Genomic DNA, 57,671 nt, shown 5'->3' with positions numbered 1-57,671 from the left:
GTCGGGTACACACTCAAGATCGCCCGGCAGCAGATGGGCGTGCGGCGGACCGCGCAGACCCTCCTCAAGGTCAACCAGAAGGACGGCTTCGACTGCCCCGGGTGCGCCTGGCCGGAGGGTGATCACCGGCACACGGCGGAGTTCTGCGAGAACGGCGCGAAGGCCGTCGCCGAGGAGGCGACGCTGCGGCGGGTCACCCCCGACTTCTTCGCCCGGCACTCACTCGCGGACCTGGCCTCGCGCAGTGGGTACTGGCTCGGTCAGCAGGGCCGGATCACCCAGCCCATGTATCTGCCCGAGGGCGCAGACCGGTACGAAGCGGTCGGCTGGGACCGGGCCTTCGAGATCATCGCCGAGGAGCTGACCGCGCTCTCCTCCCCCGACGAGGCTCTCTTCTACACGTCGGGCCGCACGAGCAACGAAGCGGCGTTCCTGCTCCAGCTCTTCGCCCGCGAGTTCGGCACCAACAACCTGCCCGACTGCTCGAACATGTGCCACGAGTCCTCGGGCTCGGCGCTGACCGAGACGATCGGCATCGGCAAGGGCAGTGTCTCGCTGGAGGATCTCCACCAGGCGGACCTGATCATCGTGGCCGGCCAGAACCCCGGCACCAACCACCCCCGGATGCTCTCCGCGCTGGAGAAGGCGAAGGCGGCGGGCGCGCGGATCATGTCGGTGAACCCGCTGCCCGAGGCGGGCATGGAGCGGTTCAAGAATCCGCAGACCCCGCTCGGCATGATCAAGGGCGTCGCGCTCAACGATCTGTTCCTCCAGATCCGCATCGGCGGCGACCAGGCCCTGTTCCGGCTGCTGAACAAGCTGGTCCTTCAGACGCAGGGGGCCGTCGACGAGGAGTTCGTCCGCGAACACACCCACGGGTACGAGGAGTTCGCCGCCGCGGCCCGGGCCGCCGACTGGGACGAGACGCTGGCCGCCACGGGCCTGGACCGAGCCGCCATCGAGCGGGCGCTGGCGATGGTGCTGGAGTCGAAGCGGACCGTCGTGTGCTGGGCGATGGGCCTGACCCAGCACAAGCACTCCGTGGCGACGATCCGAGAGGTCGTCAACTTCCTGCTGCTGCGCGGCAACATCGGCCGCCCGGGCGCCGGTGTCTGTCCGGTGCGCGGGCACTCCAACGTCCAGGGCGACCGCACCATGGGCATCTTCGAGCGGCCCGCCCCGGCGTTCCTGGACGCCCTGGAGCGGGAGTTCGGCTTCGCGCCGCCGCGCCACCACGGATTCGACGTCGTACGGTCGATCCGGGCGCTCCGGGACGGCGAGGCGAAGGTCTTCTTCGCCATGGGCGGCAACTTCGTGGGCGCCACACCCGACACCGAGGTCACCGAGGCGGCCGTGCGCCGGGCCCGGCTCACGGTCCATGTCTCGACCAAGCTGAACCGCTCGCACGCCGTCACGGGTGCGCGGGCCCTGATCCTCCCCACACTGGGGCGCACCGACAAGGACGTCCAGGCCGGCGGACGCCAGGTGGTGACCGTCGAGGACTCCATGGGCATGGTGCACGCCTCGCGCGGCAACCTCGCCCCGGCGAGCCCTCATCTGCTCTCCGAGCCGGCGATCGTCGCCCGGCTGGCGCGGGCGGTCCTCGGGCCGGAGTCGCTGACGCCGTGGGAGGAGTTCGAGAAGGACTACGGAACGATCCGGGACCGCATCGCGCGCGTGGTGCCGGGCTTCGAGGACTTCAACACGAAGATTGCCCGGCCCGGCGGCTTCACGCTGCCGCACGCCCCGCGCGACGAACGGCGCTTCCCGACGGCCACCGGCAAGGCCAACTTCACGGCCGCGCCGATCGAATACCCGAAGGTGCCCGCGGGCCGGCTGCTGCTCCAGACCCTGCGTTCGCACGATCAGTACAACACCACGATCTACGGTCTCGACGACCGCTACCGCGGGATCAAGGGCGGCCGCCGGGTGGTCCTGGTGAACCCGGACGACGCGGCCGAGCTGGGCCTCGGCGACGGTTCGTACACCGATCTGGTCAGCGAGTGGAAGGACGGCGTGGAGCGGCGGGCCGCCGGTTTCCGGGTGGTCCACTACCCGACCGCCCGGGGCTGCGCCGCGGCGTACTACCCGGAGACCAATGTGCTGGTGCCGCTGGACTCGACCGCGGACACCAGCAACACACCGGCGAGCAAGTCCGTGGTGGTGCGGTTCGAGCAGGCCGGATGACGGCGGGGCGGGAATGATCCCGCCCGGGCTAAGCGTTCGCTCAGGCATCTGGTAAGACGGTGCACACAGCACGCAAGGCAGCAGAACGGAGCCGGGCCCCATGGGCGAGCAGAAGACCGTCAACTTCCCGCAAGAGGTCATCGACGAGTACGCGGAGCTCGGGGTCGACCTGCCCGCGCTCTTCTCGGCGGGGACCCTGGGCGACCGTATGGGCGTGGAGATCACCGACGCCTCGGCGGAGCGGGTGGTCGGCACGATGCCCGTCGAGGGCAACACCCAGCCGTACGGACTGCTGCACGGCGGCGCCTCGGCCGTCCTCGCGGAGACGCTCGGCTCCGTGGGCTCGATGCTGCACGGCGGCACCGGCAAGATCGCGGTCGGGGTGGACCTCAACTGCACGCACCACCGGGGCGTGCGCTCGGGCACGGTGACCGGCGTGGCGACGCCGGTGCACCGGGGCCGCTCGACGGCGACGTACGAGATCGTGATCACGGACGAGCAGGGCAAGAGGGTGTGCACGGCGCGGCTGACGTGTCTGCTGCGGGACGCGGGCGGAGCGCCGAGCTCCGCTTCTTGACCGCAGCCCCGCCCCGGGGAGCGACAGCACGGGAACTCCGCGGCTGCCGCCCCCCGGGCAGATCGATGCCCGCCGCCCTGCTACACGCAGCTCTGTTGAGTTACCCATCGTGACGTTCTAGCGTCGGCGTATGAGGACTGCCCGGCACCCCGCCGCCTCCCTGGCCGCGTGCGCGCTGGCGCTCGCCTGCGCGACGGCGGGCTGCTCCGCGGACGGCACCTCCGGCGGGTCCGGCGCCCCAACCACCGCTCCCCGCGCGTCCTCGGCGGCGGACATCTGCACAAGTCTCGTGTCCTACTGGGCCAAAGAGACCCTCAAGGGCAGCAAGGCGGCCGGAATCGACTGGGAGCAGAAGGGGCTGTCCAACGAGCAGTACGCGATCCACGAGGAGATCGTCGCCGCGGGCCGCTCCGAGGAACGGCGCCAAGGCCGCGAAAAGGCACTCGCGTTGATCGACAGACAGGCTCGCGAACGCTGCGCCGCCCGGAACGGCGCGACCGGCAGCTCGGAGAACTGGCGCCCACCGCGATGACACGCCGGCACGGCGTCGCAGCACCTCCCGCCGCGACGGTTACACAGAGCTGCCGCGGCGAGGCCAGGCACCAAGAGCCGCCGCATCCCGGCGCGTTGGCGACGCGCTGTACTCGTGGGGGCCGCGACACACCTCGCGCCCTCCCCGCGGTTCAATGGTTCCGGGGCGTCCACCGGCGATGCGCCGGAGCCCCGGAGACACCGGAGACGTACAGGGACCGAACGGGCGGCCCCGGCGTCAACCAGGCAGCGGAGTACGGCCATTCAGGCGGCCCCTGACCACGACAGTCGTACACGGAACACCGATTATCGTGCGCTCGCCGGACGATCCGCCATCGCGTCCGGGAGCCTCCGGTCCGCCACCGGCGACGGTCGCCGACGGAGCCCGCTTCGGGCATGGATCTTGACCACCGCGCCGTCGCGGGAGAAGAACGACGGCGCGCCGCGGCGCCGCCGCGGCCGCTGCGGTCATCACGCTCCGTAATGGATGCGCGAGCGGGAAATCCAACCGGGCGGTTCACCAGCTCGTCACGAATGGGCTTCCGTGCGGCCTTTTCTCGATCTTGCCGATGTCAGTACCAAGATCGCCCCAAGCCCCTTAGCGGAACTGCGCGTTCTCACCATGTGGGCTGAAACGCCGGTGAAATGTGCGCCCGATCTGTCCACACTCCCCCACCAAGTCTTGGCCTTGGCATAACAAGAGCGTCACATCCTGACTTCCCGGCTCCCCGACCCCGTCGGCTCCGCTTAGAGTCACGGCCAGTCACCGCGCCGCCGGGCGCATCACAAGCACGGCCGTGTACCCCCCAGTACGGCCCGGCGACCAAACGGCACCTCAGGGGAGGGGCCGCGCCAGGGAAAGGACTTATCGTGCGCAACCGTTCCTTGCTCATTCTCACCACCGTGGTCACCACGGGAGCACTCACTCTCACCGCCTGCGGCTCGCGCGACGACGACAAGGGCAACGACAGCGGGGGCAAGACCACCGTGGTCATCGGTGTGGACGCCCCGCTGACGGGCTCGCTGTCCGCCCTGGGCCAGGGAATCAAGAACTCCGTGGACCTCGCGGCCAAGACCGCGAACAAGAACAACGAGGTCCCCGGCGTTGAATTCAAGGTCGAATCCTATGACGACCAGGCAATTCCTGCCTCGGGTCAGGCAAACGCCACCAAACTCGTAGGCAATAAGGATGTTCTCGGTGTCGTCGGCCCGCTGAACTCCGGCGTTTCCCAGTCGATGCAGGGTGTGTTCAACACGGCGAACCTCACGCAGGTCTCGCCCGCGAACACCAACCCGTCCCTCTCCCAGGGCGACAACTGGGGCAAGGGCGAGAAGAAGCGTCCGTTCAAGACGTACTTCCGTACCGCCACCACGGACGTCATCCAGGGCAAGTTCGCCGCCCAGTACCTGTACAACGACGCCAAGAAGAAGAAGGTCTACGTCGTCGACGACAAGCAGACCTACGGCGCCGGCCTCGCCGCGATCTTCTCCGCGGAGTTCAAGCGCCTCGGCGGCACCATCGCCGGCACCGACCACGTCACGGTGAAGGAGACCGACTTCTCCTCCACCGCCGACAAGGTCAAGGCGTCCGGCGCGGACTCGGTCTACTTCGGTGGCCAGTACCCCGAGGGCGGTCTGCTCTCGGACCAGGTCAAGAAGGCCGGAGCCAAGATCCCCACCATGGGTGGCGACGGCATCTACGACCCCGCCTTCATCAAGGCCTCCGGTGTCGCGAACGACGGTGACCTGGCGACCTCGGTCGGCTACCCGGTCGAGAAGCTCCCGACCGCCAAGAAGTTCATCGCCGACTACCAGGCCGGCGGCTACAAGGACCCGTACGCGGCGTACGGCGGCTACTCCTACGACGCCGGCTGGGCCATCATCCAGGCGGTCAAGGCGGTCGTCGCCGCCAACGACGGCAAGGTGCCGGACGACGCCCGCGCCAAGGTCGTCGAGGCCATGTCCAAGGTGTCGTTCGACGGCGTCTCCGGCAAGGTCGCCTTCGACGAGTTCGGTGACACCACGAACAAGCAGCTGACCGTCTACAAGGTCACGGGCGCTGACTGGAAGGACGTCAAGAGCGCCACGTTCGAGGACTGATCCACCGCATTACCCCCCTGCATCACATGAACCAGGCCGCGCGAGGGCGCAAACAGCGCCCTCGCGCGGTGTCATATCCGACACGCTCATCGGAGGCCCTGCGGTGAACGAACTGCCGCAACAGCTGGCCAACGGCCTTGCCCTCGGTGCCCTTTATGGCCTCATCGCCATCGGGTACACCATGGTCTACGGCATCGTCCAGCTCATCAACTTCGCCCACGGCGAGATCTTCATGATCGGGGGCTTCGGCGCCCTCACCACCTACTTGATGCTCCCCAGCGGAACATCACTTCTGGTGTCGATACCCCTCATGATCATCGGCGGCGCCATAGCCTCCGTCGCCGTTGCCACCGCCGCGGAACGCTTTGCCTACCGGCCGCTGCGAGGCGCCCCCAGGCTGGCGCCCCTGATCACCGCGATCGGCCTGTCCATCGCACTCCAGCAACTCATCTGGGGCTTCTACCCCGACGCCAAGGCGGCCCGGAGCTTCCCGGAGTTCACCGGCGAGTCCTTCAAGATCCTGGACAACCTCAGCATCCAGCGCGCCGACGCCTTCGTCCTGGTCCTCGCACCGCTGTGCATGCTCGGCCTCGGCATCTTCGTCTCGAAGAGCCGCAGCGGCCGGGCCATGCAGGCCACCGCCCAGGACCCGGACACCGCGAAGCTGATGGGTATCAACACCGACCGCATCATCGTGATGGCGTTCGCCATCGGTGCCGCGTTCGCCGCGGTCGCCGCGGTCGCGTACGGACTCGACAAGGGCCAGATCAACTTCGAGATGGGCTTCATCCTCGGACTCAAGGCGTTCACCGCCGCGGTCCTCGGAGGCATCGGCAACATCTACGGAGCCATGGTCGGCGGCGTCGTCCTGGGTCTCGCGGAATCCCTGTCGATCGCGTACATCGAAGAGATCCCCGGAATGCAGCAGCTCGGCGGTGGCGCCTGGTCCAACGTCTGGGCATTCGTACTTCTCATCGTCGTGCTTCTCGTCAGGCCGCAGGGCTTGTTGGGTGAGCGCGTCGCGGATCGGGCGTGAGAACGATGACCACCGACATCACCAAGACGACCGACGTCCCCGCGTCGGACAACGCCTCGCGCGTCACCGCGCTGCGCTGGCTCGCCGCGGTCGGCGGAATCGCCACCATCGCCAGCACCTTCATGTCCTGGACGTACACCTCCGAGTTCCCCGGTGACCTCACGGTCTACGGATACCCGGGCGGGCTTCAGGTCCTCACCCTCGTGGCGGGCCTGGTCATCGTCCTGTTCGCACTCGCCTCGCTGGGCATCAAGGGCCTCGGCTGGCTCGCCCCCACAGGCACCACCAAGGCCTTGCAGCTGCTGGCACTGGGCGCCTTCGGCACCACCTGGTTCACGGTCATCGCCATCGCCGTCGAACTCGGCGGCGTGATCAACCTCGAGCCGGGCGGCTATGTCGCGGCCGTGACCTCGGCCATCCCCGTCGCCGCCGCCTTCATGCTCCCCGACGACACCCGCAAGGCGCAGCGCCCCAAGGAACTCCCCTCCTGGGCCGAGATCCTCATCGTGGTCGCCGCGTTCGCCGTCGGCATGTACGTGATCACCTACGGCATCGACACCGAGTACGCCGAGCTGTTCACCGGCTACCTCATCACCGTCGGCTTCGCCGTGGCGGCGCTCTTCAAGGCCGGGCTCGTCGCGCGGCTCTCGGGGCTCACCGCGAAGTACCGCCAGGTGACCCTCATCGCCGCGTTCGTCGCGGCGGCCGCGTTCCCCTTCACGCAGAACACCGACACGTACACGCTCATCGCGGTCAACATCCTGATCTTCGCGACCGTCGCCCTGGGCCTGAACATCGTCGTCGGCCTCGCGGGCCTGCTCGACCTCGGTTACGTCGCCTTCCTCGGCGTCGGCGCGTACACCGCCGCCCTCGTCTCCGGTTCGACGGCATCCGCGTTCGACGTGCACTTCCCGTTCTGGGCCGCCGTCCTCACCGGTGCGGCCGTCTCACTGATCTTCGGTGTCGTCATCGGCGCACCGACCCTGCGGCTGCGCGGCGACTACCTCGCCATCGTGACCCTCGGCTTCGGTGAGATCTTCCGCATCGCGATGGGCAACCTCGACGGTGTCTCGGGCCCCCAGATCACCAACGGCCCGAACGGCATCCCGAACATCCCGGACCTCAACTTCTTCGGGTACAACTTCGGGGAGTCGCACACCATCGCGGGCATCGAGCTCGGCAGCTACGCCAACTACTATCTGCTGATGCTGCTCGCGATGGTCCTGGTCGTCCTGGTCTTCAGCCGGGCGGGCAGCTCCCGCATCGGCCGCGCCTGGGTGGCCATCCGCGAGGACGAGACCGCCGCGACGGCCATGGGCATCAACGGCTTCCGGGTCAAGCTCATCGCGTTCGCACTCGGCGCGACCCTCGCCGGCCTCGCCGGCACCGTGCAGGCACACGTCCAGCACACCGTCGTCCCGGAGATGTACCAGTTCGCCGGCCCGGTCCCGCCCAACTCCGCCTTCCTGCTGGCGGCCGTCATCCTCGGCGGTATGGGCACCATCAGCGGACCGCTCCTCGGCGCCACACTGCTCTACATGATCCCGGCGAAGCTGCAGTTCCTCCAGGACTACCAGCTCCTCGGCTTCGGTATCGCGCTGATCCTGCTGATGCGGTTCCGCCCGGAGGGCCTCATCGCCAACCGCCGCGCCCAGCTCGAGTACCACGAGAACGATCAACTCGACGTACCGGAAAAGGGTCTGCCCGACTCCGGCGTCGGCATCGCCAAGGCTGGGGCGTGAACGACATGACGACCACCACCACGACCACCACGGCCGAGGCCGTGCTGGAAGCGACCGGAGTCACCATGCGCTTCGGCGGTCTGACCGCCGTGCGCTCGGTCGACCTCACGGTGCGGGCCGGCGAGATCGTCGGCCTCATCGGCCCGAACGGTGCGGGAAAGACCACCTTCTTCAACTGCCTCACCGGTCTGTACATCCCCACCGAGGGCAAGGTCAGCTACAAGGGCTCGGTCCTGCCGCCCAAGCCGCACCTCGTCACCAAGGCCGGTGTGGCCCGGACGTTCCAGAACATCAGGCTCTTCGCCAACATGACGGTCCTGGAGAACGTCCTCGTCGGACGGCACACCCGGACCAAGGAAGGCCTCTGGTCGGCGCTGCTGCGCGGCCCCGGCTTCAAGAAGGCCGAAGCCGCGTCGCACGCACGGGCCATGGAACTCCTGGAGTTCATCGGGCTCGACCACAAGGCCGACCACCTCGCCCGCAACCTGCCCTACGGCGAACAGCGCAAGCTGGAGATCGCCCGGGCACTCGCGAGCGACCCCGGCCTGCTGCTCCTCGACGAGCCGACGGCCGGCATGAACCCGCAGGAGACCCGGGCGGCCGAAGAGCTCATCTTCGCCATCCGGGACCAGGGCATCGCCGTACTCGTCATCGAGCACGACATGCGCTTCATCTTCAACCTGTGCGACCGCGTCGCCTGTCTCGTCCAGGGCGAGAAGCTCGTCGAGGGCACGCCCCAGGTCGTCCAGGGTGACGAGCGCGTCGTGGCCGCCTACCTGGGAACGCCCTTCGAGGGTGAGCCCGGTGCGGCGGAGGCGGCCGAGGTCGAGGCCGCCGAGACGCAGAGCACCACCAGCACCACCAGCACCACCAGCCCGGAAGGGGACGCCAAGTGACCGCACTTCTGGAGGTCGAGGACCTCAGGGTCGCCTACGGCAAGATCGAGGCCGTCAAGGGCATCTCCTTCAGCGTCGAGGCCGGTCAGGTCGTGACCCTCATCGGCACCAACGGCGCCGGCAAGACCACGACGCTGCGGACGCTGTCCGGACTGCTGAAGCCCGCCGGAGGACGGATCGTCTTCGACGGCAAGCCGCTCACGGGAGTTCCGGCACACAAGATCGTGTCGCTGGGCCTGGCCCACTCCCCCGAGGGCCGGCACATCTTCCCGCGTCTGTCGATCACCGAGAACCTCCAGCTCGGCGCGTTCCTGCGCACCGACAAGGCGGGCATCGAGAAGGACATCCAGCGCGCCTACGACCTGTTCCCGATCCTGGGAGAGCGCAGGAAGCAGGCCGCCGGAACCCTCTCGGGCGGTGAGCAGCAGATGCTGGCGATGGGCCGCGCGCTGATGTCGCAGCCGAAGCTGCTGATGCTGGACGAGCCCTCCATGGGTCTCTCCCCGATCATGATGCAGAAGATCATGGAGACGATCTCCGAGCTGAAGTCCCGGGGCACCACCATCCTTCTGGTGGAGCAGAACGCCCAGGCGGCTCTCTCGCTGGCCGACTACGGCCATGTGATGGAGGTCGGCGAGATCAAGCTCACCGGCACGGGCGAGAGCCTGCTGCACGACGAGAACGTCCGCAAGACGTACCTCGGCGAGGACTGACCGACCCGCACCCGCACAGAGAAGGGCCCGCACCCCGGGATCAGGGGGTGCGGGCCCTTCTCGTACGTGCTGCGCGGGGCGTACGAGGCGTACGACAGGCAAGAGGCCGGAACCTACTGCTCCTTCGCCGCCTTCTTCTCCTCCGCGTCCTCGATGACCGCCTCCGCCACCTGCTGCATCGACAGCCTGCGGTCCATCGAGGTCTTCTGGATCCAGCGGAACGCGGCCGGCTCCGTCAGGCCGTACTGCGTCTGCAGAATGCTCTTCGCACGGTCCACCAGCTTGCGCGTCTCCAGCCGCTGCGAGAGGTCCGCGACCTCCTTCTCCAGCGCCTTCAGCTCCGTGAAGCGGGACACCGCCATCTCGATCGCGGGGACCACGTCGCTCTTGCTGAACGGCTTCACCAGGTACGCCATCGCGCCCGCGTCCCTGGCCCGCTCCACGAGGTCGCGCTGCGAGAACGCGGTCAGCATCAGCACCGGCGCGATGGACTCCTCGGCGATCTTCTCCGCCGCCGAGATGCCGTCCAGGACCGGCATCTTCACATCGAGGATGACCAGGTCGGGCCGGTGCTCCCGGGCGAGCTCGACCGCGCGCTGTCCGTCGCCGGCCTCGCCGACGACCGCGTAGCCCTCTTCCTCCAGCATCTCTTTGAGGTCGAGACGGATGAGGGCCTCGTCCTCCGCGATGACGACGCGGGTGGTGAGCGGGGGAACGTGCGACGCGTCGTCGTCGGTGGGGGGCTGGGGCGAGTCGGGGGCGGTCACGTGGGCTCCTTGGTGCGGCACAGATACAGCTCCCCAAGAGCCTACCGAGCTGCGGTAGGGTGGGGGCTCAGTGGTCGAGGGTAACCTTTGATTGCGCCAGCCCCGGTAGCCCAATTGGCAGCAGGCAATGGATTCAAAACCCATACAGTGTCGGTTCGAGTCCGACCCGGGGCACTTTTCCTTCACTTCCAAGGTCACGCGGGAATCGCGATTCTCCGCACGAATGTGTGACCGTTCCCGGATCGGTCACCAGGACGCCACACTCCGGCCAGGCTCGGCCGTATGTACGACATCGAATACCGCAGGCGAGCGCTGACGCTCGTTGCGCAGGGCCGAAGTCTGAACTCCGTGAGCAAGGAAACCGGCGTTTCCCGCTCGACCGTACGATCGTGGCTTCTGTGCCCCGACCCTTCCAGCGGGAGTACGCCCTGCCCGCGCTGTACCGACATGCCCGGACCGCCCGCGGACGTTGCCGCCTACTCCTATCTCCTGGGGCTCTACCTCGGTGACGGCTGCATCAGTTCTCTGCGCGCCGGCGTGCACTCCCTCCGCATCGCCTGTGCCGATGCCTGGCCCGGCCTCATCGATCTCTGCGCCGAGAGCATGAGGGCAATCCGCCCCGGCAACAAGGTGATGCGTGTGCGGAGCGAGGGCTGTCAGTACGTGACGGCCTACAGCAAACACTGGCCCTGTCTGTTCCCCCAGCACGGCCCCGGCAAAAAGCACGAGCGCGCCATTGTCCTCGAACCCTGGCAGCAGGAGATCGTGGACGCCCGCGCCTGGGACTTCCTCCGCGGACTCATCCACTCAGACGGATGCCGGATCATCAACTGGACGACCCGGCTCGTCGACGGCGAGCGCAAACGCTACGAATACCCTCGCTACTTCTTCACCAACGCATCGACCGACATCGTCGGACTCTTCACCGACGCCCTGAACAGGGTCGGCGTCGAGTGGAAGTCCGCGAACCAGTCGCGCGACGCGCAGAACATCTCCGTCGCCCGCCGGGCTTCCGTCGCCCTCATGGACCAGCACATCGGGCCGAAGTACTGAGCACGCGTCCGCACTCCGGCCCGTGCCACCTACTTCGGGCTGTCGTCCTCGCCGATGTGGTGCACCCGCACCAGATTCGTCGAGCCCGCGACACCCGGCGGCGAGCCCGCCGTGATCACCACGATGTCGCCCTTCCGGCAGCGGCCGATCTTCAGCAGCTCCTCGTCGACCTGGGCCACCATCGCGTCGGTGGAGCCGACCTGCGGGCCGAGGAAGGTCTCCACTCCCCAGGTGAGGTTGAGCTGGGAGCGGGTGGCCGGGTCGGGGGTGAAGGCCAGCAGGGGAATCGGGGAGCGGTAGCGGGAGAGCCGCCTGACCGTGTCGCCGGACTGGGTGAACGCGACCAGGAACTTGGCGCCCAGGAAGTCGCCCATCTCGGCGGCCGCGCGGGCCACCGCGCCGCCCTGGGTGCGGGGCTTGTTGCGGTCGTTCAGCGGCGGAAGGCCCTTGGCGAGTACGTCCTCCTCGGCCGCCTCGACGATGCGGCTCATGGTGCGGACCGTCTCGACCGCGTACTTGCCGACGCTCGTCTCGCCCGAGAGCATCACGGCGTCGGTGCCGTCGATGACGGCGTTGGCCACGTCGGAGGCCTCGGCGCGGGTGGGGCGGGAGTTCTCGATCATCGAGTCCAGCATCTGCGTGGCCACGATGACCGGCTTCGCGTTGCGCTTGGCGAGTTTGATCGCGCGCTTCTGGACGATCGGGACCTGCTCCAGCGGCATCTCGACGCCCAGGTCGCCGCGGGCGACCATGATGCCGTCGAACGCGGCCACGATGTCGTCGATGTTGTCGACGGCCTGCGGCTTCTCGACCTTCGCGATGACGGGGAGCCGGCGCCCCTCCTCCTTCATGATGCGGTGGACGTCCTCGATGTCCTTGCCGCTGCGGACGAAGGAGAGGGCGATGATGTCCGCGCCGATCCGCAGGGCCCAGCGGAGGTCGTCGATGTCCTTCTCGGACAGGGCGGGGACGGAGACGGCGACACCGGGGAGGTTGAGGCCCTTGTGGTCGGAGACCATGCCGCCCTCGATCACGGTGGTCGTGACCCGGGGGCCGTCGACCGCCGTCACTTCGAGGGCGACCTTGCCGTCGTCGACGAGGATGCGCTCACCCGTGGTGACATCGGCGGCGAGTCCGTCGTAGGTGGTGCCGCAGATGTGGCGGTCGCCCTCCATCGGCTCGACGGTGATGACGAATTCGTCGCCGCGTTCAAGCAGTACGGGACCTTCACGAAAGCGTCCGAGGCGAATCTTCGGACCTTGAAGGTCGGCGAGGACACCGACGCTGCGGCCCGTTTCGTCGGACGCTTTGCGTACGCGCTGATAGCGCTCCTCGTGCTCGGCGTAGGTGCCGTGGCTGAGGTTGAATCGGGCAACGTCCATTCCGGCCTCGACCAGTGCCTTGATCTGGTCGTACGAGTCGGTGGCGGGCCCCAGAGTACAAACGATTTTTGCTCGGCGCATGGTTCGAGCCTAGAGCTTACCGACGGGTAGAGAATTGGCCGGGCATGACTACTCAACAACCTTTACGTGAAGGCTTATTGACAAGTGTTGAATTGTGCGCGGGGGCGCTCCGATGAGCAATTGCGCCGATCGGGGCACCCGGCCGTCACAGTGCCGGGGGCGTCATGGTGAAGCGGGCGTTGACCTGCGCATAGACCGTCTGCCGCTGTGGTTCGAGGTCGAGTGCGGGGGCCATCTCGGCGCTGTCGGCCGCTCCGTAGGCGGCCATGCGCATTCCGCCGGGGGCCGGTGGCACTCCGTAACCGACGGCGTTCTCGGCTCCGAGATCGGCGAGTTCCACCAGCGCGGCGAGGCGTGCGCCGAGGGCCTCCGCGTACTCCCGGGCGCGCTGGACGGCTTCGAGCACCGCCTGCCGGCGGGCTTCGCCGTGGGCGGGTGAGTCGGGGCGCAGCGCCCACCAGGGGCCGTCGACCCGGGTGAGGTCGAGGTCGGCGAGGCGGGTGGTGAGTTCGCCGAGGGCGGTGAAGTCGGAGAGTTCGGCGGTGATGTGCACCCGGCCGTGGTAGGCGCGGATGCGTTCGGCACGGCCGTGCCGGGTGAGTTCGGGGGTGATGGAGAAGGCGCCGGTCTCCAGTTTCTCCACGGCGTCGCCGTAGGACTTGATGAGGTCGAGGACCGCCGTGTTGCGGTGGGTGAGGTCTTCGAGTGCGGTGCGCCGGTCGGTGCCGCGTGCGCTGACGGCGACGCCGATCCGTGCGATCTCGGGGTCGAACTCCAGGCGGGCTTCGCCGCGGACGGCGACCCGCGGGGTCTCGGGGGTGCCGTACGGCGCGGCGGTGGGCGGTGCGTCGGTGGTCACGGTGACTCCCTCGTACGGCGTGGTCGTGCCGGCGGTCGTGTCCGCCACTCTCGCATCCCGGGTGTGCGACCGGCAGACACCAGATCGAAACCCGCGGGGGGTGTCGCACGGCACCGCCCCTGGGCCAGAATCTACGCGCGTTGTGCCTGTGAACCGAGAGAACGAGGGATACGAAATGCCGCTGAACCGTAGGACGTTCCTGGAGCGATCCGCCGCCGCCGGGGCCGGGGTGGCCATCGCCGGCAGCGCCGCCGTGCCCGCCGCGGCCGACGAGCGTGCCTCCGGTCGTCCGCCGAAGCGGTACTCGTTCACCGTCATGGGCACCACCGATCTGCACGGCAATGTCTTCAACTGGGACTACTTCACCGACAAGGAGTTCGACGACAAGGCGCACAACGATGTGGGCCTGGCGAAGATCTCCACGCTGGTGAACCGGATCCGCGAGGAGAAGGGCCGGCGCAACACGCTGCTCATCGACGCCGGCGACACCATCCAGGGCACCCAGCTGTCGTACTACTACGCGAAGGTCGACCCGATCACGGCCAAGCGCGGTCCGGTGCACCCCATGGCCCAGGCCATGAACGCGATCGACTACGACGCCGCGGCGCTCGGCAACCACGAGTTCAACTACGGCATCCCGGTGCTGCGCAAGTTCGAGGAGCAGTGCCGCTTCCCGCTGCTCGGCGCCAACGCGCTGGATGCCAAGACGCTGCGCCCGGCGTTCGCGCCGTACAGCATGCATCGCATGTCCACGCCGTGCGGCCGGGATGTGAAGGTCGCGGTCCTCGGGCTCACCAACCCGGGTATCGCCATCTGGGACAAGGCCAATGTGCAGGGCAAGATGGTCTTCCCGGGTCTCGAGGAGCAGGCCGCCAAGTGGGTGCCGAAGCTGCGTTCCATGGGCGCCGACGTCGTCATCGTCTCCGCCCACTCTGGTTCCAGCGGTACCTCGTCCTACGGTGACCAGCTGCCGCACATCGAGAACGCGGCCGGTCTGGTCGCCGAGCAGGTGCCCGGTATCGACGCGATCCTCGTCGGTCACGCGCACACCGAGATCGCCGAGTACTTCGTGACCAACAAGGAGACCGGCGCGAAGGTCGTGCTCTCCGAACCGCTGAAGTGGGGCCAGCGGCTCACCCTGTTCGACTTCGACCTGGTGTGGAGCAAGGGCCGCTGGACGGTGGAGAAGGTCGGCGCCCAGGTGCTGAACTCGAACACCGTCGAGGAGGACCCGAAGATCACCCGGCTGCTCGGCGACGAGCACAAGAAGGTCGTCGCGTACGTCAACCAGGTCATCGGCACCTCCGTCACCGCGATGACCACGGCCGATGCGCCGTGGAAGGACGAGCCGATCATCGATCTGATCAACCACGTCCAGCAGGAGACGGTGAAGGCGGCGCTGGCCGGCGGCCAGTGGGCGGCGCTGCCGGTGCTCTCGCAGGCGTCCTGCTTCTCGCGGACCGCGGCGATCCCGGCCGGCAACGTGACCATCAAGGACGCCGCGGGGCTGTATCCGTTCGAGAACACGCTGGAGGCGCGGCTGCTCACGGGCGCGCAGCTGAAGGACTATCTGGAGTTCTCGGCGCGGTACTACGTGCAGACGCCGGCGGGTGGCCCGGTGGACACGGCCAAGCTGACGAACGCCGACAACACGCCGGACTACAACTACGACGCGATCTCGGGTCTGACGTACGAGATCGACATCGCGAAGCCGGCGGGCTCGCGGATCGCCGCGCTGTCCTTCGACGGCGAGCCGATCGACCCGGCGGCGCAGTTCGTGCTCGCCGTGAACAACTACCGGGCGAGCGGCGGCGGCAACTTCCCGCATGTGGCGGGCTCCCAGCAGCTGTGGGCGAACTCGGAGGAGATCCGCAACACGATCATCTCCTGGGTGACGGCGAAGGGCACGGTGGACCCGGCGCAGTTCGCGTCGGTGGGCTGGAAGCTGACGCGTGAGGGCACGCCGGTCTTCTGACCGTCCGCGTGTCGGGAGGCGTTCAGTTTCCCTGGGCGAGGGGCGTGAGTTCCATCGCCTGCCCGGGGACCCTGGGCGCCTCCCGGCGTTCCAGGCCGAAGCTGGTGAAGGCCGTACGCCGGGGCATGGGGTAGGGCTCCTTGCCGGTCAGGGAGTTGAGGATGGCGGCGCTGCGCCAGGCGGCGAGGCCGAGATCGGGCGCGCCGACGCCGTGGCTGTGCTTCTCCGCGTTCTGCACATACACCGAGCCGGTCACCGATTCGTCGAGGACGAGCTTGAACTCTCCGTCGACGCGTGGCCGGCCGGAGGCGTCATGGCGGATGTACGGGTCCAGTCCGGCGAGCATCCGGTCGACGGGGCGCTCGCGGTAGCCCGTGGCCAGGATGACGGCGTCGGTGGTGAGGCGGGAGCGGGTGCCCTGCTGCAGGTGTTCCAGATGGAGTTCGATCTTGGTGGTGGCGACCCGGCCCGCGGTGCGGACGCCGACTCCGGGTGTGAGAACAGCGTCGGGCCAGCCGCCGTGCAGGGTCCGGCGGTAGAGCTCCTCGTGGATGGCCGCGACGGTGTCGCCGGCGATGCCCTTGTGGAGCTGCCACTGCTGCGGGACGAGCCGGTCGCGGGTCTGCTCGGGCAGGGCGTGGAAGTAGCGGGTGTAGTCGGGGGTGAAGTGCTCCAGGCCGAGTTTGGAGTACTCCATGGGGGCGAACGCCTCGGTCCTGGCGAGCCAGTGCAGCTTCTCCGCGCCGGCGGGGCGGGCCCGCAGCAGGTCGAGGAAGACCTCGGCGCCCGACTGTCCGGAGCCGATGACCGTGATGTGCTCGGCCTCCAGCAGCCGTTCCCGGTGGTCGAGGTAGTCGGCGGAGTGGATCACGGGGACGGCGGGGGCCTCGGCGAGCGGGCGCAGCGGTTCGGGGACGTACGGTTCGGTGCCGACGCCGAGGACGATGCTGCGGGCGTAGCTGCGGCCGAGTGCCTCCGCCTCGCCGTCGGCGTCGAGCTGGGTGAAGTCGACCTCGAACAGGGCGCGTTCGGGGTTCCAGCGGACGGCGTCGATCTGGTGGCCGAAGTGCAGACCGGGGAGATTGTCGCTGACCCAGCGGCAGTAGGCGTCGTATTCGGCACGCTGGATGTGGAACTTCTCGGCGAAGTAGAAGGGGAACAGCCGCTCGCGGGCGCGCAGATGGTTCAGGAAGCTCCAGGGGCTCGCCGGGTCGGCGAGGGTCACCAGGTCGGCGAGGAAGGGGACCTGGAGGGTGGCGCCCTCGATCAGCAGTCCGGGGTGCCAGCTGAAGGCCGGCCGCTGTTCGTAGAAGGCGGTGGTGAGCCCGCCGTGGACGCCGTCGGCGAGGGCCGCGAGGGACAGGTTGAACGGGCCGATGCCGATGCCGACGAGGTCGAGGGGCTGGGTGTCCCCCCAGGTTCCCTCGGGGGCGTGGGACGGTTCGGGTGCGGGCGTACCGGTCATCGGTGGGTGCTGCCTTCCACGAGTTCGAGCAGTTTTTCCAGGTCGCCGGTTGTGGCGTGCGGGTTCAGGAGCGTGGCTTTGAGCCAGAGGCGGCCGTCGGCGTGGGCGCGGCCGAGCACGGCACGGCCTTCGGTGAGCAGGACACGGCGGATCCGCGCGGTCTGCTCGTCGTCGGCCGCGACGGGCCGGAACAGCACCGTCGAGAGGGCGGGGCGGTCGTGGAGCTCCAGCCCGGGGTGCCGGTCGACGAGGTCCGCGAGCTGACCGGCGGCGGCGCAGACGCGGTCGACGAGCTCGCCGAGTCCGGCGCGGCCGAGGGCTCGGAGCGTGACGGCGACCTTGAGGACGTCGGGCCGCCGTGTCGTGCTGAGCGAACGGCCGAGCAGGTCGGGCAGTCCGGCTTCGGTGTCGTCGTCGGCGTTGAGGTACTCGGTCCGGACGCCGAGCGGGTCGAGACGGGACCGGTCGGGCACCGCGAACACTCCGGCGGCGACGGGCTGCCAGCCGAGTTTGTGCAGGTCGAGGGTGACGGAGTGGGCGCGCTCCAGCCCGGTCAGCAGGCCGCGGTGCCGGTCGCTGAAGAGCAGCGGGCCGCCGTAGGCGGCATCGACGTGGAGTTCGGCGCCGTGGCGCGCGCAGAGGTCGGCGATCTCGGGCAGAGGATCGATTCGCCCGGTGTCGGTGGTGCCCGCGGTGGCGACAACGAGGCAGGGTCCCGGGAGGTCCGTGAGCGCCTCGTCGAGACCGGCGGGGTCGAGCACACCGGATCCGGCGGGGACGGCCACCGGCTCGGGCAGTCCGAGCAGCCAGGCGGCCCGGTGCACGGAGTGGTGGGTGGCGGCGCCGCAGATCACCTGGACCGCGCCGTGCCGCTCGCGGGCGAGGAGCAGCCCGAGCCTGTTGGACTCCGTACCGCCGGTGGTGAACAGGGCGTCGGGCGCGGGCGCCGCGGGATAGACCTCGTGGGCGAGGGCTCGGGCGACGGCGGTCTCCAGCTCCGAGGCGGCGGGTGCCTGGTCCCAGGAGTCCATGGAGGGGTTGAGCGCGGAGGCGGCGAGATCGGCGGCGACGGCGAGGGCGAGGGGCGGTGTGTGCAGATGCGCCGCGCACAGGGGGTCCGCGGGGTCGGCGGCGCCGTGCGTGAGGGCGCGTACGAGGCTGCGCAGCGCCTCCTCGGCACCGGTCCCCTGCTCGGGGAGAACGACCCCGGCCGCCTCGAGCAGCCGCACGGCGACGGGCCCGGGCCCCCCGGGAGGCAGGGGCCCACCGCGGCCGGCCGCGCCGTCGCGCAGGGCGTCGAGCACGACGTCGAGCAGGGGCCGCAGGGCGTCGGGGCCTGTGGTTCCTCCCGCGAGAGGCGGCGTACTCATGGAGGTTCCTTCGGGTGTCGCCGGGCTGGTCACCCCGGGGTGATGAGGGTGCGCACGATGCTCAACGACAGGGACGGGCAAGGGGTATTGGCGCGCGGGGAAGGTGGGCGGGGGGGGCGAGGTGTGTGCGGGGTCCGCGGCGGGGCGCCGGTGGTGTTCGGCGGGCTGACTCGCGCGCCGGGGTGCGGGAGCGGGGGGCGAGGGGTGTGCGGAGTCCGCGCCGGGCCGCCGGTGGTGTTCGACGGGCTGACTCGCGCGCCGGGGTGCGGGAGCGGGGGGGGTCAACCGGCGGTCGGGGCACGGGGGTTCGTGGCGTGCGCCCCCGTGCGAGACAGGCGACCCGGGGCCCGGGACTTCCGGGGCAACGGGGCGTGCTCCCGTGCGTCAGCGCTCATCGGCCGCCCGGACGCGGAGGGTTGCAGGGTGCGGTGGCGCGTGACAGCCGGCATCCGAGGGACGGGATCGTGGTGTGCGCCTGCGCGAGACAGGCCCCCCGGGGGCCGGGGACTCCCGGGGCAGCAGGGCGTGCCCCCGTGCGTCAGCGCTCATCGGCCGCCCGGACGCGGAAGGCTGCAGGGTGCGGTGGCGCGTGACAACCGGCATCCGAGGGACGGGAATCGTGGCGTTCGCCTGCGGGCGCTGGAGGCTTACGGGGCAGCGTGGGCGGCACGCGTGCGTCCACTTGCGGGCAGCGCGCGGGGGCGGCGCCCGGCAGCGGCTCCGCGCATCAACTCGCCACACGCACGGCGACTTCACGGAAGGCCCCACGCGTCAACCGGCGCCCCCGGCGGAGGTGGCGCTCGCGGGTGGCGACGCCACGCGGGAGACGGCGGTCGATCCGCCGGGGTCGCCCCGGCAGCAACGCCGCCGCCAACTCGCCACGAGCACAGCGACTTCACGGAAGGCCCCACTCGACAAATGGCGCCCCAGGTGCGCGCTCGCCGGCGGCGACGCCACGCAGGAGACGGCGTCCAACCGCCGGGTTCGCCGCGGTAGCGGCTTGGCGCATCAACTCGCGCACGAGCACGACGACTTCACCGCAGGCGCCCCACGCAACAACCGCCGCCCCCGGCGGAGGTACGCGCTCGCAGGTGGCGACGCCACGCGGGAGACGGCGGTCGAACCGCCGGCTTCGCCGCGGCAGCAACACCACAGCAACGCGTTCAGCAGCCGGACGTATCGACCGGCGACCAGGTCGCGGGGGCATTCACCGACCAGCGATGCCCGTGTCAACCCGCCCTCGGAGCACGGGGGTTCACCGGCAGCGGGTCCGGCCCGTCACCCCGCGGCCGACACCCGCAGGTCCACCGGGCAGCCCCCTCACGCGACAACCCACGCAGCCCCGGGCATCGAACGTCACCCACAGCACCTACCGCGCACCCGGGCGGCCAACGCGCGACAGTTCACCCGCAGCGGTCCGGCCCGTCACCCCGCGGCCGACACCCGCAGGTCCACCAGGCAGCCCCCTCACGCGACAACCCACGCGGCCCCGGGCATCGAACGTCACCCACAGCACGTACCGCGCACCCGGGCGGCCAACGCGCGAGAGTTCACCGGGCAGCGCCCCCGCGTATCGACCCGCGGCCGGGTCGCGGGGGCGCCCGCAGTGCGCCCCCGCCTGCGTCCCTATCCCTCCTGCACCGACAACGCCCGGCGCAGGTCGTCCAGTTGGTCCGCCAGTTTGCGGCGCAGGGCCGGGATCATGTCCGCGTCGCGCAGACACCGTTCGCCCAGTTCCAGCGTCTGCGTGTCGACGGCGTGCAGCGGGAACGCGTACCGGCCCGCCGCCTCCGCTATGGCCGGGCCGCGGCGGCCTGCGAGCGCCACGGCGTCGTCGAAGTAGCGGGACACGTACTCCCGGACCAGTTCGGCCTGTTCGGGCTGCCAGAAGCCCTGTGCGGTGGCGGTGAACAGGTAGTTGGAGAGCGTGTCGGAGGTGAACAGCCGCTCCCACGCGGCCTCCTTCGCCTCCGGTGTGGGCAGCGCGGCGCGGCAGCGGGCCGCGCCCTCCTGGCCCGTCGCGCTCGGGTCGCGGTCCAGTTCGGCCGCGATCGCGTTCTCGTCGGTCTCGCCGAGGACGGCGAGGCGGTAGAGGATGCGCCAGCGCAGCTCGGGGTCGAGCTCCGGTCCGCCGGGCACGCTGCCGTCGGCGAGCCATTCCTGGATCGTCTCGGGCTGGGCGGCGGCGTCGATGGCGTGGCGTACCGCTGTCAGGCGCAGTCCGGCGTCGCTGCCGTCCTCGGTGCGGCGCAGCAGGTCGCGGCAGATGTTCCTGATGGCGCTGAGCGCCGCCGGGCGCTGGTCCGCGGGAGAGAAGCGGTCGGCGATCTGGCCGGCGGCGAAGGCGAGCACGCCCTGCACCACGGCGAGGTCGGACTCGCGCGGCAGATGGGCGCGGGCGGCCTCCAGATAGGCGGCCGGGGCGAGGTCGCCGTCGCGGACCATGTCGCGGGCCGCGTTCCACACGACGGTGCGGGTCAGCGGGTCCGGGACGGCGGACAGCGAGCGGACGGCGGTGTCCCAGGAGGCCGGGTCGAGGCGCACCTTGGCGTAGCTGGAGTCGCCGTCGTTGAGGACGACGAGGGCCGGGCGCCGGCCGGGCCGGGGGCCGTTCTCGCCGTGGGGGACGTCCAGTTCGAAGCGGTCGCGCAGGACGAGGGCGGAGGCGTCCACGGGGTCGGCGTCGTAGGCGCCGACGGCGATGCGGTGCGGGCGGCTGCCGTCCTGGGCGACGGTGAGCGACCAGGTGCCGTTCGACTCGGTCACGGTCGAGGTGAGGGTGTCGACGCCGGTCGTCCGCAGCCAGGACTCCGCCCAGCCGTGCACGTCGCGGTCGGTGGCCTGGGCGAGGGAGTCGATGAAGTCGGCGAGGGTGGCGTTGCCGAATTTGTGGCGGGTGAAGTGGGTGTTGATGCCGGCGAGAAAGTCCTTCTCGCCCATCCAGGTCACCAGTTGCCGCAGCGCGGACGCGCCCTTGGCGTAGGAGATGCCGTCGAAGTTGAGCATCGCGGACGCGGTGTCGGGGACGGCGTCCGGGTCGGGTGCGACGGGGTGGGTGGAGGGCCGCTGGTCGGCGTCGTAGCCCCAGGACTTGCGGCCGATGCCGAAGTCGACCCAGGTGTCGGTGAAGCGGGTGGCCTCGGTGAGGGTCTGGTAGCCCATGTACTCGGCGAAGGACTCGTTCAGCCAGATGTCGTCCCACCAGCGCAGGGTGACCAGGTCGCCGAACCACATGTGCGCCATCTCGTGGGCGATGACCATGGCGCGGGTCTGCCGCTCGGTGTCGGTGACGGCGGAGCGGTAGACGAACTCGTCGCGGAAGGTGACGAGTCCCGGGTTCTCCATCGCCCCGGCGTTGAACTCGGGCACGAAGGCCTGGTCGTAGGAGTCGAAGGGGTACGGCTCCTCGAACTTCTCGTGGTACCGGTCGTAGCACTGGCGGGTGATCTCGAAGATCTCGTCGGCGTCCGCGTCCAGGTGGGGGGCGAGCGAACGCCGGCAGTGTATGCCGAAGGGCAGTCCCGCGTGCTCGGTCAGGACCGAGTGCCAGGGGCCCGCGGCGACGGCCACGAAGTAGGTGGCGAGCGGCGGGGTGGGGGCGCAGGTCCAGCGTCCGTCGCCGAGGTCGGTGGCGATGGAGTTGCCGAGGACCTTCCAGCCGGCGGGCGCGGTGACAGTGACCTCGAAGACGGCCTTGAGGTCGGGCTGGTCGAAGGCGGGGAAGACGCGCTGGACGTCCTCCATGAACAGCTGGGTGTAGACGTAGGTCTCGCCGTCGGTGGGGTCGGTGAAGCGGTGCATGCCCTCACCGGTGCGGGAGTACCGCATGCTCGCGTCGAGGTGCAGCTCGTGCTCGCCGGCGCTCAGGCCGCGCAGCGCCAGCCGGTTCCCGGTGAGCGTCTCGGGATCGATCGGCTGTCCGTCCAGGGTGACGGAGCGCAGGACGTCCGGCTTGACCTCGACGAAGGTGTCCCCGTCCGCCCGCGCGGTGAAGTGGATGACGGTACGGGAGTCGAAGGTCTCCTCCCCGGTGGTCAGATCGAGGTCGATCGTGTACCGGTGGACGTCGAGGAACTGGGCACGGGTCTGCGCTTCGTCGCGCGTCAGGACGGACATGAGGGCCATGCTGCCTGATGGTCCCGCTCCCGCACACGGGGTATCGGTTGCGCTGAGAGCGCACGCCCCGCGCGGTGCGCCCGCCGCGGGTCGTCTCCGCGGCACGGCGTCGGGGGCAGCGGCGCCCGCCTCGGGTCGTACTCGCCGGCGCGACGCCGGGGGCGGCGCCGCCCGCCTCAGATCATCTGCGCGGCGCGACGTCCGGATCGGCGGCGATCGTCTCGTGGTGGCGGATCACCTCGGCGATGATGAAGTTCAGCAGCTTCTCGGCGAACGCGGGGTCCAGTCTGGCGCTCTCCGCGAGCTGGCGCAGCCGCTCGATCTGGCGGGCCTCGCGGTCCGGGTCGGCGGGCGGCAGATGGTGCTGGGCCTTGAGCCGGCCCACCTGCTGGGTGCACTTGAAGCGTTCGGCGAGCATGTGGACGACGGCCGCGTCGATGTTGTCGATGCTCTCGCGCAGGCGGTTCAGCTCGGCCCGCACGTTCTCGTCGATGTCCCTGGTGGTCATGGTCAGCGAGCTTACGACGATCACGTGGAGATCGTCGGGGGGTGTTCGGGGTCCGGGATGCGGTTGCTCCAGCCGCCGGGAACGGCGCGTCCCTGCTGGGCGCGGAAGCGGACGGGCGCGGTTCCGACACGGCGGGTGAAGAGCCGGGAGAAGTAGGCCGGGTCCTCGTAGCCGACGCGGCGGGCGACGGCGGCGACGGGGAGTTCGGTCGCCACGAGCAGTTCCTTGGCCCGGCCGAGCCGGATGCCGAGGAGGTAGTCCTTGGGGCTGCATCCGGCGCCCCGGCGCACGGCGGCGCGCAGTTCCGCGGGGGTCATGCCGTGGCGGGCCGCGTGCTCGGCGACCGACAGCGGCTGGAAGGCGTCGCGGGCGAGCGCGCCGAGTACGGGGTCGCCCTCGGCGTTGGTGTCGGCGCGGGCGCGGCGCAGGGCGACGAGGAGTTCGTGCACGGCGGCGCCGGTCTCGACCTCCAGGAGCGGATTGCCGCGGCGGGCGGCCCGGGCGATGCGCCCCACGGCGGCGCGCGGGGCCGCGGTGTCGGAGAGTGGGACGACCGGCCGGTGGGGCTCGATGTAGCCGAGTTCGGTGTAGGTGTCGGTGGCGGGTCCGGAGAAGTCGACGAAGCTCTCGTCCCAGCCGCCCGCCGGGTCGGGGCCGTAGTGGTGGGGCACTCCGGGTGTGAGCCAGAGCAGGGCGGGCGCGGTGACGGCGGTGCGCTGTCCGTCCGGTTCGCGGAACCAGCCGCTGCCCGCGCTGATCACGACGGCGACATGGTGGTCCAGGGTGCGGGGCCCGACGGTGGGCAGCAGGCCGTGCTGGAGTCCGACGCCGAGGCAGACCAGGCCGAGCCGCTGGTGCACGGGACCGGGGGTGAAATAGCGCATCCAGGTGTGGTACATCCGCTTTCGTCCCTCTCCCCGGCCGCGATCAGCCTGCGCGTGCGTCCAAACAGCGCCGATCTTTGTCCATGGATTCCTCCGCCGCCAGGGGGCGATGGTGAGCGAGGCGGGGGACACGGGCGAGGGGTGGGACGTGACGGAGTTCACGGTCGGTGACGAGGATTTTCTGCTGGACGGGCGGCCGGTGCGGCTGCTGTCGGGTGCGCTGCACTACTTCCGGGTGCACGAGGGGCACTGGGACCACCGGCTGGCGATGCTGCGGGCGATGGGCCTCAACTGTGTGGAGACGTACGTCCCGTGGAATCTCCACGAGCCGGCGCCGGGCCACTACGCCGACCCGGAGGCGCTGGGGCGGTTCCTGGACGCGGCGCGCCGGGCGGGGCTGTGGGCGATCGTGCGGCCGGGGCCGTACATCTGCGCCGAGTGGGAGAACGGCGGGCTGCCGCACTGGCTGACGGGCCGCCTCGGCCGGCGGGTGCGCACCGACGACGCCGAGTATCTGGGGCATGTGGAGCGCTGGTTCACCCGGCTGCTCCCGCAGGTCGTGGCGCGGCAGGCGGACCGCGGCGGACCGGTGATCATGGTGCAGGCCGAGAACGAGTACGGCAGTTACGGCACCGACGGCAGCTATCTGCGCCATCTCGTGGATCTGCTCGGGGGCTGCGGGGTGACCGTGCCGCTGTTCACGTCGGACGGGCCCGAGGATCACATGCTCACCGGCGGCTCGGTGCCGGGCGTGCTCGCGACGGTGAACTTCGGGTCGGGGGCCCGTGAGGCCTTCGCGACACTGCGCCGTCACCGTCCCGGCGGCCCGCTGATGTGCATGGAGTTCTGGTGCGGCTGGTTCGACCACTGGGGCAAGGACCACTCGGTACGCGATCCGGCGGATGCGGCCGGGGCGCTGCGGGAGATCCTGGACGCGGGTGCTTCGGTCAATGTGTACATGGCGCACGGCGGTACGAGCTTCGCCGGCTGGGCGGGGGCGAACCGCTCGGGCGAGCTCCAGGACCAGGAGCTCGAACCGACCGTGACCTCCTACGACTACGACGCACCGATCGACGAGACGGGCCGTCCCACGGAGAAGTTCTGGCGCTTCCGCGAGGTCCTGGAGCCGTACGGGGACGGGCCGTTGCCCGATCTGCCGGCGGAGTCCGTCGTGCTGGGCGCCCCGGTGGGGGTGGAGTTCGACGGCTGGGCGCCGCTCGGTGACGTCCTGGAGGTGCTCGGCGACGAGGAGACCGAGGGCCCGGTGCCGCCCACCTTCGAGGAACTGGGCGTGGACCGCGGCCTGGTCCGCTACCGGGTACGGATTCCGGGGCCCCGCCGGCCGTATCCGCTGCGTGTGTACGGGCTGCGCGACCGGGCCGTCGTGTACGTCGACGGGGCCCGGGCGGGGGTGCTCGGCGGGGAGAACGAGGCGCTGGCGGAGCCGGTGGCGGGGCCCGCGGACGTGGAGCTGTGGGTGGAGTCGCTGGGGCGGGTCAACTACGGGCCGCGGACGGGCGAGCCGAAGGGGATCACCGGCGGGGTGCTGCACGAGCGCCAGTATCTGCACGGGGTGCGGGCCGGTGCGCTGCGACTGGACGCGTTCGGTGCCGCGGCGGTCGCGAAGGTGCCGTTCCGGGCGGCCGATGCGGGTGCCGCGGGTCTGTACCGCGGTTCGGCCGTCGTCGAGCACGCCGGTGACGCACGCCTGGAACTCCCCGGCTGGACACGGGGGTTCGTCTGGGTGAACGGCTTCTGCCTCGGCCGCTACTGGGCCGTGGGACCGCAGCGCTCGCTCTTCGTCCCCGGCCCGGTGCTGCGGGCGGGGACGAACGAGGTGTGGGTGCTGGAGCTGGAGGGGGCGGGAGCGCCGGCCGGGGTGTTCAGCCCGGTGTGACGCCCCCGTCGGTGATGCGGTCGAGAACGTCCCGGTAGACGGAGCGCTTGTCGGGGCGTGCGTGGTCCAGAGCGTGCCGCAGGGCGGAGGCGGCGGGTGTGCCCCACAGGGCGAGCCCGTCGGCGGCCGCCGTGCGGACGACGGGGTGCGGGTGTTCGAGCAGTCCGGTCACCACCGGGATCGCTGGCGTCCAGCGCGCATGGCACACCGCTCGGACCGCCATGCGCCGTACGTCCGGCTGCGGGTCGTGCAGCAGCACCGACGCATGGCCGAGATGGGTCTCGCGGTCGAAGACCGCCCGCGAGGTCCGGTAGGCCTGGAGACGGACCTTGGTCCGCGGGTGCTCCAGCAGTGCGCCGATCGCCTCCCGCAGTCCGCGGTCCTCCTCGGCGGCTCGGCCGGTGTGTTCCGCGGAGGCCGGGCCTTCGTGTTCCTCGATCAGCCGCAGGAGGGCCCGGCGTATCTCGTCCGGGGAACCGGTATGCGCGAGGGCGGGCAGTTCGGTGCGGGCGGCGGGCCGCCGGGGCCGCGTCGTCGCGGGGCGTTCGCGAAGCGCCGCGAGCGCTGCGGCGTCGTCGTGTGGGGCGTCCGGGCCGCGCAGCGGGCCGTCCACCAGGCGGAGTTCATCGGCGAGATCGGCACGCCCTTCCGAGCGCAGCCGGGCGTCGAGGCGGGTCAGTGCGGGGGTGCGGAGCAGGGGCCGCCCCGCGAGCAGGTCCAGGTATCCCCAGGCGCCGGCGGCGAGCCGGTCGTCGAGGTGGCCGGCGAGGACGTCGGCGGGGACCCTGCGCAGGGCCCGTGCCGCCTGGGGACGGATCGCGGCCGGGCCGTGCTCCCACCACCCGAGGAGCAGGGGCAGCAGGGCCGTCGGATCGTCCGGGTCGAGCAGCAGCGCCATGGCCACCGCCCGGTCGGGCAGGATGCCCTCCGCGCTCAACTCGGCCGCGTCGAGGGCCCGCAGGGAGCCGGGGCCGGGCGGCATGGTCACCCGGCCCCGGAGGTACGCACGCAGGACGTCGAGCCGGACGCCGGGCTCCGGCCAGTCCACCAGTGCCCGGGCGGCGGCGTCCCGGCGGTCGGCCTCGGGCGCGTCCAGCAGGGCCAGCAGGCGCCGCCGCAGGGCCGCCGAACGCGGCTGGTCGAGATCGTCGCCGTGCACGGTCCGCGCGTCGGGCGCGGGTGCCGCGGCCGATTCGGCGATGGTCCACGGCGGGGCGCCGAGGGGCTGGAGTTCGGTCATCCGGTCGACGAGTGCGGCCCGGACCTCGGGTACGGCGCCGGCGTGGGCACCGATCAACGCGGCCAGCAGCTCCCGCGAGCAGGGGGCGTGCGGGGAGCGGCGGAACTCCTCCAGGGCGTCCGACGTCTGCACGGCGGCGTCCAGTGCGGCCGGCCAGGCCGGGTTCGCGGCCTGCTCGGTGGGCGCCGGGACGGCGAACGCCTCGCGCAGTACGGCGGTTTCGGCTTCCCAGGGGTCGCCGCCGAGCCGGGCCGCGGCCAGCGCCGAGTCGAGGTCACCGCGCACGAGTACCGCTCCGCAGCGGCGCAGCAACGCGAGGGTGACGCGGCCGGCGCCGGGTGCCGGGGGCAGGGCGCGTACGGCGGCGGCCACCACCGGCCGCTTGACCGCGGGCAGTTCGGGCGCGACGGCGTCGAGTACGGCGAGAAGGCCGGCCCGGTCGGCATCGGACGCATGGGTGAGCTGGTCCAGGACGACGTCGGCGGACCGGGCGAAGGCCGCCAGTTCGACGGGCGTCCACGGCGCGGGGCACAGGCTCAGGGTGAGTCGCAGGATCCGGCCGCGGACCGCCGGGCGGGGCATGGACGCGGCCAGCCGCAGCCAGTCGCCGAGCAGGGGCCGCAGCTCGCGCAACCGGTCGAGGGGCGGCATTTCCTGGCGTTCGGCGATCCGCAGGGCGATCGCGGGGTCCCAGCCCCCGGTCAGCAGGGAGGCGATCTCGGTGTCCGTCGCCTCCTCAAGTCCGGGCCGGCGGCCGGGGGCGACGACACCGTGACGGGCGGCCGCTCCCGCGATCTCGGCGAGCGTCCCGGAGGCGAGGCGGACGCGGCCGGTCACGGCCAGGGCGAGCAGCACCGGGGCCGCCGGTGAGCGCTGGGTGTCCAGGGCGAGGAGCGAGCGAGCGGGCAGGACGCCTTCGAGGCCGGCCAGCAGCAGTTCGCGGGTGCGGCCGTCGTCCTCGCGTTCCGCCGCGGCGATCAGCGTCGCCGCGTACGCGTCGCCGAGGACGGCGCGCAGCGCCTCGGTCAGGGACGCGCGCAGGCCGGGGTTGTCGTGACGGCCCAGCCACAGGAGCAGCTTCGGCACCGCCTCGGGGCCGCCGGCACGGACCAGGACCTCGGCGGCCGTCTTCTTGATGTTCATGGTGGGACGGTCGAGACAGGCGGCGATCGCACCCGCCGCCCAGCGTGCCCCGGCCTGTCCGAGGGCCAGCAGTGCCTGCCGTACGGTCTGGATGTCCTCGGCGGCGGTCAGCGGGATCAGCGTCGCCGACAGGGCGCGGGCGTCGGTGCCGGAGGTGTCGCGGGCGAGCAGGGCGATCACGTGCTTGCGTATGTGCCGGTCGCGGTGGCGCAGCAGGCGGTGCACCTGGGGGCGGGTGTGGGCGTGAGGCGTCCGGAGGAGGACGTCGAGCAGGACGGTCCGCTCAATGTCGGACAGGCCCGGCCGCTCCAGCAGTTCCAGGGCCAGGGTCGCGACGAGCGCGTCACCGGCCTCCCGGGGACCGGCCGCGTCGAGCAGGCACACCGGGCGGATCCTGCCCCGGCTGTGCAGCCGGCCGCCCAGGGCGTGCAGGGAGTCCAAGGCCTCCTGGGGGACGGCGGGTTCGCCGCCCGGCCGGCCGTCGTGCCGGGTGCCGTCGTACCGGGGTTCGGCGGACCGGGGTTCGGCAGGCGGGGGGACGTCGTGCCGGGCGTCGGCGGTCGGCTGGGGGGAGGCGGGCTCTCGGCCGTCCGGGTCCCGGCCGTCCGGGTCCCGCGTGTCCGCCACCTCGGCGACGATGCGCAGCAGCAGGTCCGCGAGGACGGGCAGGGTCGCGGCGTTGCCGTTGGCCGCCAGCCGGCACAGCGCCGTCACCGGCCGCGCGGGGTCGAGATGCGAGCTGAGGAGCGCCAGTTCGCGGTCGTCGGGGCCGCCGAGGTCGGCCGCGACGCGGGCGGGCAGATCGGTGGGATCGAGCCGGCCGAGGATCCGGGTCCGCAGCTCCGGGTCCTCGTTGAGCAGCCACAGCACCTCCAGGGCGTGGTGCCGTACGGCGCGGAGATGAGGCACGACGGCAGCCGCGTCCCCGTCACCCTGGGAGCCCGCCGCCGGGTTCGCCGCCGGGTTCGCCGAGCCCGACGCCGACGCCAACTCCTCCTTCCCCAGACCGATTCCCTGAGCGAGTACCTCAACCGTCCGCCGGCCGCCGATGGCCTCCAGCGTGCGCAGGGCGGCCGCGGGCGCGGAGGGCAGGAGCCGAAGCACCGTCTCCTCCGCGTCCGTGTACCGCAGTGCGCGGATCGCGCCGAGGAACGGCTCCGGCCTCGCGGCGAGCGGCAGCAGGCGGGTGACGGCCTCACCGACCGGCAGGTCCCCCGCCCCCTGGGCGGCCAGCGCGACCAGCAGATCGAGCCGCCGCGGGCTCCGGTCGTCGGGCGCGGTCTCCGTCAGTTCCCGGAGCACCGCCCGCCGGCAGGTGAAGAGGACCGTCGCGACCTCGTCCGCCGGAATCGAGTGGTCGGTGAGCGCGAGAGCGACGACGGCGGGGACGTCCTCGTCCTGCGCGAAGTGTCCGCGCCGGTGCAGTCCGCTCAGACAGGTCAGGACCGGCCTCCCGAGAAGCAGCGGGTCCGTCCCGGCGAGGGCCGTCAGCGCGCCGATGTCGTCGCGTTCCGCCAGGTCTCCGAGGAGTTCCACACTCCGTTGCCGCAGCGCGGGCGGCAGCCCTGTGTCCTCGGCGACCTGTCGCAGCAGGTCCGCGTGCCCGTGGCGGGCCGCTGCGGCGAGCGCCGCGGCGGCAGCCTCGGGCCGGGCCGCGGACGAAAGGGGGGTGAGGAACGGCGTCAGGCGCGGCAGCGGGAACGGTTCGAGCGCCGCCCACGGCTCGGCGAGTTCGCTCAGCGCTCCGGCCACGACGCCGTCGCCGGCGGCGCCGAGCAGGGCGGACAGGCGGGCGCGCACCAGCGACGGCCTGAGCAGTCCGGCGTGCAGCCCTTCACGGAGCAGACGCAGCGCCTCCCCCTGCACCACGGGGTCGTCGGTGTCCGCCAGTTCGGTGACCAGCCGCTCGGGCCCCGGGGCGTCGAGGGCACGTGTCTCCCGCAGGGCCTGGTACAGCAGCTCGTCCCGCGGCTGCGTGCGTACGGCCTCCGGACGGTGCAGCAGTTCGGCCCGCAGCCAGGCGATCCGCACCGGCATCGGCAGTTCCGCCGTCCGCCAGGCGGGCCACCTCCGCGCGGGGCCATGCTGTGCGAGTCGTCCGTACAGTTCCGCCTGTACGAGCGCCGCTTCCGGTGGGGCCGCCACGTCAGGCGGCAGCAGCCCCGCGAGTTCGGCTCCCTCCGCCCCCTCGTCCCACCGGGCCGAGGTCACCCGCTCCCGCAACAGCACCAGGCCCAGGTGGCTGGTGTGCGGGTCGGGGTGCCCGATGAGCCGGGCGAGGTCGGACGGCGCGCACACCAGTGGGTCGGTGTGGCGGGCCGCCTCGCTCTCGCCCCGGCTCGGGGCCTGCCGGGGCGCTTCGTCCGCCGGAGTCGTCATGGTCGGATCGTAGGCGCGGCAGTCACCGCCCCACCAACGGGATTCACGGCGCCCCGGGTCCCGCCTCCCGTACCTCGAAGGTGTCGAGGACGAATTCCGCCGTGCCGTCGTCACCGACCTTCCGCAGGCCCACCCAGGTCTCGCCCGCGTCGTCGGGAGCGGTGAACTCGTACGCGAAGGACACCGGGTCCGTCGCCACCTGCAGCGGCACGCGCGTGAGTTCGCGGTCGTCGGCGCCCGTGACCCAGGCGTACTGGCCCGCCTTCTCGTTCTCGTAGCGGAACGAGACACGGTAGCGGGTCCCCGGCCGGAACCGGACGGTGTGCTGCACGGTCCGGTAGACGAGACCGCCGTTCTCGCCGCGGGACTTGAGCGACTCCGTCCCGTCCACCACGTCGTCGATCGCCTTGCCGTTCCAGCCGCGCTGGGTGAACGGCGCGTGCCGCTGGGCGATATGGGTCCGCGGGTCGGTCGCACCGCCCGCGTCGCCCTTCACGAACACGCCCCACCCCTGCGGCACGTCCTGGAAGTCCTCGTACGCGACGGTGTCGGGCTTCGCCGTCCGGCGCGCGGCGACGACGCGGACGTTGTCGAAGCGGACCCGCGGTGCGCCCGCATCGGCTCGCAGTGTGAGGATGACCGGCCCGCCGCCCTGGGGGACGGTGAAGTGGGTGAACATCCGCTGGAAGCGGGTGCCGTGCTTGCGGTCGGCGGCGACATGGTTGCCGGCGGTCGAGATGTCCGTCCAGTTGGCGGCGGTGACGCCGTCGGCGGTGCGGACCTCCAGGCTCGCCCTGCGCCGCTCCCCCGCCCGCTCGCCCACCTCGACCTGCACGGAGGCGGCGTACGTCCCGGGCGCGAGCCGTGCGAGCCGCTGCCCGGCGCAGGCGGCCGCACCCGCGCCGATGACCAGTTCGTGGTCGCCGAGCGGGCTGAGGACGACGGAGGCGGGGCCCTCCACCGTCCAGCCGTCGAGGGTGCCGGCGTGGAAGCCGGGGTCGTGCACGGGTGTCGCCTCGCCCCAGCCCGGGTCGCCGCCGGCCCTCACCCGTGTGCGGTGGACGACGTACGGCTGCCCGGCCTCGGCGTCGAGGGTGATGCGGCCGGAGCGTACGGGCAGTTCGGCGGCGTGCACCCGGCCTTGGTCGGTGAGCCGGTAGAGCTGGACCCGCGCGGCGCCGGACCAGCCGCGCGGCAGCCGCCAACTGGTGGTGCCACCTTGGGGGTTGTAGTGGTAGAGCTTCGCGGGATCGGTGGCCCGGCGCGGCTCCCAGGGCAGCAGATAGGTGCCGCCGTCGTAGACCACGCGGCCGTCGGTGACGATGCGGCGCGTGCCGCCCTCGTCGGAGACGGTGCTCGGCCCGAAGAAGGTGATCTCGTGGTCGGTCCAGCGCTTGATCGGGTGGGCCTGGAGATACTTGGCGGGCAGGGACTCGGTCCAGATCAGCTCGTAGAAGACGTTCCAGTCCGTCTTGCCCACCCAGCCCTCGAAGTTGCCGGTGCGCGGAATGCCCAGCAGGGTGGGCCACTTGTCGGCGAAGACGTCCTTCTGGTGGTTGCGGATGAAGCGGATGAGCCGTGAGTTGACGCCGCGCGAGGTGTCGGGGCCGTAGTCGGTCTCGGTCGCCCAGTGCGACCAGAGCGCCGAGCGCTCCAGGCCGTGGCCCCATTCGGTGGTGACGAGCCAGCCCTGTGCGCGCAGCGCACGCTGAAGCCGGTCGGAGGTCCAGCCGGACTCGCGGAAGACGTCGATGTAGAGCGTGGTGAGGGCGGGGTCGGTCTCGGCCCGCAGATCGGCGAAGCGGCGGACAATGTCGCCGGAGACCAGATCCCGCCGCTGGTCGATGCGGTACGACTGGTCGAGCCAGTCCCACTGTTCGTTCGTCTTGTCGACCAGGGTCTCGGAGAAGGCGTTCGCGACGGGGTAGGACTCGGTGGCGTTGACGTGCACGCCGAAGTCGCTGTTCCACTTCCTGCCCTGACGCACCAGGGTGTTGAGGTCGGCGAGTCCGCCGGCGCGCCGGTTGTGGTTGCCGGCGTAGTCGGGGTGGGCCGAGTCGTGGCCCTCCGACTGGTAGCCCTTCAGCAGCGTGTACTGGCGCAGTCCGTCCGTCGCCAGCGAGATGCGCTTGACGTGGTCGAGAGTGGCCAGAAACGGATTGGTCGCCTGCGAGGCGAAGTTGAAGGGGATGTGCGGGACGACCCGCAGATGCTGCTCGTCGGCGCCGAGCGGGTCGATCATGATGTCGCGGAAGGCGATGGCGGCGTCCTGCCAGTCGACGACGCCGTCCCCGTTGCGGTCGCCGGTGATCACGACGGTGGCGTACGGGAGGGGTTCCACCGCGTCGAGGGGTGCGGTGGCCGCGCGGTGGGTCCACTGCCCGGGGACGAGGTGCGCGGTGACCAGCCCGTCGGTGACGGTCGTCTGCCGCCAGAGCCGGCCGTTGTCCCAGGTGGCGCCGGGAGTGGCGGCGGGGTTGTCGTAGACGGTGTTGGTCTCCACGGCGCCGCCGAGCCTGTCGTGCGCGACGACGGCGTAGGCGCAGCCCGTCGGGCTCGCCTCGGCGGGCGTCTGCGGGGTGAGGGTGACGAGCGTGTCGCCGCTGCCGGCCTTGTCCAGCGCGATACGGGCGGCGTACAGCGTCGCGCCGGGCTGGTCGCTGCGTACGGCGAGGAGCGCGAGTCCGGGGATCTCCAGGGTGCCGACGCGCAGCGCCTCGGTGTCGGCGATGCGGGTGACCCGCCAGTCGACCGTGCGTCCGTCGACCCGGATCTCGACGTCGATCTCGGTGACCGCGCGCTTCTCGGTGGACCGGTCGCCGCCGGTGGGGCCGAAGGCGAGGGTGTACGCGATCCGGTCGCGGCGGACCTGTGCGGTGACCTGCGGCGTACGGGCCACGGAGTCGATCAGCACCGAGGTGACGCTCCGCTGCTGCCCGTACAGCTTGGCGCCGGTGCCGCGGTCGGTGTACGACACGATCCGCGGGAAGCCGCGGTCGACGAGGACGTCGAGGTCGCGCGAGCGCAGGACGGTCTCGGGGGCGGCGGACCCGTCGGCTGCGGCGAGCGCGGTTCCCGGGCCCGCGACGGCCGCACCGACGCCGGCCAGGGCGGTGGCGGCCACGACGGTTCTGCGGCTGGGCCCGCGGTCTTGTGCGTCCACGCTCGTTCCTCCTCGTGACGGGTGCTGCGTGCACGTCAATCTGCGCCGGGAGGGAGGAACGCGCCCATGGACAAAGCAGGGGCAGGTGTTGGACTAAAGCGTCCGGCACCTGCCCCTGCTTCACGGGACTTCAGTGGCCGGCCGGGCCCGTGGCGGACCCGGCCGGACCTGCTCGGTTGCTACAGCGTGGCGGCCGCGGACTTGATGGCGGCAGCGAAGGTGGACACCTCGGTGTAGACACCGGGGTAGTTGGGCCGTGCGCAGCCCTCGCCCCAGCTCACGATGCCGACCTGGATCCAGGCGTTGTTGTTGTCCTTGCGGAACATCGGGCCACCGGAGTCGCCCTGGCAGGTGTCGACGCCGCCCTGCGGGAGTCCGGCGCAGATCTCCTCACCGGCGACGAGGCTCGGGTAGGACTGCTTGCAGGAGGCGTCCGAGACGAACGGCACCTGCGCCTTGAGCAGGTAGCGCTGCTGGGCGCCGCCCTCACGGGCCGCACCCCAGCCGGCGACCGTGAAGGTGCCGTTGTTGTACGCCGTCGTGTCGGCGATCTTCAGTGTGGGGAGATTGATCGGCTTGGCCAGCTTGATCAGCGCCCAGTCCTTGCCCGTGCCGTTGTAGCCGGGGGCCTGGAGGACCTTGGTGGACTTGACCTTGATGGCGCTGGCGCTCTGCAGATCCACGACGCCGGCGGTGGCGGTGATGCTGGTGTTGTTGCCGGAGCCGGAGACACAGTGCGCGGCCGTGAGGACGATCTGCTGGGTGTACAGAGCGCCGCCACAGCCCATGGAGAGCCGGACCATGAAGGGGAACTCGCCCTGGGCGGCGCGGGTACCGCCGACGACGGGCGGCTGCGCGGCCGAGGCCGAGGAGGGCTGCAGGCTGACAGCGGCCAGCACGACAGCGCCGGCGGCGGCGCATCTCTTGACCATGCGGAGAAGCTGCTTCAACGGACTGCCTTTCGTGGGGGGTTCAGACTTACGCCGGCACCGGATCCAGGCAGCCGCGGCACGCAACTGACATGGGCCCGACAAGACGTGATCCGGATTATGGGGAGTGTGTCAGGTGCGCCACAAGGAGCAGTTTTCAGCCACGCCACCAGCGCGGATTCACCGCCCGTTCCCCGTAGAGTTGATCCCGGCCGACCATCGTGCATGGGGGGTACGGGACGTGGTGGCGAAGGACAGCGAGGTCGTACACGGCTATCCGCACCTGGACACCGTGCGGGCGGCGATCACCGCCCTGCACCGACGGCTCTCGTCCGAGGGCGTGCTCTCCTACGCCCCGAGCGTCCTGCCGGCCGACGTGGCCTTCGCCGATCAGGACGACCTCCATCTGGGCGCCCAGCGTGTCGCCCGGGCCCTGGTGCATCACTTCCGGCTGCCGGACGCGCGGATGATCGTCAGCTTCCGCGAGATGACCCACGCCGCGAGCGTCGAACTGACGGCCGGACCCGAATACTTCATCGAGCTCAACGACCGGTTCCGTACGCACCGCCGGGACATCGGCGCGGCCCTCGCCCACGAGATCATGCATGTCCTGCTCCACCGGCTCGGTCTCTCCTTCCCCGGCACTCGTGACAACGAGATCCTCACCGACACCGCCACCACCTATCTCGGTGCGGGCTGGCTGCTGCTCGACGCGTTCCGCGAGGACAGCGTTTCCAGTCAGAAACTCGGGTACCTCACACCCGAGGAGTTCGGCTATGTCCTCGCCAAGCGGTCACTCGTCTTCGACGAGGACCCCTCACCGTGGTTCACCAGCCCGCAGGGCTATACGGCATATACCAAGGGGAAGGCGCAGGCGCTGCGCGACGCGCAGCAGCCGCCGCTGACCACCGCCGGATGGACGGGCCGCCACCGCTATGCCAAGGACCGGCGGTATGCGCGTGAGCACGCCGGAGCGACTCCGCACCCGGAGTCCGGCGCGACGGGGTACGCCTTCGAGCAGGGCCCCGAGGGCCTGCGTGTCTCGTTCTCGTGTCCCACCTGCCACCAGCGCATCCGGATCGCCGTGCGCGGCCGGGTGCGCGCCCGGTGCGGTCTGTGCCGGACGATTCTGGAATGCGACACCTGAACGGTTCTCCGTAGGCTCGAGGGATGACGTACGAGCCGGAAGCATCCGTCCAGCAGCTCTTCGACGCCGTGTGGGAGGGCGCGGAGGACGCCGTCGTACGGCTGCTGCGGGCGGGAGTTCCCGCCGACGCGACCGACGAGGACGGACAGACACCGCTGTACCGGGCGGCCGTGAGCGACGAGTTGGGCATCGTACGGCTGCTGCTGGCGGCCGGCGCCGAACCCGAGCGGCTGAGCGGACACGAGGGCGGGGACCTGCCGCTGTGCGGAGCCGCGGTCGGCGGTCACACGGACGTGGTGCTGGCACTGATCGCCGCCGGAGCCCGGCCGGACACCGCGGAGGCCTTCGGCTTCACCGCCATGACCTGGGCCGTGCAGCTGGGGCACGCGGCGACGGTCGAGGCGCTGCTCGACCACGGCGCCGACCCCGATCTGCCGTCGCCGGGGGGCGAACCCCCGCTGGTCCTGGCCGCGCGCCGGGGCTCGCCCCGTACCGTCAGGGCGCTGCTGCGGCACGGTGCCGGCGCACGGCAGGCGGCACTCGACGAGGCCCGCGCCTGGCTGGCGCGTGATGTCGAGAAGGAGCTGCGCGCCGGGCTGCTGGAGGCGTACGGCGACGGGGCGCAGACGGTCGCGCGCCGCGTCGAGGAGGACGGCGGCGTGACGGTCGTGGTCGAGGTGCTGCGCGAGGGGAAGCCGGTCGCGGGCAACGAGCAGCAGACCGGACATGCGGCGATCGCGACCCTCCTGGAGGAGGACCTGGGCATCCAGACGCCGTACGCGACGCTGGCCGAGCGCGCGCTGCGCTGCGGGGACCGGGACCAGGACGACTGGGTGGAGGCGGTGCTGGCGCTGTGGAGGCGCGGCGACGAGGAGACCTTCCAGGCGGCGGCCGCGTGGTGCGCGAGCGACGACCCGATGCGGCAGGCGTTCGCCGCGGAGGTGCTGGCACAGCTGGGCCCGGCGGGCCCGGAGCCGGACGCGGGTGCGCATACACGTGCGGGTGCGGGTGGGCATACGGATGCGGGCGCGGGCGCTGCCGCGGGGACGGCCGGCACCGCGGCGCACCGTCCCTTCGCCGCACGCGCCCTGCCGCTGTTGCGCGAACTGGCCCGCGAGGCACGGGACGAGGAGCTGATCCGGGCCGCCGTCCTCGGGCTCGGCCACCACGGGGATCCGGCCGCCCTGCCGGAGATCCTGCGCCACGCGGGACACCCGGACGCGGCCGTGCGCCACGACGTGGCGCTCTCGCTGTTCGGCCTGGTGCCGGACGGTCACCGGGAGGGCACCGAGGCGCTGATCGCCCTCAGCCGTGACACGGACGACCGGGTCAGGGACTGGGCGACCACCGCGCTGGCGCACCTCGGCGGCGACACGGCCGAGATCCGCGAGACGCTGGCGGCCCGGCTGGAGGACCCCGACCCGGACACCGCGGCGGAGGCCGCACAGGGGCTGGCGAGGCGTCAGGACCCGCGGGCGGTCCCGGTACTGGCACGGATACTGGCGGACGGGGACCCGGACGGCTATGCGCACGAAGCCGCGGCGGAGGCGGTGCAGCTGATCCAGGACGAGACGGTCAGGCGCCGACTGGAGGGCACGGTCCCGCGCGTGCGCTGACGCACGAGGTCACAGCAGCCGGCATGGGAGAGACGACCCCTGACGCAGAAGGCCGAGCGCCGGACGGGAGTCCCACGGACGGTCCCGCGTGCGCTGACGCACGACGTCACAGCAGCCGTAGCACTCCGGGCGCGCGCTCCTCGATGATGCCGACCAGTTCGTCGAAGACGGTCGGCCCCTCGCCTGCTCGGGAGCGCTCCAGTTCCTGCGCGACGGCCGCCTTGTTCGACGGATGGCACCGGGCGAGCCGCAGCTCCAGCTGACGTACCGTCTCCGGGTACCCGAGGGCCCGGCGGGAACTCTCGTGGTCGCGCCATTCGATGCGGTAGTCGCCGTCGTCGGGCGTGCCCATCCCGCCGCTGAGGCAGTCGGCGAAGGCGTCGAGGTTGCGGCCGAAGTACCCGTCCGGCCCGTTCACGGCCTCGCCGATCACCCGCCAGAAGCTGTCCAGGCCGGTGACCTCCGCCCCGTCGATCACATAGGTCTTGGTCACGGGGCGGAGGATAGCCGGTCAGCAGCCGTGGTCGACGAGGTCGAACGAGGCGTAGTGGTCAGCGGTGTAGTAGTCCTCCTGCGACGCCTCGCCCGTGACGATGCGGCGTGCGCCGCGGTCGGAGGAGCCCGGCGTCTTGACGGTGTACTCGTGGTAGTAGCCGGTCGAGTGCGACGGCAGGATGCCTTCCCGGTTCTGGAAGACCGTGCCGTCCTGCGGGTAGGGGAACGGCCCGCCCGCGTCGATGAGTTCGAGCGTGTCGTGGGCCTGGGGCGGAAGGTCGGAGTAGCAGATGTCACCGACCGCGGCGGCTGCTGTGGGGGCAGCCGTGAGGGTGGGGGTGTAGGTGGTGGCCGTGGCCTGCCCGCCGATGAGGAGGGTCGAGGCGAGAGCGGCGGCTGCGCCGAGCGTGGCGATTCGTGGGGGGATTCGCATGTCGGCCATCATGACGCGCGTAGACATGCACGCGTCAAGGCGAACTCCTCGGTGTTTTCTGCGAATTAACCTGGGTGGATTCGTGGACACGAAGGTGTGGGGAGGGTCTGCGAACCGGTCATCGGGCGCCGTGGACGGGCTGCGGAATCTCGGCGTCCGCCAGCAGTTTCCGTACCGCGTCGCCCGCCTCCGACGGCTGCCAGCGGCCCCCCTTGTCGGCCGTCGGACCCGGCCGCCAGCCCTCCATCACGGTGATCCTTCCGGCTTCCGCCTCGAAGACCCGGCCGGTGACCCCCTCGGCGGCGGCCGAACCCAGCCAGACGACGAGGGGTGACACGTCCTCGGGCAGCGCGGTGAGGCCGGCGAACGTCTCCTCGGTCATCCTGGTGCGGGCCGCCGGGGCGATGGCGTTGACCTGGACCCCGTACCGGCCCAGCTCGGCCGCCGCGACCAGCGTCAGAGCGATGATCGCGGCCTTGGCCGCCGCGTAGTTGCCCTGTCCGACGCTGCCCGACAGCCCCGCGCCGGACGTGGTGTTGACGATGCGCGCCGCCACCGGCCGTCCGGCCTTGGCCTCGGCGCGCCAGTGCGCGGCGGCGTGCTTGAGCGGCAGGAAGTGCCCCCGGCCGTGCACCCGCATCACGGCGTCCCAGTCGTCCTCGTCGAGGTTGACGAGCATGCGGTCGCGCAGGAAGCCCGCGTTGTTGACCAGGGTATCGAGCCGGCCCCAGGTCTCCAGAGCCGCGGCGACGAGGGAGGCGGCGCCCTCGCCGGTCGCGATGTCCCCGCTGTGCGCCACCGCCTCGCCGCCGGCCGCCCTGATCTCGTCGACGACCTGCTGCGCCGGACCCGCCGATGCGCCTGCGCCGTCGAGGCCCGCCCCCAGGTCGTTGACGACGACCCGGGCGCCCTCGGCGGCGAAGGCGAGGGCGTGCGCCCGCCCCAGCCCCCGTCCGGCGCCGGTGACGACGACCACGCGCTCCGCACAGATTCCCGTCATCTCACGTCTCCTTGTCGACCGTCGTGGACCGTTTCCCTGTTGACCGTCGCGGCATCGAGGAAGGCGGGGCGCTCCCCGCCTCCGTGCAGAAGCAGCGAGGCACCGCTGATGTAGGCGGCGCGCCCCGAGGCGAGGAAGACGGCCGCGTCGCCGACGTCCGACGGCTCCGCGAGACGGCCGAGCGGGACCGTACGGCCCACCGCGGCGATCCCCTCCTCGTCCCCGTAGTGCAGCCCGGACAGTTCCGTGCGGACCATGCCGAGGACGAGCGTGTTCACCCGCACGTCCGGCGCCCACTCCACGGCCATCGAGCGGGCCAGGCTCTCCAGCCCGGCCTTGGCCGCTCCGTACGCGGCGGAGCCCGGCGAGGGCCGGCCGCCGCTGACGCTGCCGATCATGACGATCGAGCCCCGGGCGGCCCTGAGGTGGTCGTGGGCGGCGAGGGACGCGGTCAGCGGGGTGACGAGGTTGAGCTCGACGACCCGTGCGTGACGTGCGGCGGCGCCGTCCGCGAGCAGCCGGTGGGGGGTGCCTCCGGCGTTGTTGACGAGGGTGTCGAGGCGGCCGTACCGGGCGGCCACATCGTCGAAGAAGCCGGCCACCTCCTCGGCCTCGCGCAGGTCCACGGGCACGAACTCGGCTCCGTCGAGCGGGACTTCGGGCGGTCTGCGCGCGCAGACCACTACCCGGGCGCCGGCCCGCAGGAAGGCCCGCGCGATGCCCGCGCCGACGCCCCGCGTGCCGCCGGTGACGACGGCGACCCTCCCGTCCAGCTCCATCGGCTGCTACCTTCCTCACCTAACAAATGTTTGGTGGAAAGGTAGCTGATCCTCTCATGGGTGTCTCCACCACAAGCCCCGAGAAGGGCATCTCACGCGTCACGGCCGACTTCCCACCCGTCAACGCCCTTCCCGTGCAGGGCTGGTACGACCTCGCGGACGCCGTCCGCGCCGCGGGCCGGGACCCCGCGACCCGCTGTGTGGTGCTGACCGCCACCGGCCGCGGGTTCAACGCCGGCGTCGACATCAAGGAGATGCAGCGCGACCCCGGGCACGACACCCTGATCGGCGCCAACCGCGGCTGCTACGAGGCCTTCGCCGCCGTGTACGAGTGCGAGGTCCCCGTCGTCGCCGCGGTGCACGGTCACTGCCTCGGCGGCGGCATCGGACTGGTGGGCAACGCGGACGCGATCGTCGCCTCGGACGACGCCACGTTCGGGCTGCCGGAGCTCGACCGCGGCGCGCTCGGCGCCGCCACCCATCTCGCCCGCCTGGTTCCGCAGCATCTGATGCGCGCCCTGTACTACACCTCGCGCACCGCGACGGCCGCCGAACTGCACCACCACGGCTCCGTCTGGAAGGTCGTGCCGCGCGGCGAACTCCAGGACACGGCGGTGGAGTTGGCCCGGGAGATCGCCCAAAAGGACGGCACCCTCATCCGGCTGGCCAAGGCGGCGATCAACGGCATCGATCCCGTCGACGTACGCCGCAGCTACCGCTTCGAGCAGGGCTTCACCTTCGAGGCGGGTCTCAGCGGTGTCGCCGACCGCGTCCGCGACACCTTCGGGAAGGAACCGCAGCCGTGACCGACAAGACCATGACGCCCGAGGACGTGGTGGGGCGCCTGCGCAGCGGCATGACCATCGGGATCGGCGGCTGGGGCTCGCGCCGCAAGCCGATGGCGCTGGTGCGCGCACTGCTCCGCTCCGAGATCACCGATCTGACCGTCATCTCCTACGGCGGCCCCGACGTCGGCATGCTCGCCGCCGCCCGCCGGATCGGCCGGCTGGTCACACCCTTCGTCACCCTCGACTCGATCCCGCTCGAACCGCACTACCGCGCCGCCCGCCAGCGGGGCGACTTCGCCCTCACCGAGATCGACGAGGCGATGTTCATGTGGGGCCTGCACGCGGCCGCCAACCGGCTGCCCTTCCTTCCGGTGCGGGCGGGCCTCGGATCGGACGTCATGCGGGTCAACCCCGAGCTGCGTACCGTCACTTCGCCCTACGAGGACGGCGAGGAGTTCGTCGCCGTGCCGGCGCTGCGCATGGATGCCGCGCTCGTCCATCTGAACCGGGCCGACCGCCAGGGCAACGGCCAGTACCTGGGCCCCGACCCCTACTTCGACGATCTGTTCTGCCAGTCCGCCGACGCCGCGTATGTCTCCTGCGACCAGCTGGTGGAGACGGCCGAGCTCACCAAGGACGCGGCCCCGCAGACCCTGCTGGTCGCCCGGCACGCGGTCACCGGAGTGGTGGAGGCCCCGAACGGCGCGCACTTCACCTCCTGCGCCCCCGACCACGGGCGCGACGAGGCCTTCCAGCGGATGTACGCCGGCACGCCCTGGGACGAGTTCGCGGGACGCTTCCTGGCCGGGGCCGGCGAAAGCGACTACCAACGCGCCGTACAGGCCTGGCACAAGGAGCAGCAGTGACCCCCACACGGACCGTCTCCCGGGCCGAGTACTGCGTCGTCGCCTGCGCCGAGGCATGGCGCGGCGACGGCGAGATCCTGGCCAGTCCGATGGGGCTGATCCCCTCGGTCGGGGCCCGGCTGGCCCGGCGCACCTTCTCGCCCGGCCTCCTGCTCACCGACGGCGAGGCGATGCTCGTCGGCCCGGACGGCACGGTGGAGGGCTGGCTGCCCTACCGTCAGCACCTCGCCATGGTCACCGGCGGCCGACGGCACGTCATGATGGGCGCGAGCCAGATCGACCGCTTCGGCAACCAGAACATCTCCTGCATCGGGGACTGGCGGCAGCCCACGCGCCAGCTCCTGGGCGTCCGCGGAGCGCCCGTCAACACCCTGAACAACCCGGTGAGTTACTGGGTGCCCAAGCACTCGGCCCGGGTCTTCGTGCCGAAGGTCGACGTGGTGTGCGGGGTGGGTCACGACAACGCTGCCGCCGCCGGCCCCAGTGCCACCCGGTTCCACCGCATCCCGCGCGTGGTCTCCGACCTGGGCGTCTTCGACTTCGCCACCCCCGACCGCTCGATGCGGCTCGCCTCCCTGCACCCCGGTGTCACGCTCGACCGGGTGGGGGAGGCCACCGGCTTCGCGCTGACGGTCCCGGACGACGTCCCGTACACACGCGAGCCGACCGAGGACGAACTGCGGCTGATCCGCGAGGTGATCGACCCGGAAGGACTGCGGGACCGCGAGGTCCCGGCCTGATGACGGGCCGTGTCCGGACGGCGCTCACCGAGCTCACGGGTGTACGCCATCCGATCGTGCAGACCGGGATGGGCTGGGTGGCGGGCCCGCGGCTGGTGTCCGCGGCCGCGGAGGCGGGAGCACTCGGCATCCTCGCCTCGGCGACGATGACCACCGACGAGCTGCGCCATGCGGTGCGCGAGGTCTCCGCCCGCACGGACGCGCCGTTCGGGGTCAACCTCCGCGCCGACGCGGGAGATGCGCGCGAGCGGGTGCGGATCATCGTCGAGGAGGGTGTACGGGTCGCCTCCTTCGCGCTCGCGCCCTCGCGGGAGCTGATCGCCGAGCTCAAAGACGCGGGGGTGGTCGTGATCCCGTCGGTCGGGGCGCGACGGCACGCGGAAAAGGTGGCCGCCTGGGGCGCGGACGCGGTGATCGTGCAGGGCGGCGAGGGCGGCGGCCACACCGGCGATGTCGCCACCACCGTGCTGCTGCCGCAGGTCGTGGACGCGGTCGGCATCCCGGTGATCGCGGCCGGCGGGTTCCGCGACGGACGGGGTCTGGTGGCGGCGCTCGCGTACGGTGCGGCGGGCATCGCGATGGGCACACGGTTCCTGCTCACCGCCGAGTCGACGGTTCCGGACGCGGTGAAGGCGAAGTATCTCGCGGCGTCCGTGAAGGACGTGACGGTGACGACGGCCGTTGACGGACTGCCGCACCGGATGCTGCGGACGGACCTGGTCGACTCGCTGGAGCGGCACGGCCGTACGCGCACCCTGGCCCGGGCGGTCCGCCACGCGGCGGGCTTCCGGAAACTGTCCGGTCTGAGCTGGTCACGGATGCTCCGCGACGGCCTGGCCATGAAGCACGGCCGGGAACTGTCGTGGAGCCAGGTGCTGCTCGCCGCCAACACACCCATGCTGCTGCGGGCCTCCATGGTGGAGGGCCGCACCGACCTGGGGGTGATGGCGTCGGGTCAGGTCGCGGGGGTCATCGACGATCTGCCCACGTGTGCGGAGCTCGTCGACCGGGTCATGGCCGAGGCCCGGCAGGTGCTCGATGCACTGCCGGGCCCCGGTCGTCCCTGAGAATCGCGCTCAGGCTGCCCTGCGACGGCTGCTCTGCGCCGTGCGCTGGCGGCCTGCGGCCTGGCCGCCTGCCTGACCCTGGCGTGCCTGGCCGCCCTGACGGGCCGATGCGCCCTGCCGGGACTGACCGCTCTGGCGGGCCTGACCTCCCTGACCGGTCCGGCCGCCCTCACGGGCCTGCCCGCCCCGGCGGCCTCCGCCGGCACTGCGCGCCCGGCCCTGCGTCTGACGGGGCCGCTGCTGCTGGGCAGCCTGCTCCGGCACCTCGATGGTGACGGCGACACCCGAGGGCTCGCGAGCGCCGGTGATCCGGCTCAGTTCCTCGTCGCTCGACTTGATCCGGGCGGTCTGCGGGCTGATGCCGGCGTCCGCCATCAGCCGCGTCATCTCACGCCGCTGCTCGGGCAGCACCAGCGTGACCACGCTGCCGGACTCCCCCGCGCGGGCGGTACGGCCGCCGCGGTGCAGATAGTCCTTGTGGTCGACGGGCGGGTCGACGTTCACCACGAGTTCGAGATCGTCGACATGGATGCCACGGGCCGCCACATTGGTCGCGACCAGCGCGGTGACCTGCCCGTTCTTGAACTGGTCCAGGGTGCGGTTGCGCTGCGGCTGTGAACGGCCGCCGTGCAGTGCCGCCGCCCGGACGCCGCTGGCCAGCAGCCGCTTCGCGAAGCGGTCCGCGGCACGCTTGGTGTCGACGAAGAGGATCACCCGGCCGTCGCGGGCCGCGATACGGGTGGCCACGGCCTTCTTGTCGGTCTCGTCCGCGACATGCAGCACATGGTGCTCCATGGTGGTGACGGCTCCCACGGAGGCGTCGACCGAGTGCACGACGGGATCGGTCAGGAACATGCGGACGAGCCGGTCTATGTTCTTGTCCAGCGTCGCCGAGAAGAGCATCCGCTGACCGTCCGGCTCGACCTGCTTGAGCAGCGCCGTGACCTGGGGCATGAAGCCCATGTCGGCCATCTGGTCGGCCTCGTCGAGGACGGTGATGGACACCCGGTCCAGGGAGCAGTCGCCGCGCTCGATCAGGTCCTTGAGCCGGCCGGGCGTGGCCACGAGCACCTCGGCGCCGCGGCGCAGCGAGCCCGCCTGCTTGGAGATCGACAGCCCGCCGACGACGGTGGTGAGCCGCAGCTGCACCGAGGTCGCATACGGGGTCAGCGCGTCGGTGACCTGCTGCGCGAGTTCGCGGGTCGGCACCAGGACGAGCGCGAGGGGCGCCCGGGGTTCGGCACGGCGGCCGGCGGTACGGGCGAGCAGCGCGAGCCCGAAGGCCAGCGTCTTGCCCGAACCGGTGCGTCCGCGGCCGAGGATGTCACGGCCTGCGAGCGAGTTCGGCAGGGTCGCCGCCTGGATGGGGAAAGGCTCGGTCAGTCCCTGGGCCACGAGGGTCTTCAGCAATGCGGCCGGCATGTCCAGCTCGTCGAATGCGTGAACGGCGGGCAGCGCCGGGGTTACGGTTTCCGGCAGCGCGAATTCCTGCGGGGGAGCCGCCTTGCGGGCGGGGCCCTTGCCGGGGTTCTTTCGCGAGCCGTTGCCCGCTGTCTTTGCCGCGGGCCTGCCGGAGCCGGAGCCACGGGAATCAGCCGTGCGCTTACGGGCCGGGCGCGCCGGGCGGTCCTGACGTGCCGGACGGTCCTGGCCGGCCGGTCGATCGGAGCGAGTCATGCGGTATTGCCTTCCTGGGCCTCGGGACAGCACGCACAAGCCGGGGCCCGCACCCTTGAGGGTGCGGGCCCCGGCTAGGAGTCACGCGCCGACGGTTCAGGCCGGGACGATGTTCTCCGCCTGCGGGCCCTTCTGGCCCTGCGTGACGTCGAAGGAAACCTTCTGGCCCTCCTGGAGCTCACGGAAGCCCTGGGTGGCGATGTTCGAGTAGTGGGCGAAGACGTCGGCGCCGCCGCCGTCCTGCTCGATGAAGCCGAAGCCCTTTTCCGCGTTGAACCACTTCACGGTTCCAGTAGCCATGTCATTACTCCTAAAACGAGGGGCAAGCCGGAAATCCACACCTCGTGGATTTCCCATCGCCGCATTGACCCCCATCCGGAAAAGACCGGCAAACAAAATATGCGCCTGCGGAAGCATCCCGTCAGGCGCACACAAAGTTCATGGGTACCAAAACTGCAACACAGTAACCGTAGCATGCCCCTTCCTGAATGGCTCGCAGGCACGGCCGTTTCTTGATCACGCGGCGGAATCATGGGAGGGGCGTCGGCCCGGTGATCTCGGCCAGATGCCGCAGCGAGTTGCCGAGGTGATCGGGGCCGAAGGGCGGGAAGCGGAGGTACTCCCGGACGGACTGCGGCACGGCGGACCAGTCGTAGGTGAGCGTCACCTCGGTCCCGGACGGGCCCAGCGGCGTCAGGTCGTACCGCCAGAACCAGCCGCCGAACTCCAGATGGCCGTCGCCCTTCGGGTCGTACCCCGTCCGCCAGCCGATGGCGCGCGGCGGGTCGGCCACCTGGACCTCGTTGAACACCTGGTAGTCACCGTCCGGATGTCCGGGGTGGTACATGTCCATCCGGAAGATCTGCCCCACGTCGGTCAGTGACACCGGGTCGACGGCTGCCTGGACCCAGCCGGTGCCGTCGATCGAAGCGTGGGTCGTCGGGTCCGCCAGCACCGCGTACACCCTGGCGGGGGGCACGGCGACGGTCAGGGTGGCGCTCACGTTCTCCTCGGGCACGGTGTCCACGCTCCTCGTCGTCTCGTCCCGGGCCTCCCGCAGGCGCGGAAGGGGAAGCTCACACCATGGAGACGGCGCGGCGAGGCGGAACTCATCGGTCGTCCGGGCGCAGCCCGCCCCGGCGACGGCGGGAGCGCGGACGGGGCCCCGGCCAGGACCTGGTGCCGCGACAGGGCAAAGCTTGCCGGGAGCGGCACTAGAGCCGTTCGACGATGGTCACGTTCGCCTGGCCGCCGCCCTCGCACATCGTCTGGAGGCCGTAGCGGCCGCCCGTGCGTTCCAGTTCGTGGAGCAGCGTCGTCATCAGCCGCACCCCCGTCGCGCCGAGCGGATGGCCGAGCGCGATCGCGCCGCCGTTGACGTTCACCCGGCCCGGGTCCGCTCCCGTCTCCTTCAGCCACGCCAGGACGACGGGGGCGAAGGCCTCGTTGATCTCGACCAGGTCCATCTCGTCGATCGACATGCCGGTCTTCTTGAGCGCGTGGGCCGTCGCCGGGATCGGGGCGGAGAGCATACGGATGGGGTCCTCGCCGCGCACCGACAGATGGTGGATGCGGGCCCGCGGCGTCAGACCGTGCTCGCGGACGGCCCGCTCGCTCGCCACCAGCATCGCCGCGGCGCCGTCCGAGACCTGCGAGGAGCATGCCGCGGTGATGGTGCCGTCCGGCATCACGGGTTCCAGGCCGGCCATCTTCTCCACCGTGGTGTCACGGCGGGGGCCCTCGTCCACCCTCACGTCGCCGTACGCCACGGTCTCGCGCGCGAAGCGCCCCTCGTCGATCGCCCGGACCGCGCGCCGGTGGGAGCGAAGGGCGTACTCCTCCTGGTCGCGGCGGGTGATGCCCCACTTCGCGGCGATCAGCTCGGCGCCGTGGAACTGGTTGACCGGCTGATCGCCGTACCGCGCCCGCCAGCCCTCGCTGCCCGCGAAGGGGCCCTCGGTCAGTCCGAGTGGACCGGCCGCCTGACGGGAGGCGAACGCGATGGGGATCATCGACATGTTCTGGGTGCCGCCCGCCACCACCAGGTCCTGGGTGCCGGATAGCACCGCCTGGGCCGCGAAGTGCACGGCCTGCTGGGACGAGCCGCACTGCCGGTCGACGGTCACGCCCGGCACCTCCTCGGGCAGCCCCGCCGCGAGCCACGCGGTCCGGGCGATGTCGCCGGCCTGCGGACCCACGGTGTCCAGACAGCCGAAGACGACGTCCTCGACGGCCGACGGATCGACGCCGGACCGGGCCATCAGGGCGGTGAGCACATGCGCGCCCAGGTCGGCGGGGTGGACACCCGCGAGGCCTCCCCTGCGCCGGCCCACCGGGGTCCGTACCGCTTCGACGATGTAGGCCTCGCCCATGACAACTCCTCGGTCGGTTACTGACGTACGGCGATTCCGTCCAGCACCATCGACAGATACTGGCGGGCGATCTCCTCGGGACCGTGCTGTCCACCGGGCCGGTACCAGGACGCCGCGACCCACACGGTGTCGCGCACGAACCGGTAGGTCAGCCGGACGTCCAGGTCGGCGCGGAAGACCCCGTCGGCGACGCCGCGTTCCAGCGTCCCGAGCCAGGCCTTCTCGAACTTCTGCTGCGAGTCGGTGAGGTAGTGGAAGCGGGGCTGCGCGGCCAGGTGCCGGGACTCCTTCTGGTAGATCGCGACGGCGGCCCGGTGCCGGTCGATCTCCCGGAACGACTCGGTGACGAGGGCCTCGATGGTCTCCCTCGGGCCGAGGCCGGCCGCGAGGACGCTGTCGTAGCCCTGCCACAGCTCGTCCAGGAACGTGGAGAGGATCTCGTCGACCATCGATTCCTTGGAATCGAAGTGGTAGTAGAGGCTGCCGGCGAGCATCCCGGCCTCGTCCGCGATCCTGCGGACGGTGGTGGCGTTGTACCCCTGCGCGGCGAACACCTCGGCGGCGAGGGCGAGGAGTTCACGCCGGCGCTCGGGCGAGGGGGTCACCTGGTTCTTCTTCTTGTTCGGCACACGGTCATTGTCGGGGGCTCTCGGCGGGCTACGGATGGCGGCTGCTGACGGAGACGACCTCGCCGGTGAGATACGAGGCGTAGCCGCTGGCCAGGAAGACGATGGCGTTGGCGATCTCCCACGGCTCGGCGGGCCGGCCGAACGCCTCCTTGGCGGTCAGGTCGGCCAGCACCTCGGCGGAGGTGACCTTCACCAGATGGGGGTGCATGGCGAGGCTGGGGGCGACCGCGTTGACGCGTACGCCGTAGGCGGCGGCCTCGACGGCGGCGCAGCGGGTGAGCGCCATGACCCCGGCCTTGGCGGCGGCGTAGTGCGCCTGGCCGGCCTGGGCCCGCCAGCCCACCACGGACGCGTTGTTGACGATCGCTCCGCCGTTCCCGCCCGCCCGGAAGGCACGCAGGGCGGCGCGGGTACAGCGGAACGTGCCGGTGAGGGTGACACCGAGGACGCTGTCCCACTGCTCGTCGGTCATGTCGACGAGTTCGGCCGTACCGCCGAGGCCGGCGTTGTTGACGACGATGTCGAGTCCGCCGTGCTCCTCGGCCGCGCGGTCGAACAGCGCCTGCACCTGGGCCTCGTCGGTGACGTCGCACGGCAGGGAGGAGACGGCGGAGGCGCCGAACTCCGCGGCGAGCGCGGCCTCCGTCTCCTTCAGGCGGCGCGCGTGGGCGTCGCTGATCAGGATCCGCGCGCCCTCCTCCAGGAACCTGCGGGCGGTCGCTCCGCCGATCCCGGCGCCGGCCGCGGCGGTGAGCACGGCGGTACGGCCTTTCAGCAGGCCGTGGCCCGGTACGTACTGAGCCCTGTTGTCCGTCACACCGGCACGTTAACCTACCAAACACTTGTTAGGGAAGGATACGCGTATGGACCTGCAGCACTCCCCCGAGGACGAGGCCCTGCGGGCCGAGGCCCGCGACTGGCTCGCCGCGCATGTGCCGGAGCGCCCGCTGCCGTCCCTGGAGACACGCGAAGGGTTCGCGGCCCACCGCGCCTGGGAGGCGCGGCTCCACGCGGACCGCTGGTCGGTCGTCTCGTGGCCGAGGGAGTACGGCGGCCGGGGCGCCGGCCTGTTCGCCTGGCTGCTCTTCGAGCAGGAGTACTACGCCGCCGGCGCACCCGGGCGGGTCTCGCAGAACGGCATCAACCTCCTCGCGCCCACCCTCTTCGACCACGGCACCGAGGAGCAGCGGGCCCGGGTGCTGCCCCCGATGGCGAGCGGCGAGGTCGTCTGGGCCCAGGCATGGTCCGAACCCGAGGCCGGTTCCGATCTCGCGTCGCTGCGTTCGCGGGCCGTCCCGACGGAGGGGGGCTGGCTGCTGAACGGCCAGAAGACCTGGTCGTCCCGGGCGGCGTTCGCGGACCGCGCGTTCGGCATCTTCCGCAGTGATCCCCGGGCGGACCGGCCCCACCAGGGGCTGACGTATCTGATGTTCGACCTGTCGGCGCCCGGGGTGACCGTCCGGCCGGTCGGCCGGCTCGACGGGAAGCCCGCCTTCGCCGAACTCTTCCTCGACGACGTCTTCGTGCCGGACGAGGACGTGATCGGCGAGCCGGGCCGGGGGTGGCGGATCGCGATGTCCACGACGGGCAACGAACGGGGCCTCACACTGCGCTCCCCCGGCCGCTTCCTGGCCGCGGCCGACCGTCTCGTACGGCAGTGGCGGGAGGGGGGCGAGGACCGGGGCGTACGGGACCGGGTCGCGGACGCGGTGATCGGCGCGCGGGCCTACGAGTTGTTCACGTGGGCGGGCGCTTCGCGCTTCGCGCAGGGCGGCAGCATCGGCGCGGAGTCCAGTCTCAACAAGGTGTTCTGGTCGCAGTACGACATCGCCCTGCACGAGACGGCGCTCGACCTGCTGGGCGAGGACGGTGAACTGTCCGACACGGCCTGGGCGGAGGGCCACCTCTTCTCGCTGGCGGGACCGATCTACGCGGGGACCAACGAGATCCAGCGCGACATCATCGCCGAGCGGCTGCTCGGCCTTCCGAAGGGCCGCCGCTGATGGATCTGACGCCGACCTCCGAACAGCTCGGTTTCGTCCGCTCGCTGGACGCGATGCTGACCGCGGCGGACGTCCCGTCGGCGGCCCGCGCCTGGGCCGCGGGCGATCGTGCGCCGGGCCGGGCGGTGTGGTCCCGGCTCGCGGAGGCGGGCCTCTTCGCGCTCGCGGCACCGGAGTTGTACGACGGCGTGGGCCCGCTCCCGGTCGAGCTGGCTCTCGCCTTCACGGAGCTGGGCCGCGCGGCCGTGCCGGGACCGCTCGTGGAGACGGCCGGCGCGGCGGTCCTGCTGACGCAGCTGGCCGAACTGGGCGACGCGGCACCGGCGAAGCGCCTGCTGCCGGGGCTGGTGGCGGGGGACGAGACGGCGACGCTGACCGTGGCGGGCCACGGCACGTACGCCCTGGACGCCGACGCGGCGGACGTGCTGCTGGTGGTCGAACCCGAGGCGGCGGACGGCGGCGCGGCCCGGCTGCGGTGTGCGCCCGGGCACGGGCCCCTGCGGGTCTCCGCCGACCCGGTCCGGCGTCTCGCCGCCCCGCTGGCCGGCGGAGAGATTCTCGCGAGCGGTCCGCATGTGGCCGCCGCCGCCGATCGCGCGGCCGCGCTGGCGAGGCTGCTCACCGCCGCGCAGGCACTCGGCGTGGGGCTCGCCCTCCTCGACCAGACCGTGGCCCACGTCAAGCAGCGCACCCAGTTCGGCGTCGCCGTCGGTTCGTTCCAGGCGGTCAAGCACCGGCTCGCGGACACGCTGATCGGGCTGGAGTTCGCGAGGCCGCTGCTCCAGGGAGCCGCGCTCACCCTGGCTCCGGCGGACATCTGCGCCGCGAAGGTCACCGCGGGCGAGGCAGCGTACGCGGCGGCCGGCACGGCGCTGCAACTGCACGGCGCCGTCGGGTACACGGACGAGCTGGACCTCGCGCTGTGGCTGCGCAAGGCCCGGCCGCTGCGGGACGCGTGGGGCGCCCCCGCCCGCTGCCGGGCGGAGGTGCTGGCCGGCCGTACGTGACGTTCAGCGGCGCCGGACGGTCCGCAGCGAGCCGCCCGGGTTCCAGGACTGCACGACCAGCTCCTGTCCCTCGACGGAGGTCCGGACCACCTCGCCGAGCTCGGCGCGGAAGAGATGGAACGGCTCCGGCGGCCCGACCTCGGCCACGAACGCGGCGATCTGCGCGGGGTCGGTCACCTCCAGCGCCCGTCCGGAGATCCGTACGTCGCCACCGTCCATGGAGTCGTCGGGTCCCGGGTTGGCGTGCACGGCGAAGCGCGGATCGCGCTTCAGATCCTGCGCCTTGCGGGAGTCCGGCATCATGCCGAGCCACAACTCCCCGCTGCGGAAGGTCACTTCCAGCCCGGTCACGCGCGGCGCCCCGTCCTTGCGCAGGGTGGCGAGGACATGGTGCTTGTAGCGCTCGAAACGGCTCCGCACGGTGGCGGCGAACTCGGGCTCGGCCTCATGGAAGCCGGCCCACGTGGATGAGGTCATGCGTCCATCGAACCGCAGAAACCGGACATCTGCTGTCGGGATTCCCGGCGATACCTCCGTGGGCGACGGAACGCCTCACAGGCTCCGCAGGACGACGACCGCCGCGTGTCCCTCCGTGCGCAGCGGTCCTGGCGGTCCGTCGAGCAGTACGGCGTCGTACCGTTCGAGCGTCGGGCCCGCGTCGCCTACGGCCGTGGTGCCGTCCAGCGCGACCACCACCACCGTGGAGCCCGGCGGCACCTCCGGCGCGGCCTCTCCCCGTACGACCGAGGTCCGGCATGCGATGCGGTCCCGCCGGTACATCACATTGAAGTTGACGACCGGGCCGCCCAGCAGCCGGCCGTCGGTCGGCACGTCGCCGGGGAAGGCGTAGGGCCGGTAGCGCCGGTCGGCGACCGTGCGTTCTCCGCCCACCGTGAGTTCCATCCCCGCACCGTCGGCCACGGTCAGGATGCGCTCCACACCGGGGAACGCGGAGAACGGGCCGTCCACGCCGACATCGGCGAGCGAGATCCGCCAGTCGAAGTCGTCCGTCCCGGCGCCGTCGGGCGCGATCGCGACCTCACGGGTGGTTCCACCGCCGTTCTTCCACGGCACGGCCCGGCGGCCGTCGGCCCGCAGCACCCGCGGCGTCACCGCACGATGCCCTGGGCGCGGGCGGCGGCCAGCCACAGCGGGAACTCGCCGACCAGCCGGTCGTACAGCTCGGAGTCCGGGACCGTGCGCGGGTCGAGGCCGGCGTGGAAGAAGCCGGCGTTGTCCACGGCCCGCTTGGCGGGCACGGCGAGTTCGTCGAGCTTGTGCAGGAAGTCGAACTGCGAGCTGCGCTTGTTGCCGAAGCCGATGAACTGCCAGAACAGCGGCAGCTTCGCCGCCTTGCACAGATAGCGCTCGGCCGCGTGCTTGCTGATCGGACCGCCGTCGGTCTGGAAGACGACGAGCGCCGGGGCCGTCGAGCCGCTGTCGATGTAGTGGTCGATGACGGCGTCCATGGCCAGGTGGTAGCTGGTCTTGCCCATGTGCCCGAGGCCCGCGACGATCGCGTCGACCCGGCCGTGGTGGTTCTCCAGCGCTATGTCGGTGACGGCGTCGATGTCGGTGGAGAAGAAGACGACCGGGACACGGCCGTCGTCGTCGAGGTTCGCCGACAGGCCCAGCACCCGGTCGGCCAGCGCCTGCACGCTGCCGTCCTTGTAGTAGTCCTTCATGGAGCCGGAGTAGTCGAGCACCAGATAGACGGCGGCGCGCTGCCCGTCCAGGCCGTGCTTGCGCAGCGAGACCCCGGCGGACTTGTAGAGGCTGACGAGCGCGGGCGCCTTCTCCTCGACCTTGCGGAGACTGATGGCCGGTCCGGGGATGCTGGCGGTGGCCATGGACGGCTCCGTTCGTCGGATGAGGGTCGTCCGCCGAGGATATCGCCCGGATCCCCGGCGGCCCCGGGGACCTGATCGCTCGCGATCTCGGCCCTGTGCGGCCCCAACCCCCGTCATTGGCTGTGGCGTTGACGGCCGGGCACGCAGCACGGCGCCTGCTCCATGTCCGGTCGGGGACAGAGCAGGCGCCGTGTTCGTTTCCGTACGCCGTTGTACGGGACGTCTTTCGGCCGGTGGGTCAGACCATCAGCGAGCGGTCCGTCGGCTTGATCGGGGCGTGCAGGTCGCTCGCCCCGCCGAGGAAGCGGTCCACACCGCGGGCCGCCGAGCGGCCTTCGGCGATCGCCCAGACGATCAGGGACTGGCCGCGGCCCGCGTCACCGGCGACGTACACGCCGTTGACGTTGGTGGCGAAGTCGGCGTCGCGCGCGACGTTGCCGCGCTCGTCCAGTTCGAGCCCGAACTGCTGGACCAGACCGTTCTCCTGGTCGGTGCCGGTGAAGCCCATGGCCAGGGTGACCAGCTGCGCCGGGATCTTCCGCTCGGTGCCGGGCTTCTGCTCCAGCTTGCCGTCCTTGAACTCCACCTCGGCGAGGTGGAGGAACTGGACGTTGCCGTCCTCGTCGCCCTCGAAGTGGGTGGTGGAGACGGAGTAGACCCGCTCGCCGCCCTCCTCGTGCGCGGAGGTGACCTTGTAGAGCATCGGGAACGTCGGCCAGGGCTGGCCGGCGCTGCGCTCCTCGCCCGGGCGGGGCATGATCTCCAGCTGGGTGACCGAGGCCGCGCCCTGGCGGTGGGCGGTGCCCACGCAGTCGGCACCGGTGTCGCCGCCGCCGATGACGACGACATGCTTGCCCTCGGCGGTGATCGGCGGGGCGACGAAGTCGCCCTCCTGCACCTTGTTGGCGAGCGGCAGGTACTCCATGGCGAAGTGGATGCCGTTCAGCTCACGGCCCGGCACGGGCAGGTCGCGGGAGACGGTGGCACCGGCCGCGATGACCACGGCGTCGTACCGCCGGCGCAGCTTCGCCGCGTCGATGTCCCGGCCGATCTCGATCTCGGTGCGGAACTTGGTGCCCTCCGCGCGCATCTGCTCGATACGGCGGTTGATGTGCACCTTCTCCATCTTGAACTCGGGGATGCCGTACCGGAGGAGTCCCCCGATGCGGTCCGCGCGCTCGTAGACGGCGACCGTGTGGCCGGCGCGGGTCAGCTGCTGGGCGGCGGCGAGGCCCGCCGGGCCTGAGCCGATGACCGCGACGGTCTTGCCGGACAGACGCTCCGGCGGCTGCGGGGTGACGTCGCCGGAGTCCCAGGCCTTGTCGATGATCGAGACTTCGACGTTCTTGATGGTGACGGCGGGCTGGTTGATACCGAGCACGCAGGCGGACTCGCAGGGCGCCGGGCACAGCCGTCCGGTGAACTCCGGGAAGTTGTTGGTCGCGTGCAGCCGCTCGGAGGCGGCCGACCAGTCCTCGCGGTACGCGTAGTCGTTCCACTCGGGGATGAGGTTCCCGAGCGGACAGCCGTTGTGGCAGAACGGGATGCCGCAGTCCATGCAGCGGCCGGCCTGCTTGCTGATGATCGGCAGCAGGGAGCCGGGGACGTAGACCTCGTTCCAGTCCTTGACGCGCTCGGCCACGGGGCGGGTCTCGGCGACCTCGCGCCCGGTGGTCAGGAAGCCCTTGGGGTCAGCCATTGATCGCCGCCTCCATCATCTTCTCGGTGGTCTCCTGCTCGGAGAGACCGGCGAGCTCAGCGGCGTCCTTGGCGGCGAGCACTGCCTTGTAGGTGGTCGGGATGATCTTGCTGAACCGGTCCACGTTCGCGGACCAGTCGGCGAGAAGCTTCTCGGCGACGGTGGAGGCCGTCTCCTCCTGGTGGCGGCGCACGACGTCGTGCAGCCACTCCTTGTCCGTGTCCGACAGCGGCTCGACCGCCTCGAGGTTCCCGGAGTTGACGTTGTCCGGGTCGAGGTCGATCACGTACGCGATACCGCCCGACATGCCGGCCGCGAAGTTGCGCCCGGTCTCGCCGAGCACCACCGCGTGGCCACCGGTCATGTACTCGCAGCCGTGGTCGCCCACGCCCTCCGAGACGACCGTGGCGCCGGAGTTGCGGACGCAGAACCGCTCGCCGGTGCGGCCGCGCAGGAACAGCTCGCCGCCGGTCGCGCCGTAGGCGATGGTGTTGCCCGCGATGGTCGAGTACTCGGCCAGGTGGTCGGCGCCCCGGTCCGGGCGGACGACGACGCGGCCGCCGGAGAGGCCCTTGCCCACGTAGTCGTTGGCGTCGCCCTCCAGCCGCAGCGTGACGCCGCGCGGGACGAACGCGCCGAAGGACTGGCCGGCCGAGCCGGTGAAGGTGATGTCGATGGTGTCGTCGGGCAGGCCCGCGCCGCCGAACTTCCGCGTCACCTCGTGGCCGAGCATCGTGCCCACGGTCCGGTTGATGTTGCGGATGGCGACCTGTGCGCGGACCGGCTGGGCGGCCTCTGCCGAATCGGCGTTCAGCGCGTCGGCGGCGAGCTTGATCAGCTCGTTGTCGAGCGCCTTCTCCAGACCGTGGTCCTGGGTGATCAGCGCGTGGCGCACCGCGCCGTCCGGCAGCTCGGGCACGTGGAACAGGGGTGCGAGGTCCAGGCCCTGTGCCTTCCAGTGGTTCACGGCGCGCTCGGTGTCGAGGAGTTCGGCGTGGCCGACGGCCTCCTCGACGGAGCGGAAGCCCATCTCCGCGAGGATCTCGCGCACCTCTTCGGCGATGAACTGGAAGTAGTTGACGACGTACTCGGCCTTGCCGGAGAAGCGCTCCCGCAGCACCGGGTTCTGGGTGGCGATACCGACCGGGCAGGTGTCGAGGTGGCAGACCCGCATCATGATGCAGCCGGAGACGACGAGCGGCGCGGTCGCGAAACCGAACTCCTCGGCGCCCAGCAGCGCGGCGATGACGACGTCACGGCCGGTCTTCAGCTGGCCGTCGGTCTGCACGACGATACGGTCGCGCAGCCCGTTGAGCAGCAGCGTCTGCTGGGTCTCGGCGAGACCGAGCTCCCAGGGGCCGCCCGCGTGCTTGAGCGAGGTCAGCGGGGAGGCGCCGGTGCCGCCGTCGTGGCCGGAGATGAGCACGACGTCCGCGTGGGCCTTGGAGACACCCGCGGCGACCGTGCCGACACCGACCTCGGAGACCAGCTTCACGTGAATCCGCGCCTGCGGGTTCGCGTTCTTCAGGTCGTGGATCAGCTGGGCCAGGTCCTCGATCGAGTAGATGTCGTGGTGCGGCGGCGGGGAGATCAGACCGACGCCCGGGGTCGAGTGCCGGGTCTTGGCGACCCAGGGGTAGACCTTGTGGCCGGGCAGCTGGCCGCCCTCGCCGGGCTTGGCGCCCTGCGCCATCTTGATCTGGATGTCGTCGGCGTTGACCAGGTACTCGCTGGTGACACCGAAGCGGCCGGAGGCGACCTGCTTGATGGCGGACCGGCGGGTGGGGTCGTACAGCCGGTCGGCGTCCTCGCCGCCCTCACCGGTGTTGGACTTGCCGCCGAGCTGGTTCATGGCGATGGCGAGGGTCTCGTGCGCCTCGCGCGAGATGGAGCCGTAGGACATCGCGCCGGTGGAGAACCGCTTCACGATCTCGCTGACCGGCTCGACCTCGTCGATGGAGATCGACGGCCGGTCGGACTTGAAGCCGAACAGGCCGCGCAGCGTCATGAGCCGCTCGGACTGCTCGTTCACCCGGTCCGTGTACTTCTTGAAGATGTCGTAGCGGCGGTTGCGCGTGGAGTGCTGGAGCCGGAACACCGTCTCCGGGTCGAAGAGGTGCGGCTCGCCCTCACGGCGCCACTGGTACTCACCGCCTATGTCCAGCGCACGGTGCGAGGCGGAGATGCCGGAGGCCGGGTACGCCTTGGCGTGCCGGGCGGCGACCTCCTTGGCGACGATGTCGAGACCCGCTCCGCCGATCTTGGTGGCGGTGCCGTTGAAGTACTTCTCGACGAACGCCTCGTCCAGGCCGACGGCCTCGAAGACCTGGGCACCGCGGTAGGAGGCGACGGTCGAGATGCCCATCTTGGACATCACCTTGAGCACGCCCTTGCCGAGGGCGTAGATGAGGTTGCGGATGGCCTGCTCGGGCTCCAGGCCCTCGATGAAGGTGCCGGCCCGGACGATGTCCTCGACCGACTCCATCGCCAGGTAGGGGTTGACGGCTGCC

The 57,671-nt window shown here is 71.4% G+C and carries 45 protein-coding genes and 1 tRNA gene (2 of these 46 running past the window's edge); 20 read left to right on the top strand and 26 right to left on the bottom strand.

The annotated features are described in order from the left end of the window. The 8 genes from RPQ07_RS27940 to RPQ07_RS27905 all read left to right on the top strand — a co-directional run. On the top strand, positions 1-2,187 hold the 3' portion of the coding sequence (locus tag RPQ07_RS27940) for an FdhF/YdeP family oxidoreductase (RefSeq protein WP_313946967.1). The gene continues 87 nt to the left of window position 1, outside the view; only the last 2,187 of its 2,274 coding nucleotides appear in the window; its start codon lies off the left edge, out of view; its stop codon occupies positions 2,185-2,187. Positions 2,188-2,287: 100 nt separating this feature from the next. Then, positions 2,288-2,764, top strand: coding sequence for a hotdog fold thioesterase (locus RPQ07_RS27935; RefSeq protein ID WP_313946966.1), 477 nt, complete (start codon positions 2,288-2,290; stop codon positions 2,762-2,764). Positions 2,765-2,894: 130 nt separating this feature from the next. After that, positions 2,895-3,296, top strand: coding sequence for a hypothetical protein (locus RPQ07_RS27930; protein WP_313946965.1), 402 nt, complete (start codon positions 2,895-2,897; stop codon positions 3,294-3,296). 869 nt (positions 3,297-4,165) lie between these two features. Next, entirely contained in the window at positions 4,166-5,395 is a 1,230-nt protein-coding gene (locus RPQ07_RS27925) for a branched-chain amino acid ABC transporter substrate-binding protein (RefSeq protein ID WP_313946964.1), read from the top strand. Between the two features lie 103 nt (positions 5,396-5,498). Beyond that, positions 5,499-6,431: a branched-chain amino acid ABC transporter permease gene (locus RPQ07_RS27920; protein WP_313946963.1), complete on the top strand. Its 933-nt coding sequence runs from the start codon at positions 5,499-5,501 to the stop codon at positions 6,429-6,431. A gap of 5 nt (positions 6,432-6,436) precedes the next feature. After that, positions 6,437-8,173, top strand: a complete 1,737-nt coding sequence (locus RPQ07_RS27915; RefSeq protein ID WP_313949052.1) for a branched-chain amino acid ABC transporter permease — start codon at positions 6,437-6,439, stop codon at positions 8,171-8,173. 5 nt (positions 8,174-8,178) lie between these two features. Next, positions 8,179-9,069 carry an ABC transporter ATP-binding protein gene (locus RPQ07_RS27910; protein ID WP_313949051.1) on the top strand — a complete coding sequence of 297 codons (891 nt, stop codon included), beginning with the start codon at positions 8,179-8,181 and terminating at the stop codon, positions 9,067-9,069. After that, the gene (locus RPQ07_RS27905; RefSeq protein WP_313946962.1) at positions 9,066-9,782 is read left to right on the top strand and encodes an ABC transporter ATP-binding protein; all 717 of its coding nucleotides are present in this window, start codon (positions 9,066-9,068) and stop codon (positions 9,780-9,782) included. The genes RPQ07_RS27910 and RPQ07_RS27905 overlap by 4 nt, the downstream gene beginning before the upstream one ends. 113 nt (positions 9,783-9,895) lie before the next feature. On the opposite strand, the gene RPQ07_RS27900 is transcribed toward RPQ07_RS27905, so the two are convergent. Further along, on the bottom strand, positions 9,896-10,549 hold the full coding sequence (locus RPQ07_RS27900; RefSeq protein WP_313946961.1) for an ANTAR domain-containing response regulator: 654 nt from the start codon (positions 10,547-10,549) through the stop codon (positions 9,896-9,898). Positions 10,550-10,648: 99 nt separating this feature from the next. Here RPQ07_RS27900 and RPQ07_RS27895 point away from each other — a divergent pair. Both RPQ07_RS27895 and RPQ07_RS27890 read left to right on the top strand, forming a co-directional pair. Continuing rightward, a tRNA-Leu gene (locus RPQ07_RS27895) sits at positions 10,649-10,723 on the top strand. Positions 10,724-10,831: 108 nt separating this feature from the next. Continuing rightward, positions 10,832-11,602: a helix-turn-helix domain-containing protein gene (locus RPQ07_RS27890; RefSeq protein ID WP_313946960.1), complete on the top strand. Its 771-nt coding sequence runs from the start codon at positions 10,832-10,834 to the stop codon at positions 11,600-11,602. A gap of 29 nt (positions 11,603-11,631) precedes the next feature. Here RPQ07_RS27890 and pyk read toward each other — a convergent pair whose 3' ends face one another. Together pyk and RPQ07_RS27880 are read right to left on the bottom strand one after the other, a co-directional pair. Then, entirely contained in the window at positions 11,632-13,065 is a 1,434-nt protein-coding gene (gene pyk, locus RPQ07_RS27885) for a pyruvate kinase (protein ID WP_313946959.1), read from the bottom strand. 145 nt (positions 13,066-13,210) lie between these two features. Continuing rightward, positions 13,211-13,924, bottom strand: a complete 714-nt coding sequence (locus RPQ07_RS27880; RefSeq protein ID WP_313949050.1) for an SIMPL domain-containing protein — start codon at positions 13,922-13,924, stop codon at positions 13,211-13,213. Positions 13,925-14,099: 175 nt separating this feature from the next. On the opposite strand from RPQ07_RS27880, the gene RPQ07_RS27875 reads away from it, so the two are divergent. Next, complete coding sequence (locus tag RPQ07_RS27875; protein WP_313946958.1) at positions 14,100-15,899, top strand: bifunctional metallophosphatase/5'-nucleotidase; 1,800 nt, start codon at positions 14,100-14,102, stop codon at positions 15,897-15,899. A gap of 22 nt (positions 15,900-15,921) precedes the next feature. Here RPQ07_RS27875 and RPQ07_RS27870 read toward each other — a convergent pair whose 3' ends face one another. From RPQ07_RS27870 to RPQ07_RS27850, 5 genes are all read right to left on the bottom strand, one after another. After that, positions 15,922-17,364 (bottom strand): lysine N(6)-hydroxylase/L-ornithine N(5)-oxygenase family protein, encoded by a 1,443-nt coding sequence (locus RPQ07_RS27870; protein WP_313946957.1) that lies wholly within the window; start codon positions 17,362-17,364, stop codon positions 15,922-15,924. Further along, entirely contained in the window at positions 17,361-18,734 is a 1,374-nt protein-coding gene (locus tag RPQ07_RS27865; RefSeq protein WP_313946956.1) for a pyridoxal phosphate-dependent decarboxylase family protein, read from the bottom strand. Before RPQ07_RS27865 ends, RPQ07_RS27870 begins: the two co-directional genes overlap by 4 nt. A gap of 1,626 nt (positions 18,735-20,360) precedes the next feature. After that, a complete protein-coding gene (gene pepN / locus RPQ07_RS27860; protein ID WP_313946955.1) occupies positions 20,361-22,850 on the bottom strand; it encodes an aminopeptidase N in 2,490 nt (829 codons plus the stop codon). Positions 22,851-23,031: 181 nt separating this feature from the next. Beyond that, positions 23,032-23,358 carry a chorismate mutase gene (locus RPQ07_RS27855; protein WP_313949049.1) on the bottom strand — a complete coding sequence of 109 codons (327 nt, stop codon included), beginning with the start codon at positions 23,356-23,358 and terminating at the stop codon, positions 23,032-23,034. A 20-nt stretch (positions 23,359-23,378) separates the two neighbouring features. Then, positions 23,379-24,257, bottom strand: coding sequence for an AraC family transcriptional regulator (locus RPQ07_RS27850; RefSeq protein WP_313946954.1), 879 nt, complete (start codon positions 24,255-24,257; stop codon positions 23,379-23,381). A 133-nt stretch (positions 24,258-24,390) separates the two neighbouring features. Here RPQ07_RS27850 and RPQ07_RS27845 point away from each other — a divergent pair, with 133 nt between their 5' ends. Then, on the top strand, positions 24,391-26,139 hold the full coding sequence (locus tag RPQ07_RS27845; RefSeq protein WP_313946953.1) for a beta-galactosidase: 1,749 nt from the start codon (positions 24,391-24,393) through the stop codon (positions 26,137-26,139). On the opposite strand, the gene RPQ07_RS27840 is transcribed toward RPQ07_RS27845, so the two are convergent. From RPQ07_RS27840 to RPQ07_RS27830, 3 genes are all read right to left on the bottom strand, one after another. Next, positions 26,126-30,901 carry a HEAT repeat domain-containing protein gene (locus tag RPQ07_RS27840; protein WP_313946952.1) on the bottom strand — a complete coding sequence of 1,592 codons (4,776 nt, stop codon included), beginning with the start codon at positions 30,899-30,901 and terminating at the stop codon, positions 26,126-26,128. The genes RPQ07_RS27845 and RPQ07_RS27840 overlap by 14 nt on opposite strands. Before the next feature lie 43 nt (positions 30,902-30,944). Then, a complete protein-coding gene (locus RPQ07_RS27835) occupies positions 30,945-34,064 on the bottom strand; it encodes an endo-alpha-N-acetylgalactosaminidase family protein (RefSeq protein WP_313946950.1) in 3,120 nt (1,039 codons plus the stop codon). Between the two features lie 179 nt (positions 34,065-34,243). Beyond that, on the bottom strand, positions 34,244-34,996 hold the full coding sequence (locus RPQ07_RS27830) for a serine protease (protein ID WP_313946949.1): 753 nt from the start codon (positions 34,994-34,996) through the stop codon (positions 34,244-34,246). A 241-nt stretch (positions 34,997-35,237) separates the two neighbouring features. Here RPQ07_RS27830 and RPQ07_RS27825 point away from each other — a divergent pair, with 241 nt between their 5' ends. Then, positions 35,238-36,140 (top strand): hypothetical protein, encoded by a 903-nt coding sequence (locus RPQ07_RS27825; protein ID WP_313949048.1) that lies wholly within the window; start codon positions 35,238-35,240, stop codon positions 36,138-36,140. A 23-nt stretch (positions 36,141-36,163) separates the two neighbouring features. Continuing rightward, positions 36,164-37,756 (top strand): HEAT repeat domain-containing protein, encoded by a 1,593-nt coding sequence (locus tag RPQ07_RS27820; protein ID WP_313946948.1) that lies wholly within the window; start codon positions 36,164-36,166, stop codon positions 37,754-37,756. A gap of 106 nt (positions 37,757-37,862) precedes the next feature. On the opposite strand, the gene RPQ07_RS27815 is transcribed toward RPQ07_RS27820, so the two are convergent. The 4 genes from RPQ07_RS27815 to RPQ07_RS27800 form a co-directional block, all read right to left on the bottom strand. Continuing rightward, positions 37,863-38,249, bottom strand: a complete 387-nt coding sequence (locus tag RPQ07_RS27815; RefSeq protein ID WP_313946947.1) for a barstar family protein — start codon at positions 38,247-38,249, stop codon at positions 37,863-37,865. Positions 38,250-38,267: 18 nt separating this feature from the next. Then, positions 38,268-38,684 carry a ribonuclease gene (locus tag RPQ07_RS27810; RefSeq protein ID WP_313946946.1) on the bottom strand — a complete coding sequence of 139 codons (417 nt, stop codon included), beginning with the start codon at positions 38,682-38,684 and terminating at the stop codon, positions 38,268-38,270. 118 nt (positions 38,685-38,802) lie between these two features. Next, positions 38,803-39,684: an SDR family oxidoreductase gene (locus RPQ07_RS27805; protein WP_313946945.1), complete on the bottom strand. Its 882-nt coding sequence runs from the start codon at positions 39,682-39,684 to the stop codon at positions 38,803-38,805. Further along, the gene (locus RPQ07_RS27800) at positions 39,681-40,463 is read right to left on the bottom strand and encodes an SDR family oxidoreductase (RefSeq protein ID WP_313946944.1); all 783 of its coding nucleotides are present in this window, start codon (positions 40,461-40,463) and stop codon (positions 39,681-39,683) included. Before RPQ07_RS27800 ends, RPQ07_RS27805 begins: the two co-directional genes overlap by 4 nt. A 56-nt stretch (positions 40,464-40,519) precedes the next feature. Here RPQ07_RS27800 and RPQ07_RS27795 point away from each other — a divergent pair, with 56 nt between their 5' ends. From RPQ07_RS27795 to RPQ07_RS27780, 4 genes are read left to right on the top strand one after another with little or no spacing between them, the layout of a single operon-like run. Next, positions 40,520-41,269, top strand: a complete 750-nt coding sequence (locus RPQ07_RS27795) for an enoyl-CoA hydratase family protein (protein ID WP_313946943.1) — start codon at positions 40,520-40,522, stop codon at positions 41,267-41,269. After that, the gene (locus RPQ07_RS27790; RefSeq protein WP_313946942.1) at positions 41,266-42,117 is read left to right on the top strand and encodes a CoA transferase subunit A; all 852 of its coding nucleotides are present in this window, start codon (positions 41,266-41,268) and stop codon (positions 42,115-42,117) included. The genes RPQ07_RS27795 and RPQ07_RS27790 overlap by 4 nt, the downstream gene beginning before the upstream one ends. Next, complete coding sequence (locus RPQ07_RS27785) at positions 42,114-42,857, top strand: CoA-transferase subunit beta (RefSeq protein ID WP_313946941.1); 744 nt, start codon at positions 42,114-42,116, stop codon at positions 42,855-42,857. Before RPQ07_RS27790 ends, RPQ07_RS27785 begins: the two co-directional genes overlap by 4 nt. Continuing rightward, a complete protein-coding gene (locus RPQ07_RS27780) occupies positions 42,857-43,924 on the top strand; it encodes an NAD(P)H-dependent flavin oxidoreductase (RefSeq protein WP_313946940.1) in 1,068 nt (355 codons plus the stop codon). The genes RPQ07_RS27785 and RPQ07_RS27780 overlap by 1 nt, the downstream gene beginning before the upstream one ends. A gap of 9 nt (positions 43,925-43,933) precedes the next feature. Here the strand turns inward: RPQ07_RS27780 and RPQ07_RS27775 are convergent, their stop codons facing one another. The 6 genes from RPQ07_RS27775 to RPQ07_RS27750 form a co-directional block, all read right to left on the bottom strand. Next, on the bottom strand, positions 43,934-45,601 hold the full coding sequence (locus RPQ07_RS27775) for a DEAD/DEAH box helicase (RefSeq protein WP_313946939.1): 1,668 nt from the start codon (positions 45,599-45,601) through the stop codon (positions 43,934-43,936). A 96-nt stretch (positions 45,602-45,697) separates the two neighbouring features. After that, positions 45,698-45,901: a cold-shock protein gene (locus RPQ07_RS27770; protein ID WP_037915390.1), complete on the bottom strand. Its 204-nt coding sequence runs from the start codon at positions 45,899-45,901 to the stop codon at positions 45,698-45,700. 229 nt (positions 45,902-46,130) lie between these two features. Continuing rightward, positions 46,131-46,628 (bottom strand): SRPBCC family protein, encoded by a 498-nt coding sequence (locus RPQ07_RS27765; protein WP_313946938.1) that lies wholly within the window; start codon positions 46,626-46,628, stop codon positions 46,131-46,133. 187 nt (positions 46,629-46,815) lie between these two features. Then, a complete protein-coding gene (locus RPQ07_RS27760) occupies positions 46,816-47,973 on the bottom strand; it encodes an acetyl-CoA C-acetyltransferase (RefSeq protein WP_313946937.1) in 1,158 nt (385 codons plus the stop codon). A gap of 17 nt (positions 47,974-47,990) precedes the next feature. After that, a complete protein-coding gene (locus RPQ07_RS27755; RefSeq protein ID WP_313946936.1) occupies positions 47,991-48,602 on the bottom strand; it encodes a TetR/AcrR family transcriptional regulator in 612 nt (203 codons plus the stop codon). 28 nt (positions 48,603-48,630) lie between these two features. Next, the gene (locus tag RPQ07_RS27750) at positions 48,631-49,419 is read right to left on the bottom strand and encodes an SDR family oxidoreductase (protein ID WP_313946935.1); all 789 of its coding nucleotides are present in this window, start codon (positions 49,417-49,419) and stop codon (positions 48,631-48,633) included. A 46-nt stretch (positions 49,420-49,465) separates the two neighbouring features. Between RPQ07_RS27750 and RPQ07_RS27745 the strand changes: the two genes are divergently transcribed. Further along, positions 49,466-50,605: an acyl-CoA dehydrogenase family protein gene (locus RPQ07_RS27745; protein WP_313946934.1), complete on the top strand. Its 1,140-nt coding sequence runs from the start codon at positions 49,466-49,468 to the stop codon at positions 50,603-50,605. Further along, on the top strand, positions 50,605-51,612 hold the full coding sequence (locus tag RPQ07_RS27740) for an acyl-CoA dehydrogenase family protein (protein ID WP_313946933.1): 1,008 nt from the start codon (positions 50,605-50,607) through the stop codon (positions 51,610-51,612). Before RPQ07_RS27745 ends, RPQ07_RS27740 begins: the two co-directional genes overlap by 1 nt. A 3-nt stretch (positions 51,613-51,615) precedes the next feature. Here the strand turns inward: RPQ07_RS27740 and RPQ07_RS27735 are convergent, their stop codons facing one another. From RPQ07_RS27735 to gltB, 5 genes are all read right to left on the bottom strand, one after another. After that, on the bottom strand, positions 51,616-52,089 hold the full coding sequence (locus RPQ07_RS27735) for a pyridoxamine 5'-phosphate oxidase family protein (protein ID WP_313946932.1): 474 nt from the start codon (positions 52,087-52,089) through the stop codon (positions 51,616-51,618). Positions 52,090-52,164: 75 nt separating this feature from the next. Then, on the bottom strand, positions 52,165-52,725 hold the full coding sequence (locus tag RPQ07_RS27730) for a HutD family protein (RefSeq protein WP_313946931.1): 561 nt from the start codon (positions 52,723-52,725) through the stop codon (positions 52,165-52,167). Next, complete coding sequence (locus RPQ07_RS27725; RefSeq protein WP_313946930.1) at positions 52,722-53,462, bottom strand: VWA domain-containing protein; 741 nt, start codon at positions 53,460-53,462, stop codon at positions 52,722-52,724. Before RPQ07_RS27725 ends, RPQ07_RS27730 begins: the two co-directional genes overlap by 4 nt. 238 nt (positions 53,463-53,700) lie before the next feature. Continuing rightward, entirely contained in the window at positions 53,701-55,161 is a 1,461-nt protein-coding gene (locus tag RPQ07_RS27720) for a glutamate synthase subunit beta (protein WP_313946929.1), read from the bottom strand. Then, a protein-coding gene (gene gltB / locus RPQ07_RS27715) for a glutamate synthase large subunit (RefSeq protein WP_313946928.1) crosses the window boundary here: on the bottom strand, positions 55,154-57,671 show its 3' portion. 2,057 nt of this gene lie beyond the right edge of the window; 2,518 of the gene's 4,575 nt are visible here — the last part of the coding sequence; the start codon falls outside the window, past its right edge; it ends in the stop codon at positions 55,154-55,156. Before gltB ends, RPQ07_RS27720 begins: the two co-directional genes overlap by 8 nt.

It is taken from the genome of Streptomyces sp. AM8-1-1 (genome assembly GCF_032229325.1).
In the GTDB taxonomy this organism is placed as follows: domain Bacteria; phylum Actinomycetota; class Actinomycetes; order Streptomycetales; family Streptomycetaceae; genus Streptomyces; species Streptomyces achmelvichensis.
Note: the sequence above shows the minus strand (reverse complement) of the source record. Positions and strands in the feature narration are given on the sequence as shown.

Excerpts from the sequence above, each read along its gene's own strand:
- RPQ07_RS27735 (WP_313946932.1), bottom strand. The coding sequence starts at position 52,089 with ATGACCTCATCCACGTGGGCCGGCTTCCATGAGGCCGAGCCCGAGTTC.
- RPQ07_RS27725 (WP_313946930.1), bottom strand. The coding sequence starts at position 53,462 with ATGGCCACCGCCAGCATCCCCGGACCGGCCATCAGTCTCCGCAAGGTC.
- RPQ07_RS27805 (WP_313946945.1), bottom strand. The coding sequence starts at position 39,684 with ATGACGGGAATCTGTGCGGAGCGCGTGGTCGTCGTCACCGGCGCCGGA.
- RPQ07_RS27775 (WP_313946939.1), bottom strand. The coding sequence starts at position 45,601 with ATGACTCGCTCCGATCGACCGGCCGGCCAGGACCGTCCGGCACGTCAG.
- RPQ07_RS27870 (WP_313946957.1), bottom strand. The coding sequence starts at position 17,364 with ATGACCGGTACGCCCGCACCCGAACCGTCCCACGCCCCCGAGGGAACC.
- RPQ07_RS27770 (WP_037915390.1), bottom strand. The coding sequence starts at position 45,901 with ATGGCTACTGGAACCGTGAAGTGGTTCAACGCGGAAAAGGGCTTCGGC.
- RPQ07_RS27935 (WP_313946966.1), top strand. The coding sequence starts at position 2,288 with ATGGGCGAGCAGAAGACCGTCAACTTCCCGCAAGAGGTCATCGACGAG.
- RPQ07_RS27930 (WP_313946965.1), top strand. The coding sequence starts at position 2,895 with ATGAGGACTGCCCGGCACCCCGCCGCCTCCCTGGCCGCGTGCGCGCTG.
- pepN (WP_313946955.1), bottom strand. The coding sequence starts at position 22,850 with ATGTCCGTCCTGACGCGCGACGAAGCGCAGACCCGTGCCCAGTTCCTC.
- RPQ07_RS27890 (WP_313946960.1), top strand. The coding sequence starts at position 10,832 with ATGTACGACATCGAATACCGCAGGCGAGCGCTGACGCTCGTTGCGCAG.
- RPQ07_RS27780 (WP_313946940.1), top strand. The coding sequence starts at position 42,857 with ATGACGGGCCGTGTCCGGACGGCGCTCACCGAGCTCACGGGTGTACGC.
- RPQ07_RS27820 (WP_313946948.1), top strand. The coding sequence starts at position 36,164 with ATGACGTACGAGCCGGAAGCATCCGTCCAGCAGCTCTTCGACGCCGTG.
- RPQ07_RS27830 (WP_313946949.1), bottom strand. The coding sequence starts at position 34,996 with ATGGTCAAGAGATGCGCCGCCGCCGGCGCTGTCGTGCTGGCCGCTGTC.
- RPQ07_RS27910 (WP_313949051.1), top strand. The coding sequence starts at position 8,179 with ATGACGACCACCACCACGACCACCACGGCCGAGGCCGTGCTGGAAGCG.
- RPQ07_RS27795 (WP_313946943.1), top strand. The coding sequence starts at position 40,520 with ATGGGTGTCTCCACCACAAGCCCCGAGAAGGGCATCTCACGCGTCACG.
- RPQ07_RS27800 (WP_313946944.1), bottom strand. The coding sequence starts at position 40,463 with ATGGAGCTGGACGGGAGGGTCGCCGTCGTCACCGGCGGCACGCGGGGC.
- RPQ07_RS27720 (WP_313946929.1), bottom strand. The coding sequence starts at position 55,161 with ATGGCTGACCCCAAGGGCTTCCTGACCACCGGGCGCGAGGTCGCCGAG.
- RPQ07_RS27740 (WP_313946933.1), top strand. The coding sequence starts at position 50,605 with ATGGATCTGACGCCGACCTCCGAACAGCTCGGTTTCGTCCGCTCGCTG.
- RPQ07_RS27875 (WP_313946958.1), top strand. The coding sequence starts at position 14,100 with ATGCCGCTGAACCGTAGGACGTTCCTGGAGCGATCCGCCGCCGCCGGG.
- RPQ07_RS27915 (WP_313949052.1), top strand. The coding sequence starts at position 6,437 with ATGACCACCGACATCACCAAGACGACCGACGTCCCCGCGTCGGACAAC.
- RPQ07_RS27760 (WP_313946937.1), bottom strand. The coding sequence starts at position 47,973 with ATGGGCGAGGCCTACATCGTCGAAGCGGTACGGACCCCGGTGGGCCGG.
- RPQ07_RS27865 (WP_313946956.1), bottom strand. The coding sequence starts at position 18,734 with ATGAGTACGCCGCCTCTCGCGGGAGGAACCACAGGCCCCGACGCCCTG.
- RPQ07_RS27855 (WP_313949049.1), bottom strand. The coding sequence starts at position 23,358 with ATGACCACCAGGGACATCGACGAGAACGTGCGGGCCGAGCTGAACCGC.
- RPQ07_RS27850 (WP_313946954.1), bottom strand. The coding sequence starts at position 24,257 with ATGTACCACACCTGGATGCGCTATTTCACCCCCGGTCCCGTGCACCAG.
- RPQ07_RS27745 (WP_313946934.1), top strand. The coding sequence starts at position 49,466 with ATGGACCTGCAGCACTCCCCCGAGGACGAGGCCCTGCGGGCCGAGGCC.
- pyk (WP_313946959.1), bottom strand. The coding sequence starts at position 13,065 with ATGCGCCGAGCAAAAATCGTTTGTACTCTGGGGCCCGCCACCGACTCG.
- RPQ07_RS27840 (WP_313946952.1), bottom strand. The coding sequence starts at position 30,901 with ATGACGACTCCGGCGGACGAAGCGCCCCGGCAGGCCCCGAGCCGGGGC.
- RPQ07_RS27810 (WP_313946946.1), bottom strand. The coding sequence starts at position 38,684 with ATGCGAATCCCCCCACGAATCGCCACGCTCGGCGCAGCCGCCGCTCTC.